Origin of the sequence: Gilliamella sp. ESL0232 (assembly GCF_013346885.1) — a bacterium.
Lineage (GTDB): Bacteria > Pseudomonadota > Gammaproteobacteria > Enterobacterales > Orbaceae > Gilliamella > Gilliamella bombi.
Map to the genome: position 1 here is coordinate 57,672 of NZ_JAAEDW010000009.1, position 57,671 is coordinate 115,342.

A 57,671-nucleotide genomic window follows, 5' to 3' on the forward strand; every position below is an offset into this window, starting at 1 on the left:
ATGATTTTCGTATGAGAATAGACGATATTCTCTCTAAATCATGTTCCCTTCCTACTAAAGTAAAATTAGGGTATTGCGCTAAATATTCACGCCCTCTAACTAAATACATTGTGCATTCCTTTGTTATAGTTTAAAGGGTGAAGTAGTATGTGAGCTATCTTTTTTGGTTTCAGATTTTTCTGATAAAACATCACCTGTCACCGCAATAAATTCTCGTGTATCACTTTGAACATCTTTGGACATTTTTTCAATTTCTTCCAAATTTGCTCGCATTGTTTCTAGTGCCGCACGGGTGATTTCAGTCGCTTCTTTTTGGGTATCACCAAATTCCGCTAAATTTTGTAGCATGGCTTCTAAATCATTATTAATTTCATCACGACCAGTTGCAATTCGAATAGCTTCATTTTTAGCAATGTCATTTGTTACTCGAGTCATTTCGGCTAAAGTATTACCGGCCATTGATTGTGCTTCATTAATTGCAGCTGAGTTAACTGCTGTTACAACAACACTGAGTTGTGAAGCAACCGATGCGATGCCTCTTGAATGCATTGCTCTTGCACTTTCAACTTGTTTTTTGGTTGCTGCTTGCATATTACGAATTTTAATAGCTTCAGTTGTTAATTCACCATAGGTTTGCATAGTATCAACAGTTGCTGTGGATACAGTATCAATGTGTTCATCCAAATTACGGCGTGTTTCATCAAGCTTCATTGACTCTAACAAATTATCACCAACATCTTTACTCTCAAGCTCTTGTCTACGTTCACGATGGACTTTCTCTACTTTTTTGGTCGCTTCGTTCATAATGGCATAAATTTGTATCATATTGCCATTATTGTCACTAAGTCCTTCAATCTGTTTAACCATTTTTTCAAGATGATTACGAATTGCACCAAAACGCTCTTTACCTTGATTCACAAATTTTAATGCCGATTCAACCATATCAGCTTGACGTAATGTATGCTGTTCTGAAGTTAAATTTAGCAACTCTTTTAATTTTTCAACATCGATTGATTCAGAGCGTTGCTCGTGACGCTTTGTTATTTCTATCTGAATATCATCTAATTCTTTATTTTTGTTTTTTATTTGTTGATTTAATTTAGCTATTTTTTCTTCATTAGTCACAATTTTAGCTTTTGATGCGGCTTTAATTTTCCCTAGGCCAAAAAACTTTTTATCCTGTTGTAATAACTCTATTTCTTTTTTTAATTCAGATATTTGTTTTTCAATATTAATAATTTCACTTTGCACATTTGCTTTTTGCGTTACTTTTTCTTCGTCCCATTCTTGATCGGCTTTAATTTGAGCTAATGCATTTCGGGTTTCACCATTTTGGCGTAAGTTATATAAAGCATCGGTGAGTTCGGTAAGTGGTTTTATTTTTTCGATAAAATCATTAAGATCATTATTAAAATCAGCATACACTCGTTGTAATTCAGCAAATACTTCGGTATCAGTCATCTCAATACGTTGTTTAGACATCTCTTCAGAAATTGATTGAAGATATTCTTTAAATGTATCAAATTCTTGAATTTTTGCCCGATCAATTTCCTTATTGTCAGAAAATTCTAAAATATTAGTAACTTCTTCTACTTTTTGTTCCAGTGAAAGACTATCTGAAAAAATAACTTTAAAAAAAGTATTTTCTTGAATATTAGCAAGTGGAGTTTCTACTTTTGCTTTTTTTTCACGTTGTCTAACCGAATAGTCTTTTTCTTCTGTATTGGCTAATTTTTTTCTTGGAGCTACACCCATTATTTCTTTCCTTAATTGCTTATTTCTATATTCACTTATTATTTAATTACTTTAAATTCTATTTTAAATAAAAAAATAAAGTTTGGAACAATAATTTGATCTTATAGAAAAGATAAATTTCATCTTTTCATAATGTTATTATCTATTTAACATCTGATTTTGACAAGTAAAACAGTCATACAAAATCAGAAAATTAAAAAATAAATGATAATCATCAAGTATAGAGCAAGCTTTTTGCTGGTATAACAGATTATTATCTATACTTTATTTAATCAATTAAAAATTTAAATTATTATTGGTATTTTTATTTTGCAGTTATTTTATAAAGAGAATATATAACTAAAGAAAAAATTCATAAAAAAACCACTCGCATAAACGAGTGGTTTGTATTGATAAGCTTATTTCGTACTGACGAAAAGAATTACATCATTCCGCCCATACCACCCATGCCACCCATACCACCAGCGGCACCTAAGTCAGCCTTATCATCTTTAGGTAAATCAGTTACCATACATTCAGTTGTAATCATAAGGCCGGCAACTGAAGCAGCATATTGTAATGCACTACGTGTCACTTTAGTTGGATCTAAAATACCCATTGCAATCATATCACCATATTCTTCAGTTGCGGCATTGTAACCATAGTTACCTTTACCACCTTTAACGGCATTAACAACAACAGATGCTTCTTCACCACAGTTAGTCACGATTTGACGTAATGGAGCTTCCATCGCACGAAGTGCAACTTTGATACCAACGTTTTGATCTTCGTTTGCCCCCTTAAGTTCTGAAATAGTAGTTGCGGCACGGACAAGAGCAACACCACCACCGGCTACAACACCTTCTTCAACAGCTGCACGAGTTGCATGTAATGCGTCTTCAACACGAGCTTTTTTCTCTTTCATTTCAACTTCAGTTGCCGCACCAACTTTAATTACAGCAACACCGCCAGCAAGTTTCGCAACGCGTTCTTGAAGTTTTTCTTTATCATAGTCAGAAGTTGATTCTTCGATTTGTTTACGAATTTGTTCAACGCGAGCATTAATTAATGACTCCTCACCAACACCATCAATGATAGTTGTGTTGTCTTTATTGATTACAACACGTTTTGCTTGACCTAAATCTTCAAGAGTTGTTTTTTCAAGTTCTAAACCAATTTCTTCTGAAATTACAGTACCCGCAGTTAAGATTGCAATATCTTGTAACATTGCTTTACGACGATCACCAAAGCCAGGAGCTTTAACAGCTGCAACTTTAACAATGCCACGCATAGTATTCACAACTAATGTTGCAAGTGCTTCGCCTTCAACATCTTCTGCGATAATCAATAAAGATTTACCTGCTTTAGCTACAGCTTCAAGCACTGGTAATAATTCGCGGATGTTAGAGATTTTTTTATCGGCTAATAAAATATATGGGCTATCTAATTCAACAGTTGCAGTTTCAGGTTTATTGATAAAGTATGGTGATAGGTAACCACGATCAAACTGCATACCCTCAACAACATCAAGCTCATCTTGTAAACCAGTGCCATCTTCAACTGTAATAACACCTTCTTTACCTACTTTTTCCATTGCTTGAGCAATTAAAGTACCAACAGTTTCATCAGAGTTAGCTGAAATTGTACCTACTTGAGCAATGGCTTTAGAATCAGCGCATGGTGCAGATAATTTTTTAAGCTCTTCAACAGCTGCAACAACTGCTTTATCAATACCACGTTTTAAATCCATTGGATTCATACCAGCAGCAACAGCTTTTAAACCTTCATTAACAATCGCTTGAGCAAGAACAGTTGCAGTAGTTGTACCATCACCTGCTGCATCATTTGCTTTAGATGCGACCTCTTTAACCATTTGCGCACCCATATTTTCGAATTTATCTTCTAATTCGATTTCACGAGCAACAGAAACACCATCTTTAGTAATGGTTGGTGCGCCAAAAGATTTATCTAATACTACATTACGTCCTTTTGGACCTAATGTTACTTTAACTGCATCGGCTAATACATTAACGCCTTTAAGCATTTTGGCGCGAGCGTCATTACCAAATTTCACATCTTTAGCTGCCATCTTCGTATTTCTCCTAAATTCTGTATATAAATTAAATTAGTTGTCAGTTATGCTTGTACAATCGCTAAGATATCGCTTTCAGATAAGATAAGCACTTCTTCATTATCGATTTTTTCTGTTTTAACGCCGTATCCTTCATTGAAAATTACGATATCTCCCACTTTAACATCTAGCGGTTGTACTTGACCATTTTCTAAAATGCGACCATTACCAACAGCTAAAACTTCTCCGCGAGTTGATTTACCTGCTGCCGAACCAGTTAAAACAATACCACCAGCTGATTTTGATTCTACTTCTTTACGTTTAATGATCACACGATCATGCAATGGACGAATTTTCATTAGTTATCTCCTAGCACTAATTTTTAATTAAGATAATTATTAACAGAAATCATAGAATTATGATTTTTTAATATAGTGCATAATATATGGGGATTATTTTAAATTCTTCAAGAGAACAAATTTAAAAAAAGTCTAACTGATTATTTATTCATCATCTTTCTGTTTGAATTCACCCTCAATAATATCACTCTCTTGATAATGCATTTGTGATGAAGAAAATTTTGATCTTATTGGCATTTTTCGAACAATAAATTCCACGATATGATCTTGTGCATGGGGTATTAATAAGATTGCACCTAAAATATCAGTTAAAAAACCTGGAATAAGCAAGAAAAAACCGGCAAAAAGCAAAGCTACACTTCTAATTAATTCATTTTTATAGCTTTGATTGTTAGCTATTTTTTGTTGCATAATACTAAGGTTTTTCAAACCCTGAGTTTTAACTAACGAGAAACCAAGAATAGATGTTGCAATAATACAAATTAAAGCAAGAAAAATACCAATTGAATTGGCAACAGCTATGAAAAAGGTAAGTTCAAAATAAACATAAATAAAAAAGATAATAAAGCCAACAAATCGCATATATAATTCCTATAAGGATAAAAACATATTATTAAAAATTATCTTTTAATATGAAGATGATTAGCTATTTTTCAACCAAACAATATATATTTTAAAAAAAATATTACAAAAGGGATTGACTGATAATCACGAATCGTGTTTAATGTGCATCCATTGTTGCCCGGATAGCTCAGTCGGTAGAGCAGGGGATTGAAAATCCCCGTGTCCGTGGTTCGATTCCGCGTCCGGGCACCAATCACCAAATTCTAAGACCTGCTTCTAACAGGTTTTTTTATGCCTAAAGCCTTTTCAAATAAGCCTTTCACCTTGTTTCACTACTCAACAGTGTTCAACTAAAATTAAGCTAAATCCAGTAATAAGTTAATTTTACATCATTAATTTAATGATTATTTTACTTACACTAACTATAATACATTCTATAAAAATCAATTAGTAAGTGATAAGTTATATAATAAATCTAGAACTAGATATAAATTAAGAACTACGAAAATAAAATATACCTGTTCTTTTTTAATATGAATTTGTAAATTAAAAATGGCACTATTTTTGCTTATTTTATCTGTTACATAGTACTTAACTGTCGTTATATTGTTGTTAAAAGTTATTTTTAATCTAAAATGGAATTTTATTGTAACTTTTATGCTATATCGCAATTTTAATTATAGTACGCTTTGCACTGTATATGTGCAAAAAATAAAAAATATGAATTTAAACCAAATAAAAGTTAATTAATATAAAAATTAGAACGTTTTACTAAATCTATATTTAAAAAATATTAAAAATACGACATTCTTACCTGTGTTTAAATGTTACAAAATCGGTTTACAATTAAATAATTGGAGTGGTTTTATGAGTAATCTAAGGAAATATAAACGTAAATTCTTATTGAGTGCAGGACTAATAACAATGCTTGCGAGTGCACAACTTCATGCTGCTGAAACATTGGTTTATTGTTCAGAGGCTTCGCCTGAAACATTTAATCCACAATTAGCAACAAGTGGTGTATCAATGGATGCAAGTGCAGTTCCTGTTTATAATCGTTTGGTAGAATTTAAATTAGGTACTACCGAAATTGAACCTTCTTTAGCCAAATCTTGGGATATCAGCCAAGATGGTTTAACCTATACTTTTCATTTACGCGATGATGTTAAGTGGCATAGCAATAAAGAATTCAAACCAACACGAAACCTAAATGCTGATGATGTTATTTTTACATTTATGCGACAAAAAGATAAAAATCATCCTTATCACAAAGTTTCTGGTGGACAATATGAATACTTTGAAAGTATGGGATTCCCAGATTTAATCAAAGAAATTAAAAAGATTGATGACCATACTGTTGTATTTGAATTAAACCATCCAGAAGCCCCTTTTTTAGCAGATTTAGCAATGTCATTTGCATCAATTTTATCAGCTGAATATGCTGATGCTATGCTTAAGAAAAACACACCAGAAAAATTAGACTTAGTTCCTGTTGGTACAGGCCCATTTACTTTTGTACAATACCAAAAAGACTCCAGAATTCTTTATAAAGCAAATCCCGATTATTTTGGTCCAAAAGCCAAACTTGATCGCTTAGTGTTTTCTATTACACCAGATGCCGCAATTCGTTATGCTAAGTTACAAAAAGGCGAGTGTCATGCTATGCCATACCCAAATGTAGCCGATGTTGAACGAATGAAATCAGACAAAAATATTGTTGTTAAAGAAATGGCTGGCGTTAACATTGGCTATTTAGCCTACAATATGGATAAGCCGCCACTTGATAAGTTGCAAGTTCGCCAAGCATTAAATATGGCCGTGAACAAAGATGCGATTATAAAAGCTGTTTTTCAAGGTGCAGCTGAACCAGCTAAAAACTTTATTCCTCCATCAATGTGGAGTTATAACGATGAAGTGAAAGATTACCCTTATGATCCAGCGCAAGCAAAAGAGTTATTAAAATCAGCGGGATTAGAGAACGGGTTTACTATCAATTTATGGGCAATGCCAGTACAACGCCCATATAACCCAAATGCACGCCGTATGGCCGAAATGATTCAAGCGGATTGGGCTAAAATTGGCGTAACAGCTAAAATTGTGAGTTATGAATGGGGAGAATATCTATCTCGTATTCGTGATGGTGAACATGATGCTGTATTAATGGGCTGGGCTGGAGATAATGGCGACCCTGATAACTTTTATTCTGTCTTGATGAGCTGTGATGCGGTTAAAGCGGGTCTAAACTATTCACACTGGTGTTACAAACCATTTGATGATTTATTGAAACAAGCGCGTATTGAGTCAAATCACGAAAAAAGAGTTGAGCTATATAAACAAGCACAAGTTGAAATGCATAATCAAGCACCTGCATTAATGATTGCGCATTCAATGGGTTACATGCCAATACGTAAAGAGGTTAAAGGCTATATTATGGACCCTTTAGCATTACATGATTTTAACCAAGTTACGCTTGAAAAATAGTATTCCTAACGATTAACCACCAATGTGTGGTTAATCACTACGTTGGGTTTTGCTAAATTTAGAGCTATAAATCTATTTTTAATAATAATAAAAATTTTATCTATTTTATAAACGATAGTTTAAAAGCAATATTTAAGAGCTACTACATGTTTCAATTTATTCTAAAGCGGTTAGGTGTACTTATTCCAACGTTTATTTGTATCACACTGCTTACTTTTATTTTTGTTCACCTTATTCCGGGTGATCCCATTATGGTGCTTGCAGGAGAGCGAGGGTTAACCCCTGAACGCCATGCTGAATTAATGACTCAACTGGGTTTAGATAAACCACTGTATCAACAATATTTTCAATATATTATAAACATGCTTCATGGCGATTTAGGAACCTCTTTTAAAAGCCAAATTCCGGTATGGGATGAATTTGTACCCCGATTTAAAGCAACATTTGAACTTGGATTTTGTGCAATGTTGTTTGCTGTTAGTTTTGGAATCCCAATCGGTGTTCTTGCCGCAGTGAAACGTGGTTCAATATTTGATCACACAGCAATAGGACTATCTTTAACAGGTTACTCCATGCCAATTTTTTGGTGGGGGATGATGCTAATCATGTTAGTCTCAGTACACTTAAATTTAACCCCAGTATCTGGTCGTGTTAGTGATATGCTTTTCTTAGATGAAAGTAATCCTTTAACCGGATTTATGTTAATAGATACTTTATTATGGGGTGAAACAGAAGATTTTATCGATGCAGTTACTCACTTAATTTTACCTGCAATTGTGTTGGGAACTATTCCATTAGCAGTAATTGTCCGCATGACTCGTTCTTCTATGTTAGAAGTATTGAGTGAAGATTATATTCGAACCGCACGAGCTAAAGGCGTTAGTAGAATGCGAATTGTCCTTGTTCATGCATTGCGTAATGCAATGATCCCTGTTGTTACCGTTATCGGTTTACAAGTTGGTACAATGCTTGCCGGCGCCATATTGACCGAAACTGTCTTTTCATGGCCAGGAATTGGTCGTTGGTTAATTGAAGCGCTACAGCGTCGAGATTACCCCGTTGTACAAAGTGGCGTTTTAATTGTTGCGGTCATAATTATTTTAGTGAATTTATTAGTTGATATGTTGTACGGGGTTATTAACCCACGTATTAGACATAAATAAGAGTGTTTTTACAGATGAATAAACAGGTTATTACTGAACCAACCAATACGCAAGACACCAGTTTAGCCGTACCTAAACCATTAACGCCTATGCGTGAGTTCTGGTTCTATTTTTCAAAAAATAAAGGTGCAGTCGTTGGACTAGTCTTTATTATTATTGTTGTATTACTAGCTATCTTTGCCAATTTTGTTGCACCACATTCCCCTTCTGAACAATTTAGAGATGCATTACTAACACCACCCGTTTGGATGAAAGATGGCAGTTGGCAATTTATTTTAGGAACTGATGATGTGGGACGAGATATCCTATCCAGACTCATTTACGGTGCCCGTTTATCCTTATTAGTCGGTTGCTTAGTAGTTATTATCTCATTAATTTTAGGGATTACATTAGGATTAATTGCTGGTTATGTAGGTGGTTTTTTAGACAATGTAATTATGCGTGCAGTGGATATCATGCTTGCATTACCGAGTTTACTACTTGCCCTTGTATTAGTTGCAATATTTGGTCCATCAATTATTAACGCTTCAATAGCATTAGCTTTTGTTGCATTACCACATTATGTTCGCTTAACACGCGGAGCAACGATTGCTGAAATTAATAAAGATTATGTGATCGCCTCACGAGTTGCTGGGGCGGGAGCCTTACGGCAGATGTTTATAAATATTCTGCCAAACTGTTTAGCACCATTAATTGTTCAAGCTTCATTAGGATTTTCGAACGCAATTTTAGACATGGCTGCATTAGGTTTTTTAGGCATGGGCGCACAACCACCAACACCAGAATGGGGAACAATGCTTGCTGACGTATTGCAATTTGCACAATCTGCATGGTGGGTTGTTACCTTTCCTGGCTTAGTAATTTTAATGACAGTGTTAGCTTTCAACTTAATGGGAGACGGTTTGCGTGATGCACTTGATCCTAAATTGAAACAGTAATGGAGATACAGTCATGGCACTATTAGAAGTAAAAGAATTATCTGTTCAATTTGGTGGATTTAAAGCAGTAGATCACATTAGTTATGACGTTGAACAAGGGCAAGTTGTTGGTATTGTTGGTGAATCAGGTTCAGGAAAATCAGTGAGTTCACTCGCCATAATGGGATTAATTGATTTTCCCGGTAAGGTCAATGCAAATGCATTACACTTTGATGGCAAAGATCTTCAACAAATCTCAACTAAAATGCGCCGTAAAATTGTAGGTGCAGATGTGGCAATGATCTTTCAAGATCCGATGACTAGCTTAAACCCATGTTTTACCATAGGTTACCAAATCATTGAAACATTAAAAATCCACCAAGGTGGCAGTAAAAAAGCGCTCAAAGCAAGAGCGATTGAATTGCTTAAATTAGTCGGAATTCCTGATGCTGAAAATCGATTAAAGGTTTACCCGCACCAGTTATCTGGCGGAATGAGCCAACGAGTAATGATTGCAATAGCCATTGCATGCAATCCAAAACTCTTAATTGCTGATGAACCAACAACAGCACTAGATGTCACAATTCAAGGGCAAATTATTGAGTTATTACTTGAGTTGCAACGCAAAAATAATATGGCATTAATTCTTATTACTCATGACTTAGCGTTAGTTTCTGAGGCTGCACAAAAAATTATTGTAATGTATGCTGGACAGGTGGTTGAAATAGGAGATGCTGAAATTATCTTTAAAAAACCATTACACCCTTACACACAGGCACTATTACGATCACTGCCTGAGTTCACTCAAGACAAAGAGCGATTAGCATCATTATCAGGCGTTGTACCAGGAAAATATGATCGACCAACAGGCTGTTTACTCAACCCTCGTTGTCCTTATGCTACTGAACATTGTTATACCCAAGAACCAGCACTAGTTAGCTATGGTGAAACTAGAAAAGTAAAATGTCATTATCCACTATCAAGCGAAGGGATACCACAATATGAACAATAACATGGAAAATATGGAAAATAACGAATTACTGCTTGATGCCCGAAAACTGACAAAATATTATCATGTAAAAAGCGGTTTTTTTTCTGAAGCTAAACAAGTTAAAGCTGTTGACGGTGTATCTTTCACATTAGAAAAAGCCAAAACACTTGCAATTGTTGGAGAATCAGGCTGTGGAAAATCATCATTAGCAAGATTATTAACAATGATTGAAAAACCCACATCAGGCGAACTCTATTTCAAAAATCAGAACCTATTGGATGATGATCAACAAGCGCAAAAATTGCGACGCCAAAAAATCCAAATTGTTTTCCAAAATCCATACTCATCATTGAACCCCCGCAAAAAAATCGGTTCCATATTAGAAGAGCCTCTAATTATTAATACTGATCTAACAGCAAATGATCGTAAAGCAAAAGTACTATCAATGATGCAAAAAGTTGGATTAAAAGAAGAGTTTTATAACCGTTATCCCCATATGTTTTCAGGAGGACAACGTCAACGCATTGCTATCGCAAGAGGTTTAATGCTTGATCCCGAAATAGTAGTTGCTGATGAACCTGTTTCAGCATTAGACGTTTCTGTACGAGCACAAGTGCTAAATTTGATGATGGATCTACAGCAAGACCTAGGTTTATCTTATATTTTTATTTCTCATGACCTTTCCGTCGTTGAACACATTGCTGATGACGTAATGGTAATGTATTTGGGTCGTTGCGTTGAACAAGGACGAAAAGATGAAATCTATCGTAACCCTAAACATCCATATACTCAGGCACTATTATCAGCAACCCCAAGATTAAACCCTGATCTTAGACGAGATAGAATTAAATTAGAAGGTGAATTACCAAGTCCGCTAAATCCACCTATGGGTTGTGCGTTTAATGCTCGATGCCGTTTAGCATTTTCACGTTGTACAACAGAACAACCACAGCTTATTAATTATAATGAACATAAAATTGCGTGTTTCTGTATAGAGGACAATAATAAAGGTGACAGTTAATTCTGTCACTAAATTAGATACTAAATCTATCCATTGCATTTTTCTTTTCTTAGAACATAACAAATTGTCATATTAATAGTTTTGTGCTAGTTTCGTACTCATTATTAACTTACAACCGCGATAGCCCTAAGATTACTTATGTCCAATTCATCAGCTAAAAAAGTCGCTTTTGCCGCTTTTATTGGTACGACCATTGAATGGTATGATTTTTATATCTATGCCTTGGCATCAGTATTAATATTTGGTCAGCTTTTTTTTCCTGATGATAATCAATTTGTGCAAATCTTAGGATCTTTTGCCACCTTTGCCGTGGGATTTTTATCACGTCCTTTAGGAGCGTTACTATTTGGTCATATTGGTGATCGTTTGGGGCGTAAAAAATCGTTAATTACTACGTTGGTTTTAATGGGGTGTGCCACCACCTGTGTTGGTTTATTACCCTCTTATCAACAAGCAGGCATTTTATCACCAATTTTATTAGTTACATTACGCATATTACAAGGGATTGCGGTTGGTGGTGAATGGGGCGGTGCAGTGCTTATGACCAATGAACATGCCCCAAAAGGGTTGAAAAACTTCTTTTCCTCCTTTGCACAGTGGGGAAGCCCAGCAGGAAATATTTTAGCATTATTGGTCTTTTCTTATATTATCCGTTCACCTATAGCTGAGCTTATTAATAGTGGCTATTGGCGTATTCCATTTTTAGCCAGTTCTATTTTATTAATTATTGGCATTATTGCTAGAGTCACCTTAACCGAGTCACCTGTCTTTATCGAATCATGCAAAAAGCAAGCAAACTTAAAGCAAGACTCAATACCGATTATTGAAGTTTTAAAAAAATCAACACCGCTATTAATTTTAAGCATTGGCGCTAATGTATTGTCATTTAGTGGAATATTTTCTAATACATTAATGATTGGCTATACCACTATTGCACTAGGTATTGAAGACAAGATAATTGTTGATGCTCTATTTTGGATTGCAATTGTGCATTTTGTTGTGCAACCTTTTATTGCCTATTTTTCAGAAAAATACTCGGCAACACGATTTTTAATTTGTTCGGCAATCTTAGCAATGGGATCGGTATTTTTATTATTCCCAATCATTCAGCTAGGCACAAAAAATAGCTTTATTATTGGTATTTCGCTCAACGTAATTTGCTACAGTGGCTTTTATGGCGTAATAGCGGGCTATTTAAGTCGAGTTTTTCCTACCAGAATACGTTACACAGGGTTATCTATCAGCTATCAAGGTTGCGCTGCCATTTTTGGTAGCCTAATTCCGATGATAGGGGCATATATTATTTATACTTACAAAGCTTTTTGGATACCATTAGCCTTGTTTTATTGTTGTTTAGCATTGATATCTATCATCTGTATCTATCTCCTAAACCGCTATCATTACTATGACGAATAATAAGGCAAACATATGAAAACAGTATTATCAATTCAATCAAATGTTGTTTATGGTTATGCCGGTAACAAGGTATCGACATTAGCCATGCAGCTACAAGGCGTTGAAGTTATGCCGATCCATACCGTGCAATTATCCAGTAATACGGTTTATCCTCATTATGATGGCATAGTGCTTGGTGCTAAACAAATTACACGAATAGTTAATAGTCTAGAAAAAATTGGGATCTTAAAGTCTATTGACGCCATTATTTCGGGCTATATTGGTCTTGCTGAACAAGGCGAAGAAATCTTAGAAGCAGTCAACAAAATTAAATACTATAACCCTGATGCTATCTATGTTTGTGATCCTGTTATGGGTGGCGATATCAATAAAGGTAGTTCACTGCCACAAGGTATTATTGATTTCTTCACTAAACAAGCGGTTAAACAAGCCGACTATATCACACCAAATTTATTAGAATTACAAATACTTTCTGATATCGAAATTAAAACATTTAACGATGTACTAAATGCAATAAAAAAACTACAAAAACAGTCTATTAAAGCTATATTAGTAAAAAATTTGGTGCACGCTGGCAAAACAACCAACCTATTTGAAATGGTGTTAGCTACGCCAACCCAAAACTATCATCTTGCTCGCCCACTATATGACTATCCACATCGTCCATTAGGTGTGGGTGATTTAATTTGTAGCTTGTTCACTGCGCATCTAATTAATGGACAATCCCAATTAATGGCATTTGAATTAGCCGCCAATGCCGCTAATCACGTACTGGAAATCACCAAACAAAAAGAGGCTCGAGAATTGGCAATTATTGATGCTCAAGCGTGGATTAAAAAACCAGATTTACGGTATCGGGGGATGGAGTTGATGTTATAAAAGAATATCATTTCTATGTTATTCTTCTAAACAATAAGTATTTTGTGCTAAAATTTTATATTAATATTTTGATTAAATAATAAATTCTAGCACAAAATATTTTCCTATTTATACTTTAAACGTAATCCAAGGTTTAAGTTTAACTATGGTTTGAATCAAATCGGCTTTTTGTTGCGCCTCAATTACTGGTGTAATTGGTTTGTATGCTATAGGCGCTTCTTCGCGTAGCCGCTCTTCTTTGAGAGTAATGCATTGCCATGGTAAGGTAGTCTTTTCAAACTCTACCTTTTTATTACGCATGTTTTGCCTTCTTTCTGCTCTTCCTGCACCATGTGAACAAGACCATAACCACTCTTCATTACCTTTACCAACTGCTACATAAGAGTGATCACCCATCGACCCAGGAATTAATGTTATTTGACCTGTATATGCAGGCGTAGCACCTTTACGATGAATATTCATGCATTGCTCTGGTAAAATAATATTATGAGAAATATCAACCACTAATTGACTATCATCTTGATGAAAGATCGTTGATAACGATTTACGTATTAACTCGGTGATGACAATACGATTTATCCAAGCATATCGAGCAGCAACGCCCATTGCTTGTAAATAAGCTTTAGCGTCATTATCAGTCAAGCCAAACAATCCTGATTTAGGCTGTTTTTCATTAGCTGGCCATAGGGCTTTTGCTCTATCTTGCCAACGTTGACCAATATAAAATCCAACATCACGTGATCCAGTATGGATCATAACCACAATACTATTTTTTTGAAGACCTAATTGATAAGCTAAATGACGATCCATTATCTCATCAACAATTTGTAACTCAACAAAATGGTTACCAGAACCGACAGTACCTAAGCTAGCAGGACGGATAATATCTCGCTTTTCAAAAAAGGCTTCAGGTGCATATTTACTATCTGCCACAATTAAATGATTACCAGATATTTTATCAAGCTCTGCCCGTAACCGTTCATAATTAACCGAATTCCATAGCCCATGCTGAGGTAATTCAGATAACCATGCCGAAATATCTTGATCAAATAATGCTTGAAAAGATCGCGGCGTAACAGGAACATCACGTTCATCTTGCAATAATACGCGTTTTAATTGCGCAATAATTGAAGACTTTTGTTTACACACTTGCTCATAACTTAAGCCCGTTGTAAAAAGCCGCATACCACAATTAATATCAGTGCCAATTGCAGCTGGAATAATAAAATTCTGCGTGGTAGCGACAATACTACCTACTGGTGCAATAGTACCCGGATGAAAATCGGGTGTTGCACGCGCAGTACAAACTTTACCTAAACTATTAGGTATTTTAACTGAAGCAAAATTTAATAGTTGTTCTACGGCTTTTTCCTCTAATGGTAAAGGATTAGGCAATAATACCTGAGCAGTAGTATTTTCTTTATTAAAAGTATAAATATCATTATTAAAATGACTTTCAATCCCAAGGCGGGACAAACGTTTTTGTAAACGGGTAAATGTAGACATAATAGCCACCTAGAAAACAATAAAATAGTGTCTCCTCATATTGAGAAGATAATTACTGTTTTCCTGCAGCAGCACTATTCAGGAAAGCGGGCACATTCTATACAAAAAATCTTTATCTGTAAAGATATTGAGATTTGATAAACCATATATTAATATTATGGATTACATATCAGTATTAAATCAAAACATAAAATTTAAAAGAGAAAATAAAGAATTATTATGGGTATGGGGATACAAAAAGTTATGCTAACACCATGCAAATCAGAAAAAGAATTGTTAGAGCACTTTGGTTGTTATGGATTTGAAAAACAGCTCAATTTTTATGAAATAATTGGCGATAGCAATTGGCAAATAGATATCAATCAAGGTGTTATCTATTTTGGTGATAATATAACCTTTTCTATTCAATTATTAGGTACTTTTTCTTTATCTTCTGAAACATGGCTTTGGTCTTGGAATAACGAAGCATCGCAGTTACCCACATCGGTTATTGAACAAGCGTTGAATTTAAAAAGCTATGGTGAAGAAAATGATATTAATTTATTCACTTCTGCTCAATTTGACACTACACAAGAAGATTTATACAAAATAGGGGTAATTGCTACAGGAATGTTTAATACCGATGGATATTATCTGGCTGATTTTGGGCAAGGAATAGCATTGGTAACCATAAAAAAAGATCATATTAACTCAAAAAATAATAACCAGAATAAAATCTCTAAAATTTTTCCAAAATTTATAACAAATCTGTTTGGGAGTTCTTCATCTGAAAGTGATAACCATGAGCAGAAAAATAATCAAACCCAAATTTTTGAAATATTTTCTCAATTTATTTCAAACTTTGATGTGGATCATTACCAGGCACTTAAGTACTATCTAATTGCTAAAGATTATCAAGTCAAACAAAGCGATTTGACAGCTCAAACAGAGCTTGTTGCAATAAAAGGTGAGCAAAGAGTAGTTGCTAAATTTGATGAACAATCTCGTTTAATTAGTTTAAATGTATAAATACAGTTGTCAGTAAAAATCTTTTCATTTATGGAATAGATTTTACCAATACATTGATTAAGCTTTATTAACCATATCCCAACTTAAACCAAACTTTGCCAAATATTTTTTTAATCGATCAGCATCATTGCTACGTTGTTTTTTTATGCGAGACACAGCGAACAATTTTCTGCCAGCTTCAGATAAACAGCTACTTTTTTGGCAGATTTCAATCACCTTTTCCAATTGGAAGCGATCAAATTCATCTATTTCTAATGGAATTAAAGAGTCATCTGATTTGTGTTTCCCCCAGTTTTGTTTTAAGCGTAGAATCTCTTTTTCTACTTGTTCCAACGTAATATTAGCTTGTGGTGCTAACGTTGCCATTCGAATAATCGAGCTATTTAATTCACGAAAGTTACCCTGCCATAAGGCTTCCTGAGAGGTAGCAAAAGCTAAATAAGCACGTCTTGATTGTTGATTGAAACGTGGCATAATGCCGTATTCTTTAGCATAACGCGCCAATTCATAATCAATATTCGGTTCGATATCTTCTTTTCGTTCGGCTAAACTCGGCAGTTGATAACTCCACAAATTGATTCTGGCAAACAGATCTTCACGAAATTCACCATTCTCAATCGCCAATTTAAGATCTTTATTAGTCCCAGCAATTAATTGAAAATCACTCTGAATCGGTTTATCACTACCAAATGGATAAAATTGTTTCTCTTCGATCGCTTTTAATAACATTGCTTGTTCATCAAGCCCAAGTTCACCAATTTCATCTAAAAATAATAATCCCCCATCAGCATTTTTAAGTAAACCGGTACGAGCGAGATTTGCACCCGTAAATGCTCCTTTCACATGACCAAATAAGGTTGACATTGCACTATCACCTCGTAAAGTGGCGCAGTTAATTTCGACAAATTGACCGTTAATTTGATGATTAGTGTGTTTTAGCAAATAAATTTGTTTAGCTAAAAATGATTTACCTGCACCAGTTGGCCCACACAATAAAATAGGGGCATACGATCGGCTAGCAACCTGTTCTATTTCAGCAATTAATTGATTAAATTGTTGGTTACGAGTAGCGATACCTGACTTTAACAGATCTGTTGCTTGAATGGCATATTGTTGAAAACGGGTTAAGATTTTATCATAACGATGCAAATTCAAATCGATGATATTCATATTACCGTAAGGTACTTGCGCAATAAGATCTGCTTCCTCTAAGTTATAATTTTTTTCTATTACCTCCTTTTTGGATGGTGGAGACATTTGTAATAATTTAGCTGGATAATAGCGCGATTCTGCTAGTAAAAACAAACAAATCTGTGCGACATGCGTACCTGTTGTGATATGCAAATAATACTCTTCTTGTTCTGAATTAAATGAGTAGTTTTTCGAAATATCAAAAAGGCAGGTATAAACTTGTTCAAAATCCCATGGATCATCTATATTTACTGCGATTGGCCTTACTTCGGTTTGTGGTGATAAAATTTTAATATCTTTAACAACTTCGCAAAGCAGATGATAATCGTTTTGATAATAGAGTAATTCAAATCGAGTTAATGGTAGATCAGATTGATGACATAAATCGATAGTCGGTCGCCATTGCAACCATCGTCGTTTACCTTTACCACGTTGATCCAATACATTTCCTAAAAAACCAAACACTACATTCTTTTTCATTTTTATAAAAATTTATAAATTAATAGATAAAATTATAAAAAACAAACTTATTTAAATCTATTTAATTTTTAGATTGATCTGTTTTAAATTTATTTTTTCGTTTTAAATCAAATTGATATTAATTATTTTTATCTTTTTTTAATTTTTGGCACACTTTTAGCAAATTATAATAATGAATAACAAAAAAGGTTTTATCGCCCAAGAGAAAAGGGATAACATCCCAAAATAAAACTGAACTTGTAAACTTAGTAACTTAACGTTACATAAAATTTAGATGGAATTAAAAATGAGTCAATATAACTTATTACAAACAGATAACGCAAAACCAATAAAAATGTGGACAAAAGGCGTGCCTGTTGAAGAAGAAGCCAAAACACAATTAACCAAAACGGCACAATTACCGTTTATTTTTAAACATATCGCCGTAATGCCTGATGTACACGTAGGTAAAGGATCGACTATCGGTAGTGTTATCCCAACCATAGGCGCAATTATACCTGCAACTGTAGGAGTGGATATTGGCTGTGGCATGATTGCTGTGCAAACGTCTTTAATAGCGAGTGATTTGCCCGATAATTTATTACCGTTACGGCATGAAATTGAAAAAGCGGTACCACATGGTCGATCGCCTCATAACCGTCGACAAGATATTGGTAGCTGGCAAAATCCACCATCACTAATCGATAGTTATTGGCAACAGCTATTACCCGGTTTTGAAAAATTAACTGAAAAATACCCACGTTTTTTAAATACTAATAACTACCGACATTTAGGAACACTCGGCACTGGCAACCATTTTATCGAAATTTGTTTGGACGAAGCCGATCGAGTTTGGATAATGCTGCATAGTGGATCACGTGGTGTAGGTAATGCTATTGGTAGCTTTTTTATAGAAATGGCTAAAAAAGATATGGAAGCCCATATCAAAAATCTACCTGATAAAGATTTAGCTTATTTACAAGAAGGCACTGAACACTTTCAAGATTATGTTGATGCTGTGCATTGGGCGCAAGAATTTGCAAGACTCAACCGTGAAGCAATGATGAATAATGTTATTTTAGCAATGCGTAAAGTCATTACTAAACCATTTACCACCCACATGTCGGCGGTAAATTGTCACCATAACTATGTACAAAAAGAGCAACATTTTGGTGAAGAAATTTTCATTACGCGTAAAGGTGCGGTGTCTGCTCGAAAAGGTGAGCTAGGGATTATTCCAGGCTCAATGGGTGCAAAAAGCTATATTGTGCGAGGACTTGGTAATGAAGAAAGTTTCTGTTCATGCTCGCATGGTGCAGGGCGAGTTATGAGCCGAACAGAAGCCAAAAAGAAATTTACCATTGAAGACCAAATTAAAGCAACAGCGCATGTTGAATGCCGTAAAGATGCCAACGTGATTGATGAAATCCCAATGGCATACAAAGATATTGATGCAGTAATGACAGCCCAAAATGAACTGGTCGAAATTGTCCATCAATTACGGCAAGTTGTGTGTGTGAAAGGGTAAAAAATATTGAGGAGCAATCCTCAATATTGGTGGAAATAAAAATATTAAAAACCTTAATTATATCAATGATAAATCTAAAATAATGCATTACTATCATGATTATTCAATTTGATTTAAATAACTAATTAATCATTCTAACAATAAAATATTTAAAGGATTAACGATGAAAGAAACTACTCAAAATTCAACGACAGAACCCTCAAATATGGCGACGACTCAACCATTTCCAATGGTATGGGATAACAATAAAATCAGTATTTATCAATTTTTACTGCCTTATCAACATGCGGAAAAACTGCCTGAAATAGCCCAAACACTTCCTGATGAATCATCTGATGATACAAAATTAAAATGGGCAGCAGGGACGATGGATGGGGTTAGCAATCATCATGGCGTATCATCTGAACACACATGTGTTGAAGAAATTTTAACGTTACTAATCACAATATCAACACAACCCAATAAACACGATATCGAAAAACTTTACACCTTAATAAATACGGAAGGTACTTTAAGTTTTATTGATGATTTAAGTGATGCAATACCAAAAATTGACATTGATTTTGATAAGTTATATGAATTTACCTATTGGTTAGCAACAAATAGCCCTGATCGTGAAATCATTAAGTTTAGTATTGCTGTATTAGGATGTTTTACTACCGAACAAACTGACTTATTTTTATTATTAGGCATGCATGAAGAGTTTACCTTATATTCAGCAGTTGCATTACAAAACACCTTATCATCACCCGAACAAGTCGAAAATGCCTTAGTTACTTTAGCTAAAAAAGTGGATGGTTGGGGTAGGATCCATATTGTTGAACGATTAGTCGGATATCAATTATCATCAACAACTAAAGATTGGTTATTAAGAGCGGGTTATCAAAATAGCGTTATGAACGAATATCTTGCTTATACTTGCGCAACCACAGGTGAATTAAATCAGGTTTTAGAACAAGATTATGTTGATTTACCTTTATTAGAATCTGCGGGTGAAATTTTAGAGGCACTCATCATGGGCGGACCAGCCGAAGATATGCATTGTTATGAAGAAGGTGCTATTGTTTGTTTAAATTATTTAAAACATTTACTAAAACTACCCTCATTAGCTGAACTCCCCCCTTTACGGACAGTACTGACTATACATGATTTTGTTAGCAACCAGCTTAATGAAAGCTATCCTAATTGGAATGAAAAAATAAAAAATGCAATTATTGAAAAAGCAAATAAGTTTATCCATCAAGATAAATGGTTAGCATTAATTGAACATGATTTAATGACTGATGATAGCAGTAAATTTTACCTAGCTGCTGATCTTTACACGCAATTTGGATTTGATGCATGGGATGCGCGTTTTGCATATCAAAAAAATCATCAGGGTGAACAGTGGTATTATTTAATGCAAGCCGATGATATACAAAGAGTACAACAAGTTATACAGTTAGCTAGGCAACAATATGACTTTACAAAAATCGCAACTGGGCCAGCGCTAGAATCTGCATTTGGCATCAAATATAAAGCACACCGTGCATTGGATGCTATTTTACAAGAGCTCAATCGATTTCCGGGTATGGGTGAAGATCTTATATTAATTGGTCTAAACAGCCCAGTAATACGCAACCGAAACATGGCATTAAATGCCATTGAAGCTTGGGATCGACAATGTTGGACAGATAAAATAACGCTTGCCCTGCAAGAACTTATTGCAAATGAACCTAATGATGAAATTAAAAAAAGGTTAGTAACGCTACTTGCTTCGCACAATAATTAAATATTCTATTTACTTGCAGACAAACATAAAAATATCGAGGAGCAATCCTCGATATTAAACCGTTTAAAATATGATAAAGCCAGCTATACAACTACTAGTACAATTGAATCAGATGAAGACATTAAATAAAGATAGAAAATACTATTAGCTTTACATAATAGCTAAAACAGAGCCAAATAGGTTGACAAAAACCATAATTTATATAACCCATAAAAAGAATGGTATATTAACTAAAGGAGATATTTATGTGTAAATTTTACGATCATGAAAGGTATGTAACTATTTATCATTATGATGAAAAAGATAAATATTTTACCCATCATGAAGAAAATTGTTATCAGCCAGCAGGTATAGGGCTTCCCGCTAATTCGACAGATATCCCTGTACCCGATGGAGAACTTCCTTCAGGTTTTATATATGTTTTTGAAAACGAGCAATGGACAGCAAAAAAAGACGTCTTTAAAAAAAATAGAGCTAGCAATATGTCGGAAGAAAACTATATTTATCAAGAAAATCTACCACCATATTTCACAATAGATACTTTCGATTTTCATAAAATGCCACAATATGAAAAGATAGAAAATTTTACAAATCCTCAATTACAATCATTAATACTTACCTATAGATATTTACATATTCAAAATGAATTTATTGAAGTTATAGATTTTCATGAAAAATATGTTAAAAACATTCAGAATATTGGAATGATTTTTCCGCAAAATCGTAATCCAGCCATTATGTATAGGTTAAAAACAGAAAGTTTAATTCTTTCAATAAGAAGTTTATTTGATGAACTGGTTCAATTGACATACATTACTTGCTATAAGAGTATTTTTATAAAAGATAGCCAAATAAAAGTAGATTGTATAGGTGATTTATTTTCCCCTAAAAAAGTTACAAATTATCCTCTTTGTAAAAAAATTATTCTAGGTGATGATATTAATTATCAGCAAGATAGTAGTGGTTTTTTAAAAATGATTAATAACCTTTTTAACTCAATCAAACACAGTTTTATTCATTATGAAGTTTATAATAGTTTTCCTCCTGAAACGCCTAATGTGATTTCTTTATATAAAAAACAAAATGACTTTTCATCAGGCAAAGTGATATTTTTTAATCATTCTTTATTTCAAATAATGTTTGGATTTAAAAGTAATTTTAACCGCATAATTAATAATCAAAAAGAATTTTTGCTAAACCGAAAATAATTACAGTATGATAATATACTGAAAAATATACAACCGTATTGCATCTAGCCTGATTCTTAGACATTCGCATCTTGAAGATTAGAAAGGGTAAATTTAATTATATTTTTGAATTTTAATTAAATATCTAAAATTACCCGTTAAATCCTATATTCAGATATTCTGCTCATATTTAATACACGATGCCATTTTATTAAATTATCTAAAAAGGGAAATGGTACATGTCAAAGAATTTAATTTTGAAAATGGGTTAAAGTTAGACTTTGTTATATTATTTGTAAAAAATATTCAGGATTCTATACCGTTTCAATCATAAATCATCATGCTCAATGATTTGTTAATGGTAATATGCAAAAGACTTTAAATGCGTTAAAAATTCAGATATAAAGTAAAATAAATAACCTAAAGGAATAGTTGCAATGCAAAACCGCATAAAACAAAAGTTAGCAGAATTAGCACAACAACATAATATCCATATACTTTACGCTTGCGAATCAGGCAGTCGGGCGTGGGGGTTTCCATCGCCGAATAGTGATTATGATGTGCGTTTTATTTATGTGCATCGTTTTGAGAAATACTTAGCCATTGATAACCCTGCTTCACATTTAACTTTTCCTATTGATGATGAGCTGGATTTGCATGGTTGGGATTTAAAAAAAAACTTTACAATTGATCCGCAAATCAAATACTACCCCGTTTGAATGGTTGCAATCACCCATTATTTATCAACAAAATGCACCAATTGCTAACCAATTATGGCAACTTTGTGCTGATTTTTTTAATGCTCGTGGCAATATTCATCACTATTTAGGGATTGCTAAAAGCGCCTTACAAAACAGTGAAGGGCAGCAGATCGGTATCAAAAAACTGTTTTATGTATTAAGACCTTTATTAAGTGCCAAATGGTGTTTAGAAAAACAGCAAATCGCCCCCATGGCCATTACGCCATTATTGACACTATTACCTGATGATTTAAGCCAACAAATCAATGATATTATTGCCTTAAAAGCAACCATGACTGAATCAACACCTATCACTATCGATCCAAAAATCTTATTGTTTATTGAACAATCCATGATTGAGATTAAAGAAAGTTTACAGGCTATAGACGAACAACATTTTAAGGCTGATAAGTTAGATTATTTTTTTATACAAACATTAATGAGCTTAAAATAAGACAAGGAAAACTAAATGACAATCGACGATTTAAAAGCACAAAACTTAATCTTATTTGAAGTGATCAGCGGTAGCCGTGCATTTGGTTTGGCTACTGAAACATCAGATACCGAGATTAAAGGAGTTTTTTATCTACCTAAAAATAAGTTTTATGGATTGGATTATATTCCACAAATTAATAATGAAACTAATGATATTGTTTATTATGAATTAGGACGATTTGTGGAACTGTTACTGAAAAACAACCCGAATATTTTAGAAGTGTTAGCCTCGGATCCAAGCTGTATTGTTTATCAGCATCCAATCATGCAGCAGTTAACCCTTGATCTATTTTTATCCCAACAAACTAAACAAACCTTTGCTCACTATGCTATGTCACAAATTAAAAAAGCTAAAGGATTGAATAAAAAAATCAATAATCCCATTGAGGTAAAACGTAAAACGGTTCTTGATTTTTGTTATATTATTCAAGGGCAGCATGCTTATCCCCTCACTAATTGGTTAAGTGAAAAGCGTTTTGAGCAACATTTATGTGGTTTGGTGAATATTCCACATAGTCGAGATTTATATGCACTTTTTTATGATGCCTCGGGGGATTGTGGCTATCATGGCATTATTCAAAATGATGATTCGACCGAACTTTGCTTGTCGTCGGTGAAAGTAGGCACCACAGTAAATGCTTACTTAAGTTTTAATCGTGATGGTTTTTCATCGCATTGTCGTGATTATAAGGCTTACTGGCAATGGGTTGAAAAGCGAAATGAGCAGCGTTATCAAAGTAATATTAAAAGTGGTAATGATTTTGATGCTAAAAATATGATGCATACTATTCGTTTATTGCAAGTGGCGCATGAAATAATGACTAAAGGCACCATTACCAATAAATGCGCTAATCGTGATGAACTGCTTGCCATTAAAAATGGTCAATTAAGCTATGATGAGATTATGAATATCGCAGAAACATTGTTAAGCAAAATTGAAACCGCATCAATCACTTCAATGTTGCCAGAAACACCTAATTTTACTAAAGCAATTGCACTGTTAGTAAAAATGCGTGAATTATTATATAACCACTAATGATATCGCAAAACAATAACAGTTCATGATTGAATTATAAAAATAATTCAATTAGTTATTTACAATACATGTCATTATGTTAATTTATTTCACTTCCTTGTGATACTCTAATTTAAGTATGAAATTATTTTAATTTAGATTTTTTGGTTTCTTTTCTTTCTTTTAGCTCTTTTAATTCAAATTCCAAAACCTGCCAAAAATCCATATTTGTTGGTTCCAAAACATTCATTTCGTGATTAAATTTTACAATATCACTAAATTCATTAACACAATACATATCAGCATCATTAATAATTTTCAAGATTGGGATTGCTTTAAGCCCTGTTTCCTGCATAAATTGATGGCCAATAAAATCAAGCCTCATCCAATCAGCACTTAATTTAGAGGCTGTATAAGTATGAAAACCATATAAAAATGTCCAAAAAGGTCCCACGGCCATTGCTTGAGGACGACGCCAAATCTCCTCTTTTACTTCAATATAAATGCCTCTATGGGGAATAACATCACAATCTTCACCAAGTAAATGAGCAACATATTCATCAGGAAATTTAATTGCCAAACTATTTTCAATATTGCGAATATCTTGCAATACTATTTTATCTTCAGCCATTGGAAAAACACTATAATCTCTATCTAAATACTGATTCATTAATAAAATCGTTTTGTCTTCCATCCTCATTCCTCTTTAATTTTTTATTTACCCATTTTTTAAGCAAAATATTATAACTTTTAGGCTATTTTTTAAAAGATATTTTAATTAAATCGATCAACTGGTTGGCTTTAAAATGGGACAATTATCGTACATTAAAATGGACAATCTTTTTATAGATTGCCCATATCGCTTGCTTAATCCGCCTGTTGCAACCAATATATGGCTTCATAAGGTCTTAATCTTATTTCAGAACCTAGCCGATGGTTATCTTGATAATTGCTAAATAATCGTTGCCAATTCAAGAGTTGTAACGAATTAGGTAATGACCATGTCAGTGTTTTATCGGTCAGATTTACTATCACTAGTAATTTTTGATTATGCCACCGTCTGATATAGCACCAATAATCAGCAATATCTGGCGTTAAATCTTGATAATCACCAAAAATAAAAATCGGGTATGTTTTGCGTAATTTAATTAAGGTTTGATAGCAATAAAATATCGAATCAGGATCATCAAGTGCCGCTTTGACATTAATTTGTGGATAATTGTTTGCCACCTCAATCCAAGGCTTACCTTTAGTAAAGCCAGCATTGGCTGAATTATCCCATTGCATTGGTGTTCGGCTATTGTCTCTGGATTTGCTAGCAAGGATTGCTAAAATTTCCGCTTTAGGTATACCATCAGCTATTTTTTCTTGATAAATGTTAAGACTTTCAACATCTTTATATTGTGAAATATCAGTAAAATGAGGATTAGTCATACCGATTTCTTCACCTTGATAAAGATAAGGTGTGCCTTGTAAACCATACAGCAGCATGGCTAACATTTTGGCAGATTGTTTGTGATATTGGTTTTCATCACCAAGGCGTGAGACGATACGAGGTTGATCATGATTACACCAAAAAATTGCATTCCAAGCCTTATCTTGCATGCCTGTTTGCCAATAGCCAAGGATTTTTTTGAGTTCAAGTAAATCAGGTTTAGCCAGCGTCCATTTATCACCGTTTGGATAATCGATTTTTAGATGATGAAAGTTAAACGTCATGGTCAATTCTTTACCATCTAAGCTAGCATATTTTTGGCAGTTTTCTAATGTGGTGGATGACATTTCGCCAACTGTTTTAAGTTGGTTGGGTTGAAAAACATCACGACTGATCTCTTGTAAAAATTCATGAATTTTTGGACCATCGGTATAAAATCGACGACCATCGCCATTTTCATCATCCAGAAAATCTTGCTGTTTTGAAACTAAATTAATCACATCAAGCCTTAATGCATCAACGCCTTTATCAGCCCAAAATTGACATACTTTTTTGATTTCTTGACGAACAGTTGGATTTTCCCAATTAAGATCGGCTTGCTGTTTAGCAAATAAGTGCAAATAATACTGTTTTGATTGTTCATGCCATTGCCATGCTTTACCGCCAAATTTTGACCGCCAATTGTTAGGCTCTGAGCCATCGGCTTTAGCGTCTTTCCAAATATAAAATGAGCGATAAGGACTTGACTTATCTAAGGCTGATTTAAACCATGGGTGCTGTGTTGAAGTATGATTAAACACCATATCCATCATAATGCGAATACCACGCTCGTGCGCTTGTTTAACCAGTAGTTCGAAATCAGCCATTGAGCCATAGCTCGGATCTATATCATAATAATCCGACACATCATAACCGTTATCAATTTGTGGGGATGGATAAATCGGCGTTAACCAAATAGCACTAACCCCTAAATTTTCAAGATAGTCTAATCGGCTAATAATACCTAATAAATCACCCGTCGAACCAGCGCCACTAGCTTGGAAACTTTTTGGATAGATCTGGTAAATAGTACCATTTTGCCACCAAGGGATATCGATTTTATTCATTGCTTGCTCTTTATTATTTATTTTTCATAAATTAACCGCTCAATAACAAGAACGGTTAATGGTTATTAGCTCGTGTTTAACGAATATCTAACGTACCTTTTTTAAGTTTAATTTTATAAACGATCGAAGTTAAAACAATCGGAACCACAATTGCCACAATCATCGCCAAAGCATAAATCGACCAATATATCGGCTTTATCGATAAAATACCCGGCAAACCGCCAACCCCAATACCATTAGATAACACACCAAATAAACCACAAATTAACCCGGCTAAAGCTGAACCAACCATGGCGCACAGCATCGGGAATTTATAGCGCAAATTAATACCATACATAGCAGGCTCGGTTACCCCAAGATAACCTGATATGGCAGCAGGAACCGACACTTCACGCTCATTATGTTTTTTACTAACTAAAATAATACCCACAACAGCCGAAGCTTGAGCAATATTAGATAAAGCAATAATTGGCCAAATCGGCGTACCGCCCATGCTTTCAGTCATTTGTAAGTCAATTGCAAGGGTTGTATGGTGAATACCAGTAATAACCAATGGTGAATAAAAGAAACCAAAAACAGCAGCGCCAATAAAGGCATAATCACCAGTCATTAAATATTTAACAATAAAAGCAATACCATTACCTAACATTCTTCCAATTGGACCTAAAAGGAAATGTGCTAAAAACACAGAAACAAGAAGCGCAACAATCGGCACAATCACTAGATTCAAGTAATCAGGTACAATTTTGCGTAATCGTGTTTCGATCCAACCCAACGCTAAACCTGCAAAAATAGACGGAATCACCTGCGCTTGATAGCCGACTTTTTCGATACTAAACCAACCAAAATCCCAAACATCAGGTATTTTACTGCCAAGGTCATAAGCGTTCATCAATTGTGGTGAAACCAAAGTGATGCCTAAAACAATACCTAAAATTGGCGATCCTCCCATCTTTTTCACGGTAGACCAACAAATGGCAACTGGTAAAAAGTGGAAAATCGCCTCGCAAGGTAACCAAAGTATACTGTAAATTGGCGCTAGCCAATGATAGGTTTGTATCAGCGGCTTATCATCAATAGTTGGCATTTCACCAATAATATTACGTAACCCAAGTAATAAACCACCAGCGATTAAAGCTGGTAATAATGGCACAAAAATTTCCGCTAAGTTAGAAATAAACCTTTCAAAAAAAGACATATTCTTTTTAGCTGCTACTTTAGTTTGCTCTTTGCTTGCTTCATCTAAATTTAATTGCTGGATCAATGCTTTGTAATAACTATCAACATTGGTGCCAATGATAACTTGAAACTGTCCAGCATTATTAAAACAACCTTTCACAAAAGGCAGTTCTTCTATAGCTTGGACATCAGCTAGCTTAGGATCAACTAAGGCAAACCTCAATCTTGTTAAACAGTGAGTGACACTGGCAATATTTTCTTTCCCACCAATCAACTCGATTAATTGCATTATCGATTGGCTAGTTAATTGGGAATTTTTAGCCATAAAAGGTCTCCTTTAAATTAGAATTAGCCTTTTTATTTCACTAATAATCTGGCTATTTTGAATATAGATTAAGCATAGATTGAATTGATAAATTAATAAATGGGAACGTTCCCTTTTTTGTGATTAATATCACAAATTAGAGCAAAATAAGCACAAATTAAATAAAAATAACTACTGGTTAGCTTATTAAATGGCAAGGAATGGTGATACTTTTCAGTTCAAACTGATTTTGTAACATATTAAGTAACTCTTGAGCCGCACAACTACCTGCTTGATCAAAACCGAGTTCAACTGCACAAGTCTTAGGAAAAAGAAAACTCAGTAGCTCACTATTACCAATGCTAGCTACGGTAATATGTTCAAGCTGTTTTTCGTGTAAATACTTATTTAATCCTAATGCAATACCATCAGTTGCACAAACGATAGCCGATGGATTTTTAGTTAACACCAACTGGGCAAGATCATAACCTGAACGATAACTTAATTGACCTAAAACCGCATTGGGGCTAAGTTGATATTGCTGGCAAAAATCCAAATAGGCTTGATAACGCAATGCGCCAGTAGTTTGGTCTTGTTGCTCAATACCGATATAACCAATATTTTGATGTTGTTGCGATTGATATAAATGAGCAAGCAATAATCTAACTGCACCAATATCATCATAACAAATACAAGTATGATCTTGGAATTTTCTTGCGATTACTACACTACTATTTTGCCAGGTGGATAATAATGACTGCTCTAGTCCAGTAAATGCAAAGATAACTACGCCATCAGCTTGTTTACCTTTAAGCATGGATAAATATTCTTTGACTTTGGCTGTACTAAATTGGCTTTCCATAATGATAGGATCATAACCATGCCGATAAAAAATAGGCAACATACTTTGAACAGCTTGATTTTCAGAAAGAGAATCAAGGCGAGTTACAATAATCCCAATCACTTTATTCCCATAACCACGCATCGCTCTTGCCGATTTAGACGGCGTAAAGTGATACTGTTCAATGATTGCCAAAACTTTATTACGCGTAGCTTCTTTAACCATAGGATCATGATTAATCACTCGAGACACGGTAGATTTACTTACCGAACAAAGCTTTGCAATATCTTTAATGGTTAAGTTGTTTGAAGATATACTCATAATAATTTAGCCAACAAAAATCAATAAAATCATACTAATCTATTTTATAAAAAATAGCGATTTGAGATTATTTATACCAGTTGGTAAATAAGTTTTGTTAACTAATAGCTATATTAAGATTTAATATAAAATTGACCATTTACCCATTGATATTAAAATAATTTTATTTAACTAAATTCTGACAAATACTATCTAATGCAGTTATTTTTTGTAACAATAGTAAATAATTTAAACAAAGCCTTAAAAAGGAAAAAAATAAAGGTGTCATACAAATTTTTATGCAGTTCACTGCTCATTTTGGGTTTCTCAGGATATGCATTAGCGACCGAAACAAATAATACAATTGAAGCACAATTTAAAGCGGCTTTATTATGCAAGGTTGCTCCAATTGATGGTCGTGATGCAAAAGTGGTTAAACAACTTAACCAACAAAACATTACCATAAAAAACTTAGAAGATGATGGGCTGATTAATTTAGAGTATCACTTTGCCAAACCGCTGGAAATAATGAATACGACTGTATCGCAAATTAAATACCAAGGCGATAGCGGTTCATATTTTTATGCTGTTGCCAAAGGTGATATAGATACATTTGCCAAAGCAATGGGGGCAATCCCAATCCCTGCCCATTTAAAAGAAGAAATGTCTTGGGGTGATATAGGACAATATTATCAATATACAGCCCCAATCACAGAAGAAAATCATTTTCCTAGTATCATTCTTATCGGTCGTGACAAAAATGCCAACTCAGATGAGTTTTATTTTGGCTGCGAAGAATTTGATAGTTAATTATGATTGATTGACGGATGAGGAAAAGGTGACTCATCCGCTTTTAATTTGTAAGCCTTTCCCCACTCTAACATGGCATCATGCACCTGTTTTAGACTTTGTCCAACCTCGGTTAATGTATATTCAACTCTGGGGGGAACCTCGGCATACACTTTGCGGGTTAATAACCCATTTTTTTCCATAGCTCGCAGGTGCTGAGTTAAAACTTTTTGTGATATACCAGTCAGCGATTTTTTTAGTTCACCAAAGCGCTTGGTTCCCGTAAGCAGGTCTCTCACAATTAAGACTTTCCACTTATCACCCATTAACATTAATGTTATTTCAACAGGGCAAATAGGCAAATCATTATTTAATTTAATCATTAATCCTTAAAATTCAACAATAGTTTCAAAAAAGTTACTATAGCACTATTTGGTACCTACTTTACAGTAGAAACGTTAAAGACTAATCTAAAACCATTCTTATATCATGTTAATCCTTAAACGATTAAAAGGAGTAAAGTATGAAAATAGCAGTCATTGGTGCGAGTGGTAAAACAGGGCAACTTTTAGTCAAAGAGGCGATTTCACGAGGGCATGATGTTACCGCAATAGTGCGCAAAGCGAGTCAACCGCTCGATCCCAAAGCAAATGTGCTAATTAAAGATCTGTTCGAATTAACCTATACTGATTTAAAACCCTTTGATGTGATTATCGATGCATTTGGTACTTGGGCACTGGAATCACTGCCATTGCATCAAACCAGTTTAAAACATTTAACGGATATATTAAGTGGTAAAACAAATCGCCTATTAGTGGTTGGGGGAGCAGGCAGTTTATATGTTAATCCACAGCATTCACTACGTTTGGTTGATTCACCTGATTTTCCTGAGGCATTTAAACCATTAGCCACCAATATGGCCAAAGCACTTGATGCGCTTAGAACGTGCGATGATGTGCAATGGACTTATTTAAGCCCAGCCATTGAGTTTAATGCTGATGGGGAAAGAACTGGGCATTATATCTTGGGCGGTGAAGAGGTGTTATTTAACAGCCAAGGAAAAAGCCAAATCAGTTATGCCGATTATGCCATTGCCATGATTGATGAAGCAGAAAAAGCCAAGCATATTAAACAACGTTTTACTGTGGCTACTGAGTGATATTTTTAAAATTCAGTTGCTAAGCGTTTCAAAACAGAAATAAACGTTTATTTTTTATAACAATTAACAAAATATCCCAACAAAAATATTCAACGCTTATTATTTTAGTGGTTGGATTTGGCTTGGGATATTTTTAACAAAAAGCTAATCTATGTTAGCGCCATAAACAAAAAAGTTGATAAAAAGATTGATAGTTTTGTCAAAAAGTTTCAGGTAACTATGTGTTTCAGTATAAAAATAGATGATTAATAGTTATTTAGAATTACGCTTTTAATGCCTTCCTTACTTGCATTAAAACTTCACCAAGTAAATTTTTGCCTCGCCATTTAGCCATATTAAATCTCATTTCGTCATCAATACTTAAACCAATTCCCCAAATCTTGTCATAAGGGCTTGCTTCTGCTAATACTTTATCTTTGGTTGATAATAGATATTTTTTAAGCTCATCATTTTGAGAAAATTTTGCATAATTACCCTCAAAAACAATCTCTTTTTTATGCTTATTCCATATATTTTCATCAAAATTACGCACAGTTTGCCCCAGCTTTTTTTGCATTTTAGATGACGGAATAGATAGAATAGCATTGGCACTCTCTATATCTTTAAATAACAAAGCTTTAGAATACATCATCCATTGTTCTGCACTAGTAAATGCTATTTCATTAGTAACAAAATGACAAGGATACCACTGAGATAGATAATGATCAGGACTAAAAAAGAAAATCATTTTCTTCTTTCCGACTTGTTTCATCTATTTAAATTGCTCCTTTTGTAGAATAAATAAACTTACAGCTAAGAAACCTCTGGATTGTTTACACTTCATAATTAAAATAACTCTTTAAAAATTCATAATGCGTCTTAGCCATATTATAAAAGTTAATAAATCGCCTAAAATTTTATTCTCTATATGGTGAATCTGCAAATATTTGCTGATTCAAAATATATCCCTTTATAAATCCATACTAAATTTGTATATTTGCCCATTAAAGGTGATAATTAATTTTGTCACAAAATTTTATAATAAACCGACTCATTGTATTTTTCTAGTTTTTGGCATAGTCCATTTTTCTAAAGCTTGTTGTATTGCTAACTAAATATTTTTTTAACTGAATTATTAAGGCAGTTGACTTTTTGTGTTTATATATTAATCAACAATACATTGGTAGCCACATAAGTATAAATACCAGCAATAACATAATGTTATCCTTGCGAAAGCTCGAAACAAATCGGTAGACCACCATTATCAAAAGCAAAGTGGATTTTAGCTGAGTTGCCCCATAGCTTTTTCCTATCTGATGTGAATGCTAAGTTGCTACATCTAAGCTACGTTGATGCGCTCGCACATTTGGTCGAGTTTTTTTATGTGTTTGATTATTGGTTTTATGTTGAATCCTAATAATTGATTTATCACATAAAACGATTGGTTGTATGTCTTTAAAAAAGTCCTTCTCTCAAAAAATGAATCGGGTTGTCACTTAATGCTAATTTTTGTTTAATTTCCATTGCATGACTCCTCTTTGTTTATTTGCTTGTCCTTGTGCCCCCGCCAGCCACGCTTTCAGCGTTGGTGGCGGGGGGGCGCGATTGTGGCTTTGCCACAATAGCGCAACCCTAAGGAAAACGCCCCAACTTACGCGGGGGCTTTATTCTTTGTTATATTATCCTCTCAAGCACCATAACCCCATTCCGCGCCATAAGGATTAAGAACTAAACGCTAAAAGCTAAGGTGCGGTGCAAAGGCCATAGCGGGGGTAGCTGGCACTGATGCTGGAGAAGACGATGCCGAAGCGCGAGTCGACAAGGAACTGGTAGTTATAGTTACCTGTTGCGTCGCTCGTCAAGTAGACGTCGCTGACGAAGCCCGCATCAGTGTAGTTGTCCATGTATCCCCACTCCGTGAAAAAGCCAGCGCCTATGTTACGCTGGTAACGATTCCACCCAGACGACGGCGTGGCGCCTAAATTATTATAGTTTGAATTGGTTAAATCTCTTACCCGTGGCATTCGATAACCCAAACTATTACACCATGCTAAATGGTCACTATAAGTATTCAATTGACGACCACGATTGACGAACCACTGCCTCAACTCAAATCCATATTTTACTACCTCTACACCATCTCTATCTCTACCCACTAACTCAAACGTCTGTGGTAACTGCGGCATAACAATTGGGTTAGGATGTGGATTGTACCATTGATTTCTTGCCTCTGGACCTGTTAGCTTAACACGGGCGACAACTTGTCCCTTATCTTCATCAGCAATCCAGTTAATCCAGCAATCATTAGCTACAACATTTGTCACTGTTGCAGTAATTCCCTCATGCGTGACCGGTTCCCATGTCAATTCATTTATATCTACTCCACTTATGAGTAAATCAAAATATAAATTATGCGCACCCGTGGTCGGAAAATTAAGACTGTATGACTCAGGATTGATTGATTGTACTAAAAAGCCTTTACGAAGATTCCATATGTCAGCTGGGCCAGCGGAGAAGCCCGTACCCACATATAGATTCGGCCTTGCATAATTGATAACTGGCGACGGTATTATTATTGCATCACTACGATTACCCGCTCGAGCCTTTTTACCATTCGCCTGAACATTCCATGACGATGACAATAATAACAGTGCTAATACTAGCAAAACTGTTTTAGGTGATTTGAGCGATAATTTCGATAATACGTTGAGAGATAATTTGGAAAATATAAATAAGTTTCGTGAAAAAACTCGTCGAATAAGATTATTTGATAAACTTAAGACATAGGTTTGCCAGTGCTGGTGTCTGGTGTCTGGTGTCTAAAATGATAATGCATTATGGTCCACCTGTCAAGTAATGATTTGTTTTATTTAAATTTTTATAATTATTCGCTTATTTAATAAGCTTGTTTTCCTACAACGATAAAAGTATAACCATTTATAAAATAGTTGGCTAGTTTTTTGGCGGACTTTTTTGTAAATAATTGTGCGTAGTGAGGTAACGGCGGGTGTTGGTGCTATGGGATGTTTTTTTGGAGTTCGGTTTTGGATGACTGTTTTAGGGGGCTGTTTTGGATGAAAATCAGATTAAAAAATAAATAAAATCAATTCATTTACTGACCGATTTTTAAAATCAAGGAAAAACACTCTGCTTTATAAAACAGAGCGTTTGGAAGAAAAGAGGAAAAAGAAGATAAAAATTAGAATTCCATTAGTTCCTTTTCTTTATCGGCAAGCACTGTATCTAATTTTTTAATTGCGGCATCTGTCGCTTTTTGGATTAAATCTTGTGCTTTACGTTCATCATCTTCAGATATTTCTTTATCTTTTAGTAATGCTTTGATTTGGTCGTTGGCATCACGGCGAATATTACGGATCGATACTCGACCTTGTTCTGCTTCGTTACGGACAATTTTGGTTAAGTCTCGACGGCGTTCTTCGGTTAGTGGCGGTAATGGAACGCGAATAACGGTACCTGCTGATGCTGGGTTAAGTCCTAAATCTGATGTTAAGATTGCTTTTTCAATTAGTGGCGTAAGTGATTTGTCAAATACAGTAATCGCTAGCGTTCTTGCATCTTCAGCAACGATGTTAGCTAGTTGGCGTAATGGCGTTGGACTACCATAATATTCAACCATAATACCATCTAATAAGCTTGGTGATGCGCGACCCGTTCTTACTTTAGAAATATGATTTTGAAACGCATCAATACTTTTTTCCATGCGCGTTTGCGCTTCTTTTTGAATCTCGTTTAACATAATAAAAGCCTTATTTAAAATAAAGATAATTAACTGGTTACTGTTGCTTTGTTATTAATTAACGTCCCTTCTTGTTCACCTAATATAACACGACGCAACGCTCCAGGTTTATTCATATTAAAGACACAAATTGGTAAATTATGATCCCTTGCTAATGTGAATGCCGCTAAATCCATTACTTTAAGCTCATCTGTAAGCACTTTTTCATAGCTTAGTGTTTTATAAAGTGTTGCTGTTGGATCTTTAACAGGATCGGCAGAGTAAACACCATCTACTTTGGTCGCTTTTAAGACAACATCTGCACCAATTTCAATACCCCGTAAGCATGCTGCTGAATCGGTTGTGAAAAAAGGATTACCAGTTCCAGCAGAAAGGATAACGACTTTACCATGACGAAGCAAGCTAATTGCTTCAGTCCAACGATAGTCATCGCACACGCCATTTAATGGAATGGCTGACATTAGGCGAGCGTTTACTTCTATTCGGTGCAATGCATCTCGCATCGCAAGTCCATTCATGACAGTTGCAAGCATGCCCATGTGATCACCAACTACTCGGTTCATTCCCGCTTTAGCAAGCCCTGCGCCACGAAATAGATTACCACCCCCAATAACAACAGCAACTTCAACATTCATTTCAATAAGCTCTTTTATTTCTTGAGCCATACGATCAAGAACGGTTGCATCAATACCAAAACCTTCGTCACCTTGTAGTGCTTCACCACTGAGTTTAAGAAGAATACGTTTATAAAAAGGGGTTACCATATGATGTCTCACTGTTTCGTTATTTAATAAAATAAGGAGCTAGGGCTCCTATCTAGCAGTAATTTTAAAATATTTTGTAGATAAACAAAACCGCCTTAACGGCGGTTTTATAAAACAATTAAGATTGTTTTGATATTGCTGCAACTTCTGCTGCGAAGTCAACTTCGACTTTTTCAATACCTTCACCCACTTCAAAACGAATGAATGAAGTAACTGCTGCGCTCTTTTCTTTTAATAAGTCGCCAACAGTTTTTGAAGGTTCCATTACAAATGGTTGACCAGTTAGTGATACTTCACCAGTGAATTTACGCATACGGCCTTCAACCATTTTTTCAGCGATTTCACGTGGTTTACCTGATTGCATTGCGATATCAATTTGAATGTTACGTTCATGTTCAACTACATCAGCAGGTACGTCACTTGGATCAACGTACTCTGGTTTGCTTGCAGCAATGTGCATTGCGATGTGTTTAACTAATTCATCGTCAGCACCGTTTGCAGCAACTAATACACCAATACGAGCACCGTGTTGGTAACTACCTACTACGTCACCAGCAATTTCAGCAACACGACGAATACCGATGTTTTCACCAATTTTAGCAACTAAAGCTGTGCGCTCTTCTTCAAATTTAGCTTGTAATGCAGCAATATCGCTAATGCGTTCTGTTAATGCCGCCTCTGCAACTTTATCACTAAATGCTAAGAATCCTGCATCTTTAGCAACAAAGTCTGTTTCGCAGTTTACTTCTAAGATAACACCCAATTTTTTATCCGCAGATATTTTAGAAATAATAACACCTTCAGCCGCAACACGACCTGCTTTTTTAGCTGCTTTTGCTTGACCTGATTTACGCATGTTGTCAATTGCAAGTTCGATATCACCGTTTGCTTCAACTAATGCTTTTTTACATTCCATCATACCTGCGCCAGTTCTTTCGCGCAGTTCTTTTACCATAGAAGCGGTAACTTCAGCCATTTTTTAATCCTCTATTTAACCATTGTGATGATTTTCATTAGAATGGGTCGATATTATTATCGACCCTGAAAATATTTGAGTTTATTACTCTGCTGCTGGCGCTTCTTCTACGAAGCTTTCTTCAGATACTGGAGATTGGTTTTGTTCACGACCAGAACGTACTGCTTCAGCAACTGCATTTGCATATAATTGAATTGCACGAATCGCATCATCATTACCTGGAACAACGTAATCAATACCATCAGGATCTGAGTTAGTATCAACAATAGCAATGACTGGAATACCTAAGTTGTTAGCTTCTTTGATAGCGATATGTTCGTGGTCTGCACCAATAACAAAGATCACATCAGGTAAGCCACCCATATTTTTAATTCCACCCAAGCTATTTTCTAATTTAGCCATTTCACGAGCACGCATTAGTGCTTCTTTTTTGGTTAATTTATCGAATGTACCATCACTAGCTTGTGTTTCTAAATCTTTTAGACGTTTGATTGATTGACGTACTGTTTTCCAGTTAGTCAACATACCACCTAACCAACGGTGATTAACGTAGTATTGTCCACAGCTTTCAGCAGCTTGTTTAATTGCTTCGCTAGCTGCACGTTTTGTACCAACAAATAAAATTTTACCTTTACGAGCGGCAATCTTGTTTAATTCAGCTAATGCTTCGTTGAATAATGGTACTGTTTTTTCAAGATTGATAATATGAACTTTATTGCGTGCACCAAAAATAAATGGTTTCATTTTTGGGTTCCAATAACGAGTTTGGTGTCCAAAGTGTACACCCGCTTGTAACATATCGCGCATTGATACTGTAGTCATGATTTCCTCATTTTGACGTTGGGGTTATGCCTCCACATATCCGCTCTATCCGACCTATACATAAAGTAAAAGGCACCCCGGAAAAGTGTAATGATATGTGTGTGTTATAACGTTAATTAATCATTAAATTTAATGCTTTTATCCATCATTACTTTTGCAAAAAAATAATGTGAAATGTAGCGCGCGTTTTATACCATAAATAGTATAAGATTGCTAGCTTTATTTGTAATATTAACTGTTGTTAGCGGAGTTAATTATTGTAATGATGTATAGGTTAGTTTTATTAAGTGTTTATTGTATATTTAATTAGCAACTATTTGTTAAATATAGCGCTTTAATAAAAAATTCAATAAAATCAATAGCCTACCTGACGGTTTTTTATGGCAGTTTTTTATATTAGAAGATGTTTATTTTTAAAAAGTAAGGTTGTTCTGTAAGCTGATACTTACAGAACTGTGATAATTGAAACTAGCTAAATAATTTATGGCATTGTAGGCAGATCCAATCCCATATTCCACCAAAAAATCCTGTTTCTTCAACATTTTGCAAAGCAACAAGTGGCTGTTCACTAATTACTTTACCATCTAATAGGAACTGCATTTTACCTACGGCTGTACCTTTGGTTATTGGAGCATAAATATAATCATCAATTTTATATTCAACTTGCACATCTGCCGCACGACCTTTTGGTACTGTGATATAAGCGCCATTAGTTGCACCTAATTGAATTTTATTTTTATCACCATACCAAATCGTTTCTGTTGCTAATGGCGTATCAGCTTTTACAGGATTTGCAGTTTCAAAAAAGCGGAATCCCCATACTAATAGTTTTTTACTTTCTTCTTCACGCCCTTTAAAGGTTCGTCCACCTAGTACCGCTGAAATTAAACGGGTATTGCCATCAACCGCTGAAGCAACTAAGTTATAGCCAGCAGCATTGGTATGTCCTGTTTTAATTCCATCAACGTTTAATGTGGTATCCCAAAGTAGTCCATTTCGATTAAGTTGTGGTTTTGATAGGGTATAGGTAAATTCTTTTTGTTTATAAATAGAATATTCTTCTGGTAAATCACGAATCAATGCTTGCCCTAAAAAAGCCATGTCTTTAGCTGTTGTGTATTGCCCTGGCGCATCGAGCCCATGAACGGTTTCAAAATGGGTATGGTTTAGTCCAATTTTTTTTGCATAATCATTCATTAGGTTAACAAATGCACCTTGGCTTCCTGCAACATGTTCAGCCATTGCAATACAAGCATCGTTACCAGATTGGATGATAATACCTTTATTAAGATCAGATACTGATACTGTTTTACCCACTTCTAAAAACATCAATGATGACCCTTTTAAAACAGGGTTGCCCGTTGCCCATGCATCTTTACTTACTACAACCATATCATCATTTTTTATGCGTCCTGAGCGTAGTGCTTGACCAACCACATAACTGGTCATCATTTTGGTTAGGCTAGCTGGGTCACGCTGTTGTTCAGCATTATATTGTGCCAAAATTTCGCCTGATTTTGCATCGATTAAAATATAAGATTCAGCATCTAGTTGTGGAATAGCTGGGATAGGAAAAGCCATTTCAGCCGATGCTGATGAACAAATTGCAAGCGCAAACAAAGCAAAAGATAATTTAAATTTCTTTTTCATTTATTTCAATTCCGTTAAATATTTTTAGACAACATATATCGATGTGTGTGAATAGACATCATAATGCCAAAACTTGCCATTAATACGACTAAAGATGAGCCACCATAACTTATTAGAGGTAATGGTACACCAACTACTGGTAAGATTCCACTGACCATACCAATATTAATAAATGCATAAATAAAAAATACTAAAATTAGTCCACCCGATAAAATTCGTCCAAATGTTGTTTGTGCTTGAGCTGCAATAATAAGTCCACGCACAATTAAGCATAAAAATAGAATTAACAAAATAATCGAACCAATAAAACCAAACTCTTCAGCTATAACTGAAAAGATAAAATCGGTGTGTCGCTCTGGTAAAAATTCAAGTTGCGATTGCGTACCTTCAAGCCAGCCTTTGCCCCATATACCACCCGATCCAATTGCTGTTTTAGATTGAATAATATGATAACCAGCCCCATTTGGATCAAGCTCAGGATTTATTAGCATCAATACGCGTTTTTGTTGATAATCATGCATTAAAAAAAACCACATAATTGGTAAAAATATAGCAATTAAAATTAATGCAATAAGAATATAGCGCCAATTAATGCCTGCTAAAAAAATAATAAAAATTCCTGACATAATAATCAATATTGCTGTGCCTAGATCTGGTTGCATAGCAACAAGTAATGTAGGCACTCCAATTATACCAAGTGTTTGTAATGTGGTTTTTAATGGCGGTGGGCATCCATCACGATGAATGAACTTTGCAACCATTAATGGTACGGCTATTTTGGCTATTTCAGAAGGTTGAAATCGCAAAATACCTAAATCTAACCAGCGCTGTGCGCCTTTACTGGTATATCCAAAAATATCTACTAATAATAGGATGATAATGCAAACAACATACAGATATGGTGACCATTTTTCATAGGTTCTGGGCGAAAATTGTGCCAGCGTAATCATTACAGTATAGCCAAGTAATATTTGTATTACTCGCTTTTGCATCATATCAATATTTTGCCCACTAGCACTCCAAAGTATATAAAGACTATAACCTAGTAATAAAGTAATAAATAAAAAAAATAAGGGATCAATATGTATTTTTTGCCAAAAAGATTTTTTACTATTATTCATTATTAATCTTCAGCTCCTGTATTTGGTGATGGGTCATCTAGCTCTGTTGAGTTATTTCCAAGAAGATAAAAATCTAATATTTTACGAGCTACTGCACCGCCGTTTGAGCTTCCGCCACCGCCATTTTCTAAAACAATGGCTAAGGCAATTTTTGGATTATCGTAAGGAGCATAAGCAATAAATAACGCGTGATCGCGTAAATGTTCAGGGATCTTATGAGCGTTATAAACTTCATCTTGTTTTAAGCCATAAACTTGTGCGGTACCTGATTTGCCAGCCGCTTGATATTTTGCATCTGCATAAATTTTACGTGCCGTTCCTCGTGATCCAAACATGACACGATGCATACCTTCTTTAGCTAAATCCCAATAAATTGATTTAACATTAACTAAACTATTATCTTCTATGTATTTTTCAGGATTAATTGTTGGTTGATGTTCATCTGAATTTAAAATATCGCTCTTTTTATATAATAAAAAATGCGGAGTATAAGTTTTACCATTATTAATTAACGTGGTTAATGCTTTTGCCATTTGGATAGGTGTTGCTGTCCAATAACCTTGACCGATACCAACTGGTATAGTATCGCCTTGCAACCAAGATTTTTTATGGCGTTTGATTTTCCATTCACGACTAGGCATAACTGCTCGTGTTTCTTCGTTTGGTGAAATATCTATACCTGTTCGTTCACCATAACCAAATTTAGTCATCCACAGATTTAGGCGATCAATGCCCATATCATAAGCAACTTGATAAAAGTAGGTATCAACTGATTCTTCAATCGCCCTTAATACATCAACTCGACCGTGTCCCCATTTTAACCAATCACGATAACGCCGTTCAGTACCAGGTAATTGCCACCAACCAGGATCATTAACCACACTTTTTGGTGTGATCACTCCTTCACTTAAGGCCGCAATGGAAATAAAAGGCTTAACTGTTGAAGCTGGTGGATAAGCACCTAATAAAGCTCGATTAAAAAGTGGCTTACTAGGATCTTTGAGTAATTCGCTATATTTAGTACTTGATATACCACCAACAAAAGCGTTGGAATCATAACTTGGACTAGAAACCAAGGATAAAATTTCACCATTATTAGGGTCAATAGCTACCACTGCCGCTTTACGTCCAGCCAGTAATTGCTCTATATAAAGCTGTAATTTTAGGTTAATAGATAAATAGATATCCTCACCTGCTTGTGGTGGATGTTGATTTAGCTGGCGTACAATTCTACCTCGGCTGTTAACTTCAACCTTTTCATAACCAGGGGTTCCGTGTAATACATCTTCGTAGTACTTTTCTATTCCCATTTTACCAATATTAAAAGTTGCCACATAATCACTTGCTTTATTTTCATCTTCTAATCGCTGTTTATCTTGGCTATTAATTTTAGAGATATAGCCAAGAATATGGGTCAGTGATGATCCATAAGGATAATAACGATGCTGTATACCTACAATAGAAACAAACGGAAAACGATGTTGATCTACAACAAAACGAGCTATTTGTTTTTCGGTTAAATTATCTTTTAGCGGTACTGGACGATGAGCTCTATAATTGCGCCGTTCTTTTTGAAATGTTTCAATATCTTCATCTGTCAAATCAACAATCTTTTTTAATTGCTCAAATTGTTCATTGAGGTTTTTAGTTTTATCAGGAATAATATTTAATTGATATGTAATATTATTAATCGCTAATGGCGTACCATTACGATCATAAATCATGCCACGATTAGGTGGAATAGGAATAATTTCAATACGATTATCATTAGATTTAGTAGTGTAATAGCTATAATTCAAAATCTGTAAACCAGCTAAGTTTGCAATCAATATGATAATTAAAATAATAATGACAATAAAAGAAAACAGTGCTCGGCGTAAAAACAAATTTGCTTCCGCGGAATGATCTCGAATCTTAGTTTTCTTTTTTTTACTTGAGATAGAGATAATAGTACTCCTCTAAATACTTCTTTCTGTATGCTGCAACTTATGTTGCATATGTTGCTGTTCTTCCCATTTTTCGTAAGCATTAACAATTCTAGCAACTACTGGGTGGCGCACGACATCTTCACTATTAAAAAAATTAAAACTAATTTCATCAACTTGGCTTAATACTTCTATTGCATGACGTAATCCAGATTTTTGATTACGTGGTAAATCGATTTGAGTAATATCACCTGTTATTACCGCTTTCGAATTAAAGCCAATTCGAGTTAAAAACATTTTCATTTGTTCAATCGTTGTATTTTGGCTTTCATCAAGAATAATAAATGCATCATTTAATGTGCGTCCACGCATATAAGCGAGTGGCGCCACTTCAATCACACTTTTTTCAATTAGTTTTTCGACTTTTTCAAAACCTAACATTTCAAATAAAGCATCATAAAGTGGACGTAAGTAAGGATCCACTTTTTGGCTTAAATCACCTGGTAAAAAGCCAAGTTTTTCACCAGCTTCGACTGCTGGTCGAGTTAGTACAATACGACGAATTTGTTGTTTTTCGAGCGCATCAACGGCAGCTGCTACCGCTAAATAAGTTTTACCTGTTCCAGCAGGCCCTATACCAAAAGAAATGTCGTAATCCAAAACATGAGCTATGTATTGTGCTTGATTCGCTGTTCGGGGTTTGATTATACCTCGCTTAGTTTTTATCATCACTAGCTTTCCGCCTTGATGATCAACATAACTAGGTAAGTGTTCACTCACTTTTTCAAGCGCACCTGTCTCTTTGATAGCTAAATGAATTTGTTCTGGTTCAATATCAATTATTTTGTCTTTGATTTTGGTTTGTTTATAAAGAGATTGTAAAATATCAATAGTCGCTCGAACACAAATATCATCACCAGTTATTGAAAATAAATTACCTCGATGATTAATTTCAATACCAAGCCGACGTTCTAACTGTTTTATATTGTCATTATAAGGACCACAAAGACTATTAAGCCGCTGATTATCAGCGGGCTCAAGTATGGTTTCTTGTGTTGTAATATTCAAAAATAAAACCTCTATTCAATTAATTTTAATTGCTGAGACGCTGTTCACATAAAGAACATTTTTCAACGCCTTTTATAAAATCCATTTTACATTGATGACAAGAAACTATATTTCCGTTAACAACATTATTTACTGCACTTGTTGATTGCTTTTCATCAAATCCTTGTGATTTCAATTTATTAACCAACATTGAAATAGGTGTTCCACTTTTTAACTCTTGTTCAACATATGAAGCTATTTGTTCTTCAAATGTTGGCGGTACATAGTCGAGCACATTTTCGTTATAATCGTTATTGCATTGATTACATTTTATATAACGACCTAAGGTAGAGTAACTAAAAATAGGAATAAAAAATAATGTAAAATATTTTGCTACTTTTATTTGTGTGTATTTCTGTTGTTTTTCGTCAGTAGTAATATTTTGTTGTGAGCAACAATTAGGACAATTAAATTGTCCACCACGTTCGTTGACTTCTCTTCCACGAGTACCAAAAATAATAAACATTTTTTCTTTCCTATTTTCTTATTTAATAACTTTTTAATTTCTATTTAAAATAAATAACTAAATATTTTACGTTTTGTTTTTATGGTTGATAAATACCAACACCTAAATCATTTTCCTTTCGGGTTCGAGATATAACTGACATTGGTGATTCGCTTACGCGTAGATCCATTTCATCTTCAGTTCTAACTACTTTGCCACGCAATGAATTTGGATAAACATCGGTAATTTCAACGTCAACAAATTTACCAATCATTTCAGGGCGACCTTCAAAGTTAACAATTCTATTATTTTCAGTTCGGCCTGTTAATTCCATAAGATCTTTTTTGGATGGACCTTCAACCAAAATACGTTGCACGGTATTTAACATACGACGGCTAAATTGCATAGCTTGTTGGTTAATTCGCTCTTGAAGAATGTATAGTCTTTGTTTTTTTTCTTCTTCCGAAACATTATCTTCCATTTCAGCAGCTGGCGTACCTGGACGTGCTGAATAGACAAAACTGTAACTTAAATCAAAATTAACATCGGCAATTAACTTCATGGTTTGTTCAAAGTCTTCTTGTGTTTCACCTGGGAAACCAACAATAAAATCGGAGCTAATTTGAATATCTGGTCGTACTTTGCGTAGTTTTCGAATAATTGATTTATATTCAAGTGCAGTATGCGTACGTTTCATTAAGTTTAATACACGATCTGATCCACTTTGTACTGGTAAATGTAAAAAATTTACTAGTTCTGGTGTGTCACGATAAACATCAATAATATCATCTGTAAATTCGATTGGATGGCTAGTTGTAAAACGAATACGATCTATACCATCAATGGCTGCAACTAAGCGTAGTAATTCAGCAAAGGAACAGATATCACCATCGAATGTCGGTCCACGATATGCATTTACATTTTGACCTAATAGATTGACTTCACGTACACCTTGCTCAGCAAGCTGAGCTATTTCATAAATAACATCATCACAAGGTCGACTAACTTCTTCACCTCGAGTGTAAGGAACTACGCAATAAGTACAATATTTATTACATCCTTCCATAATTGAAACAAATGCGGTTGGGCCTTCACTACGAGGCTCTGGTAGACGATCAAATTTTTCTATTTCAGGAAAACTTACATCAACCACATGATTACCTTTACCACTTCTAACTTGCTCAATCATTTCTGGTAATCGGTGAAAGGTCTGAGGTCCAAAAATAATATCCACAAATGGTGCTCGTTTGCGAATGTGGGCGCCTTCTTGTGAAGCAACACATCCCCCTACACCAATAATGATATTTGGGTTATTTTTTTTAAGGTTCTTCCAACGTCCTAATTGATGAAAGACTTTTTCTTGGGCTTTTTCTCGAATAGAGCAGGTATTGAGTAATAAAATATCTGCTTCTTCGGCATTTTCAGTTAAAGTTAAACCGTGGGTAGATTCAAGGAGATCTGCCATTTTTGTTGAGTCATACTCATTCATTTGACAGCCCCAAGTTTTGATATGTAGTTTTTTGCTCATCAATAACTCAGCTATAATTTAATTGTTAAAATGAAAACGGGTTTAAATCCGCGATTTTAGCGTGCTATATTGTAATCTTTTGTTATTATAGGGTCTATAACAAAATAAAAATGACAACTTAAAGCAAGGTTGTTTTTATTATTTAATTTGATAATCTTTTTTATTATAAAAATTGATTGATAATTTAGAACAGACTATTTACAAAAATAACAGTCGATTATGATAATCATTCTTTTTAATATCCCTTTAGTTTATGCTATTATCTGCAGCTAATTTTGATAATAAATAAAGTTTTTAAGGTATGAAAAAAACATTTAGCCCAACAAAGCGCCTATTAATAAAAGGTATTATTGCTACATGTTTGTTATCCGTCACTCGTGTAGGCTTTGCCGCAGCAATGGCGCAAGTTATTGCTGTGCGCGTTTGGCCTTCATCAACTTATACAAGAATTACTTTAGAATCAAATATTAGCTTAAAATACAAGCACTTTTTATTAAGTAATCCTAATAGGATCGCTATTGATATTAACAATGTTAATCTAAATCCAATTTTAAAAAATATCTCATCAAAAGTATTAAAACACGACCCTTATATTAAATCTATACGCGTTGTTCAACGAGATCCAAAGACAGTAAGAATTTTGATCGAATTAAAACAAGGTGTTCAACCGAATACTTTTACCTTATCGCCGATAGCAAAATTCAAACATCGTTTAGTTATGGATCTTTATCCATCTAAACCAGCTTCAAGCACTGATGATGACCCTTTACTTGCGCTTTTAGAAGAATATAAAAAAGGTGATCTCAATAAAAAGCAATCTGGTATAAAAACACCAACCAATAAGAGTAAAAATGCTCCCGTTATTGTTGTGATTGATCCTGGACACGGTGGAGAAGATCCTGGCGCTATTGGTTACAATAAAACACGTGAAAAAGATATAGTTTTGCAAATTGCACGTCGTACTTATAATTTACTTAAGAAAGAACCGAATATAAAAGTCTACATGACCCGTAATGAAGATGTTTTTATCCCATTAAAAGTACGAGTTGCTAAAGCTCGTTCACTCCATGCAGATCTATTTATTTCTATTCATGCAGATGCTTTTGCTAATCGTTCTGTCGGTGGTTCATCGGTTTTTGCATTATCAACAGGTGGAGCAAGTAGTTCTGCAGCCAGTTATTTGGCCCAAACTCAAAATGAAGCAGATCAAATAGGCGGTGTTAGCCGTAGTGGTGATAAATATTTAGATAATACCATTTTAGATTTGGTTCAAAAAACAACATTAAATAATGGGGTATTACTTGGTAATGCTATTTTGAATCGAATGAAAAGAGTCAATAAGTTACATAAACCATCACTTGAAAAAGCAGGTTTTGCGGTGTTAAAAGCACCCGATATTCCATCTGTTTTAGTCGAAACAGCCTTTATTAGTAATATTACTGAAGAAAAAAAATTAAAGACTGTTTCATTCCAAAATCAAGTGTCTAAATCAATTGTTGATGGTATTAAAGATTATCTGAAAAAACGCAAAAATTAAATTTGTAAAAAGTTTCAGAGCAGCTTGTATTTAATTACAAAAACTATTGTATAATAATCAAACACCTTTCAGCATCTAATTCTGGTATAGTCAATTTTATATTTTGTTTAAGTGTAAAACCATCAGCAATAGGATCTATATCGCTTCCTTTTAAAGCATAAAAAAATCCTTGTTCATTAGGAAGATGTTTACACCAACTAAGCATGTCTTGCAATGAAGCAAATGCTCGGCTAATAACTCCATCAAACTTTTTATCGTTATACACTTCTATTCGGCTTTGTATTGGGTTTATATTAGTTAGCTTTAATTCAAACTGAACTTGTTTTAAAAATCGAATACGCTTACCTAAACTATCCACTAAATCAAATTGTTTATCTGGGTTAATTATTGCTAGTGGAACACCTGGTAAACCAGGACCAGTTCCAACATCAATAAAAGTTTTGCCAGTTAAATAGGGCGATACAACTAAACTATCCATGATATGTTTGATTAACATTTCATTAGGATCTCGTACAGCTGTTAAGTTGTAAGTCTTATTCCATTTGTTGAGCATTTCAACATAATGGATCAATTGATCTATTTGTGATTCTGAGATCAAAAGATCGGTTTGATCTATTAGACTAATGAGTTTCTTTTTTAACATAATTTTTCTTTTTTAAATAAACTAGTAACATTGAAATCGCAGCAGGAGTAATTCCTGATATACGCGAAGCTTGTCCTATTGAAATAGGTTTATGTTGTTTTAATTTAGCCACAACTTCGTTCGATAAACCCGATATTTCAGCATAATCAATATGCTCAGGAATAAGCGTTTCTTCATTGCGTTTTTGACGTTCAATTTCTTCTATTTGCAGTTTTATATATCCATCATATTTAACTTGAATTTCAACCTGTTCCGCAGCCTGTGCATCAGATAATCCTGGAGCAAATAATGAAAGCGATTTCAATGTGTTATAACTCATTTCAGGTCGCTTAAGTAGCTCTTCTCCATTGGCTTCTTTAGTCAAATTAGCACTTAATACGGCATTTACTTCGTCAATGCTTTCAATATGAGGATGTACCCATATATCACGTAATCTTGCTCTTTCTTGTTCAATAGCTTCAAATTTTTCGTTAAAACGTTGCCAGCGATAATCATCAACCATACCTAGCTTGCGACCAAGCTCGGTTAAGCGAATATCAGCATTGTCTTCACGTAACATTAAACGATATTCAGCACGCGAGGTAAACATGCGATAAGGTTCGTTAGTACCAAGAGTACAAAGATCATCAACTAATACCCCTAAATAGGCTTGATCACGGCTTGGATACCATTGATCTTGATCATATGCAAAACGTGCTGCATTTAAACCAGCAAGCATTCCTTGAGCTGCGGCTTCTTCATAGCCAGTTGTTCCGTTGATCTGTCCTGCTAAAAAGAGCCCTTTGATAACTTTACTTTCAAGTGTTGGCTTAAGATCCCTTGGATCAAAATAATCATATTCGATCGCATAACCTGGTCTGACAATATTAGCATTTTCTAATCCTTTCATACTGCGTACAAATGCTAATTGTGTATCAAATGGTAAACTTGTTGAGATCCCGTTTGGATATATTTCGTTGCTATCTAATCCTTCAGGCTCTAAATAGATCTGATGAGAATTACGATCCGCAAAACGCATAATTTTGTCTTCAATAGATGGGCAGTATCTTGGGCCAACTCCTTCTATAACACCTGTATACATGGGACTACGATCTAAACTATTTCGGATTATCTCGTGCGTTGTTTCGTTAGTGTTTGTTATATAGCAAGGAATTTGTTTAGGATGTTCGTTTGCATTACCTAAAAATGAGAATACAGGAACAGGATCATCACCATATTGTGTACCTAATTTTGAAAAATCAATTGTTCTAGCATCAATTCGTGGTGGTGTACCAGTTTTTAATCGTCCCATTCTAAATGGATATTGATGAAGTGATTTTGATAAGCCGATCGAAGTAGGATCACCTGTACGTCCACCACTATAATTATTAAGTCCTATATGGATCTTTCCGTCTAAAAAGGTACCTGTTGTTAATACGACTGTTTTAGCTTTAAAGCATACTCCCATTTGGGTTTTTACACCTAGGATCTGATCGTTTTCGATGATCACATCTTCAACAGATTGTTGAAAGAGCATTAAATTTTCTTGATTTTCAAGTGTAGTTCGGATCACTTTGCAATATAGTGATCGATCTGCTTGTGCTCTTGTAGCCCTAACTGCAGGTCCTTTACTGCTATTTAAGATCCTAAATTGGATCCCAGCATGATCGATAGCGTGTGCCATTAAGCCACCCATTGCATCAATTTCTTTTACCAAATGACCTTTGCCTATACCACCAATGGCAGGATTACAAGACATTTGTCCTAATGTATTGATATTATGGGTTAAAAGTAGTGTTTTTCGCCCCATTCTTGCTGATGCCATTGCTGCTTCTGTTCCTGCATGACCGCCACCAACAATGATGACATCAAAAAGATCTGGATAAAACATAAAAAGCCTCGTATTTGTTTTGTGTATAGATGATCGCTAATTTAGATCGGGAGATTTGATTTATTCAGGGTAGGAGATTTTACTCATCTTTTTGGTTACGTCAAATGATCTATTAGGATCGCGGTTTAAATAAAATAAGATCTTTTAGATGATCTTTTTATTTTTATTATTATTAGATCGGATCCTTTTTGTTGATAACTCTTTTTTGTGATTATTTTATATGATCTTATCGATCTGTCTATTCTGTTAATTGATCGGATCTTTTTTTGTTTTAACTTGTGTATAACTATTCTTTTTATCCACAACTGTTTTCTATTTTTAAGTTGTTAGTGCGATCATAACAGCTTGTTATCCTAATTTTTAACAGAGTTATCCACAAAAATTAAGTTTGATTGCTTAAATTTTAACTTTTTGTTGTTTTTATTTTAAACAACAATTTTTGATCGTTTTATTGTTTTTTGTTTTATTTTTTTATTAACTGTTATCTGTTTGTCTTTTTGTATAAAAGTGATTGATTTTTATAAAAGCAAATTTATACTTAATATGATTTTATTTGTATTGTGAGGTTACTTTATTACTCTTTCACAGTTGCCTTTGCCTTTTCCGTTATCTAATAATGAAACTTTTGATAGTTTTTATGTAGGTAATAATCGGTTGTTGTTTGATTCATTGCAAACCTTGTTAGATAAAGAGGGGTTTAATGTCTTTTATATATGGGCGGCTAGCGTTGCAGGCCGAACTCACCTTTTACATGCGTCAAGCCAAAATAAATTAGCTAGTTATATTCCATTAAAACAGCATTACCATTTGGTACCTGAAATTTTACAGGGATTAGAAAATTATGATTTAGTCTGTTTAGATGATATTGATGCAATAGCAGGTCATAGGGATTGGGAAGAGGCTATTTTCGATTTATTTAATCGTTTGACAGAAAAGAATGTGAGTAAATTATTGATAACAGCAAATGCTCCACCTAAACAAATTTCTTTTATATTGCCTGATTTAGTTTCTAGATTATCTTGGGGGCAGGTTTATCAATTAAAAGAACTTAGCGATGATGACAAGCTTAAAGCTTTGCAATTGAGAGCGCAATTAAGTGGATTTGAACTATCAACAGATGTTGGGTTATTTTTATTAAAACGTGTTAATCGCGATATGCGTACATTATTTTCTTTATTAGAAAAGTTTGAAGTAGCAACGTTAGCACAACAACGAAAGCTAACTATTCCTTTTATTAAAAATATTTTGGATTTGTAATATGAGTCATAAACCTGAAGCTATTGTTTTTTTTGATTTAGATGGGACATTATTTAATAGTCAAATTGATGTATTGTCCAGTTCCCTTGATGCTATAAAAAAATTAAAACATAATAATATTATTCCAGTGATAGCAACTGGTCGAACACCTTGTGAAGTTGCTGATTTAATGCAAAAGACTCAAATTGATTCAATTATTGGTATGAATGGGCAAGTAGTTTTATACAAAGGCGAAAAGGTTTTTACTAATAATATTGATAAAGATGTGATAATGAGAATACATCAGTATTCTAAGCAAAAAACGAATATTCCTTTATCTTTTTATAATGATGAAATGATGTGTATATCTGAGTATAGTCAACCAGCCGAGAAGTTTTATCATTACCTTAAGCAACCAGTTCCTCCTGTTGATGATCAGGTTTATTTAAAATCACCTATTCAGATGCTTTTATTACTTTGTGAATCTGGAGAAGATCTTTATCGAGATGTTTTTCCTGAACTAACCTTTATTCGTAATACTCCTTACTGTGTTGATGTTTTTAATCATGGTGGCTCTAAAGGTTATGGTATTACTCAGTTATTAAAAAATAAAGGGTTCACTGATGTGTCTACTTATGCATTTGGTGATGGTATGAATGATTTTGAAATGTTCCTAACCGTTGATCATCCTATTGCTATGGGTAATGCAGTTGATGAATTAAAAGCAAAAGCCGAGTTTGTTACAGATACTAATAATAATGATGGTATTGCTAAAGCGTTACAAAAATTTGGGTTGATTTGATCGATATTTATATATTTTTTAGTTTATTGATAAATAACCCCCAAACACACAGCTTGGCTTGCGCCAGTTACTTCGGGAATATTTGATGGAATATTGTTGATTCGGCAATAAGCAAGCCAAGCAAAGGCTATTGCCTCCATATCGTCTCCATTTATACCTTTTGTATCGGTTGTTAATACTGACCATGATGGTAATAATGCTGATAATCTTTGCATAATAAGTGGATTTTTAGCACCTCCGCCACAGACTAAAAGTTCGCAAGGTAATTTTTTTAATATAGATAATTTTTTGATTTCATTTGCAATTGATAAAGAGGTTAATTCAACGAGCGTTGCTTGAATATCTTCTGCTTTAAAATCCGTCCCTATTAATTTTTTATGTAACCATGGTAAATTAAATAACTCTCTACCTGTACTTTTAGGTGCTGGTATTTTGAAATAATCTTCATCAAATAATTTATTCAATAAGTCTTGATTAACTTTTCCTGTTTTTGCCCACAGTCCATTTTTATCATAGCTTTTACCTAGGTTTTGATTTATCCAGCAATCAAGCAGTACGTTTCCTGGACCTGTATCGTAACCAATAACAGTATGGTTAGGAATTAATACTGAAATGTTACTAATTCCTCCTATATTCAATACTACACGATTAATTTGTGGATCTTGTAGCACCGCTTTATGAAAAGCGGGGACTAGTGGTGCTCCTTGCCCTCCATAAGCCATATCTTTTCGGCGAAAATCAGCTATGGTGGTTATGCCTGTTTTTGCTGCGATAATATTGGCATCGCCAATTTGTTGGGTAAATGGGTTTTTACCGTTTGGTGCATGGTAAATAGTTTGCCCGTGGCAACCAATTGCTTTTATTTGTTGTTTATCAATTTTATTGTCTTTTAAAAATTGATTGATACTATCAGCAAATAATTCACCAAGTTGATGATCTAATTCACCCAAATTTTGTAATGTGGTTTGCTTTGTTTCACATAATGTTAATAATTGCTGCTTTAAGTTGGTGGGCATTGGGTAGCAACTACTAGCTATTGATGTGACATTTTTTGCGGTAATATTAATTATAGCAATATCAATTCCATCCATGCTGGTTCCTGACATTACGCCAATATATAAATTTTGCATATATCTATCCTTGTCGAATAATGTTACCTGTTTGAATATTTCTGATTTGAGATGGCTGTAATCTATTACCTGTTTGTCCTTGTAATATTGGAAAATTTTCACCAAATTGGCTAACGACATCACTTGCTGTTTTACAAGGTGGATAATTCGATAAATTAGCACTGGTTGAAACTATTGGTTTGCCATAAAGATCGCATAGTTTACAAACTAAGGGGTGATTGGTGACTCGTACTGCTATGGTGTCGAATTTACCAGTCAAAAAATAAGGTGTTTTTGTATTTTTAGGAAAAACCCAAGTAACAGGGCCTGGCCAGCTAGTAAGTGCTAACTGTTTTTGTTCATTAGTAATAGCTAATTCATCTATATAAGGGATCAGTTGTTGGTAATGGCTGGCAATTAAAATTAAGCCTTTATCTACTGAACGCTGTTTTAGTTGTAACAGTTTTAATACGGCTGATTCACAATCAGGATCACACCCTAGACCGAAAACAGCCTCGGTAGGGTAAGCAATCACTTCACCATTTTTTAAATAATTATTGATTTCCGATAGCGTTAATAAATTAGCCATAAATTTGAATACGAGCTGAGTACAATTGAGATTTATATTAAACTTAGGTTTTAGGTTTTGCAAATTTGCATGATTCATGCTTTTTAAAACTGGGTAGTTTTAGCATTATGCCCTATGGTCATTCCCAGTTCATTTGTGGAAAATGGTTAGTTGTAAGTTCAACAACTTGTTGCATATTGATAATTTTAAGCCTTGAATCAATAATTTTGCTTATTCCTCGGGCTTCTATATCGCTGTTGATGACGTAACAGTGTTTAGTTTTTTTTATAATATTATTTAATAATGGATTATTTTGTATAGCCAGAATAACGCCATTTTGCCAGAACAATACAACATCTTGAGCTGATATTAATTGTGGATTTATGGCTGATTGGTTTGCTGTTGATATAGTATGTAGCATTATTTTCACTTTTTATACTGAAACGTATAGTTACCTGAAACTTTTTTACAAAATCAAGCTCATTTTGGTTAGTACATCTTTGATGTTATTAGTATATAATAAGAACTATTTATTGAGCAAAGAATTCATCATGAAACCAGTTATTTTAAGCAATGAGCAACAAACGATTTTGTTTGGTAGTAAACTTGCCAAACTATGTTTAAACTATTTGTCCAAGCATGATGATACAATTATTATCTATTTAATAGGTGATCTAGGTGCAGGTAAAACAACTTTTAGTCGTGGTTTTTTGCAACAATTAGGTCATGTAGGTAACGTAAAAAGTCCAACTTATACATTAGTTGAACCCTATCAATTTGATGATTTTTCAGTTTACCATTTTGATTTATATCGGCTTTGCGATCCAGAAGAATTAGAGTATATGGGGATTCGTGAATATTTTTCTTCGCGATCAATTTGTTTGATTGAGTGGCCACAGCAAGCAAATGGGATCTTGCCAAGCGCGGATCTTGAAATTCATTTGACTTATTTGGCGCTTGAACGTACTGCTTGCGTTCAGGCAATAAGCGAAAAAGGCAGCGAGATTATTAATCTATCATAATTGAAATAAACAATATAAAGACAATGAAAAAACTATTCACTTTTTTTATCTTATTACTGCTTTGTAGTTCTGCCTATGCAGCTAAAGTTGTGATTGCCGTTGATGCAGGGCATGGTGGTAAAGATTCCGGCGCAATAGGGAAAAATAAGTTATATGAAAAAACAGTTACGCTTTCTATTGCTAAAAAACTTACCAATTTATTAAATAAAGATCCTAATTTTAAAGGGGTGTTAACCCGTAGCAGTGATAATTTTATTTCTGTTTCACAACGCTCTGAAATCGCTAGAAAAAATAAAGCTAATTTGTTAGTTTCAGTTCACGCCGATGCTGCACCAAATCGGAATGCAACTGGTGCTTCGATCTGGGTATTGTCAACTAAGCGAGCTGACACAGAACTTGGTCGTTGGCTTGAACAAGATGAAAAACAGTCACAATTACTTGGTGGGGCAGGTGATGCGCTTAGCGATGATCATGATCCTCATTTAAGTCAAGCCGTATTAGATCTGCAATTTTCTTATTCTCAACGAGTGGGATATGAGTTAGCAAAACAAGTATTAAAAGAAATGAAAGGGATAACAAAGTTACATAAATCTGCTCCAGAACATGCAAGCTTAGGGGTATTACGTTCACCAGATATTCCATCGATTTTAGTTGAAGTTGGTTTTATCTCTAACGAAGGTGAAGAACGCTTACTAAGTAGTAATACTCATCAAGATAAGATTGCGAAAGCTATCTATCAAGGTATAAAAAATTACGTTAAACAAAATCCAAAATTTGGAGAACAGCATTAATGGCAATTCATATTCTTTCTCCTCAATTAGCAAATCAAATTGCTGCTGGTGAGGTGGTAGAACGTCCAGCATCAGTCATTAAAGAGTTGGTTGAAAATAGCCTTGATGCGGGAAGTACTCAAATTGATATTGATCTTGAGCAAGGCGGCTGTAAATTAATTCGTATTAGAGATAATGGTTGCGGTATTGCTAAAGATGAATTAGCACTGGCGCTTGCTCGTCATGCGACAAGTAAAATCAGCAAGTTAGATGATTTAGATTCTATTATTAGCCTTGGATTTCGTGGTGAGGCGCTGGCGAGTATAAGTTCAGTTGCAAGATTGACATTAACTTCACGCACAGCAGAACAAACTGAAGCTTGGCAAGTTTATGCTGAAGGGCGAGATATGGAACCGGTGATTAAACCTGCTGCACATCCTGTTGGCTCGACTGTTGAAGTACTTGATTTGTTTTACAATACGCCTGCAAGACGCCGTTTTTTAAAAACAGAAAAAACTGAATTTATGCATATTGAGGAATTCGTTCGGCGTATTGCGCTAGCACGTCCTGATGTTACTTTTAATTTGCAGCATAATAGTAAACTTGTTAGGCAGTACCGTTCATCTACCCTTGAAAAAAGGGTAGAATTGGTATGTGGGCGAGTATTTATGCAAAAAGCAGTCAAATTAGATTGGCAACATGATGATTTGTTCATTCAAGGTTGGGTAACAAGTAGTGAAGTTAGTAATTTGCAATATTTTTATGTTAATGGTCGAGTTATCAAAGATAAATTACTTAATCATGCATTGCGACAAGCCTATATAAGACGTGCGAATGAACAACAAAGTTATGTGGTGTTTTTACAAATAGATCCAAAACAAGTTGATGTTAATGTTCACCCTGCTAAACATGAAGTCCGTTTTCATGAGGCAAGATTGGTTCATGATTTCGTTTATCAAGCTATAGTTATGGCTCTTGAATCGGATTTATCTGTAACAGATGAAAAAGTAACAATAACACCTAATCGGCAAGCAGCTGGAGAAAATATCTTTAATCAACAGACGATTTCTAAGCCTTATCAAGCTAGTAACCAATTACCTAAAAAAACTAGTAATTATGCTAAAGAAAATGCGTTGTATGGTCAGTTAGTTAGCGTTGAATCTTCTTCTCAAAATATTGTACAACTTGAGCCAGAAAAGCCATTTTTATCGGTAGAAGAAAATGAAATAACTGAACCACAAAAAGCGGTTATTGAATCATTATTTCCTAAACGAAATTTACCATTGCAATCATTACAACAGCAGCTTGATAATTCATTATTAGTGACATTTGGACGGGTGTTAACTATTATTCAACCTGATATTGCATTGCTTGAAAAAAATGAAGATAATCAACAAAAATTAATGTTGATGAAGTTGCCTATTGCTCAACAAAAATTCGTTGCGATTAAATTATTGTCACAAGATTCTGAAAAATTGCTTATCCCATTAACAATTTTAATTAATAATAAGGAGCAGAAAGTCCTTTCTTCTTATCAGCCGCAACTAAATTTTTTAGGTTTTGATTTTTATATTGATAAAGCGAAGCTGTATTTGCAAAATGTTCCTAAAATGTTGCGTACTATCAATTGGCAACAATTATTGCCCGCTTTAATTGCTTTTATTTCTGATTCAAAAAATGAAGTTTTAGATCCAACGCAAATAGCGGCTTGGTTAGCTAATCAGTATTATGATAGTGTTACGATGAACTGGAGTGTAGTAAAAGCCATTCAGTTACTAGCTCAATTAGAACAAGTGGATATTAATCTGTTACAACAAGATTCATTTTTATACCCAATTGACATGCAATCTTTAACTCAATCGATTTATCATGAATAAACCAAAAATTATTTCGTTAATGGGGCCAACAGCATCTGGTAAAACGGCATTTGCTATGGCGCTTTATGATCGTTATCCTATTGATATTATTAGCGTCGATTCAGCTCTAATTTATCGTGGTATGGACATTGGTACTGCAAAACCGACTAAAGAAGAGCAACAAAAGTATCCACATAAATTGATTGATATTTGTGATCCTGCAAAAAGTTATTCGGCAGCTAATTTTAGACATGATGCCATTGTGGAAATTGAAAAAACCCTAAAAAAAGGGCGAATTCCATTATTAGTTGGTGGGACAATGCTCTATTTTAAGGCTTTAATTGAAGGGCTTTCACCGCTTCCTGCTGCTGATAGCGTAATTCGTAAGCAAATAGAGGAAAAAGCTAATAAATTAGGTTGGCAAGCGATTCACGAAGAGCTAAAAAAGATCGATCCAATTTCAGCTGAACGAATTCATCCTAACGATCCTCAGCGGCTTAATCGTGCTTTAGAGGTTTATTTAATTTCAGGCAAAAGTCTAACTGAACTTACACAAGAAAGTGGCGAAACATTAC

The 57,671-nt window shown here is 34.5% G+C and carries 51 protein-coding genes, 1 tRNA gene and 2 pseudogenes (2 of these 54 cut by a window edge); 24 read left to right on the forward strand and 30 right to left on the reverse strand.

All coding sequences use genetic code 11. The features are described 5' to 3' along the window. The 5 genes from GYW75_RS10020 to GYW75_RS10040 all read right to left on the reverse strand — a co-directional run. Positions 1 to 109, reverse strand: partial view of an AAA family ATPase gene (locus GYW75_RS10020; RefSeq protein ID WP_065560206.1) — the start only. 2,021 nt of this gene lie to the left of the window's left edge; only the first 109 of its 2,130 coding nucleotides appear in the window; the start codon lies at positions 107 to 109; the stop codon falls past the left edge of the window. A gap of 14 nt (positions 110 to 123) precedes the next feature. Next, positions 124 to 1,755: a hypothetical protein gene (locus tag GYW75_RS10025; RefSeq protein ID WP_065560207.1), complete on the reverse strand. Its 1,632-nt coding sequence runs from the start codon at positions 1,753 to 1,755 to the stop codon at positions 124 to 126. Positions 1,756 to 2,176: 421 nt separating this feature from the next. Then, positions 2,177 to 3,823, reverse strand: a complete 1,647-nt coding sequence (gene groL, locus GYW75_RS10030) for a chaperonin GroEL (protein ID WP_174799282.1) — start codon at positions 3,821 to 3,823, stop codon at positions 2,177 to 2,179. 47 nt (positions 3,824 to 3,870) lie between these two features. Next, complete coding sequence (locus GYW75_RS10035; RefSeq protein ID WP_034915350.1) at positions 3,871 to 4,164, reverse strand: co-chaperone GroES; 294 nt, start codon at positions 4,162 to 4,164, stop codon at positions 3,871 to 3,873. Between the two features lie 144 nt (positions 4,165 to 4,308). After that, complete coding sequence (locus GYW75_RS10040) at positions 4,309 to 4,746, reverse strand: FxsA family protein (protein WP_174799283.1); 438 nt, start codon at positions 4,744 to 4,746, stop codon at positions 4,309 to 4,311. A gap of 158 nt (positions 4,747 to 4,904) precedes the next feature. Between GYW75_RS10040 and GYW75_RS10045 the strand changes: the two genes are divergently transcribed. The 8 genes from GYW75_RS10045 (at position 4,905) to pdxY (ending at position 13,596) form a co-directional block, all read left to right on the forward strand. Next, positions 4,905 to 4,980: transfer RNA gene (locus GYW75_RS10045), tRNA-Phe, on the forward strand. A gap of 672 nt (positions 4,981 to 5,652) precedes the next feature. Then, positions 5,653 to 7,209, forward strand: a complete 1,557-nt coding sequence (locus GYW75_RS10050; RefSeq protein WP_446719044.1) for an ABC transporter substrate-binding protein — start codon at positions 5,653 to 5,655, stop codon at positions 7,207 to 7,209. A gap of 146 nt (positions 7,210 to 7,355) precedes the next feature. After that, a complete protein-coding gene (gene dppB / locus GYW75_RS10055; RefSeq protein ID WP_034914661.1) occupies positions 7,356 to 8,372 on the forward strand; it encodes a dipeptide ABC transporter permease DppB in 1,017 nt (338 codons plus the stop codon). Positions 8,373 to 8,386: 14 nt separating this feature from the next. Further along, positions 8,387 to 9,310, forward strand: a complete 924-nt coding sequence (dppC, locus tag GYW75_RS10060) for a dipeptide ABC transporter permease DppC (protein WP_065569481.1) — start codon at positions 8,387 to 8,389, stop codon at positions 9,308 to 9,310. A gap of 13 nt (positions 9,311 to 9,323) precedes the next feature. Further along, the gene (dppD, locus tag GYW75_RS10065; protein WP_065561598.1) at positions 9,324 to 10,301 is read left to right on the forward strand and encodes a dipeptide ABC transporter ATP-binding protein; all 978 of its coding nucleotides are present in this window, start codon (positions 9,324 to 9,326) and stop codon (positions 10,299 to 10,301) included. Then, positions 10,291 to 11,301: a peptide ABC transporter ATP-binding protein gene (locus tag GYW75_RS10070; RefSeq protein WP_274600373.1), complete on the forward strand. Its 1,011-nt coding sequence runs from the start codon at positions 10,291 to 10,293 to the stop codon at positions 11,299 to 11,301. The genes dppD and GYW75_RS10070 overlap by 11 nt, the downstream gene beginning before the upstream one ends. A 138-nt stretch (positions 11,302 to 11,439) precedes the next feature. Continuing rightward, entirely contained in the window at positions 11,440 to 12,717 is a 1,278-nt protein-coding gene (locus tag GYW75_RS10075) for an MFS transporter (protein WP_174799285.1), read from the forward strand. Between the two features lie 12 nt (positions 12,718 to 12,729). Continuing rightward, positions 12,730 to 13,596 (forward strand): pyridoxal kinase PdxY, encoded by an 867-nt coding sequence (gene pdxY, locus GYW75_RS10080; protein ID WP_174799286.1) that lies wholly within the window; start codon positions 12,730 to 12,732, stop codon positions 13,594 to 13,596. A 108-nt stretch (positions 13,597 to 13,704) separates the two neighbouring features. Here the strand turns inward: pdxY and GYW75_RS10085 are convergent, their stop codons facing one another. Beyond that, a complete protein-coding gene (locus GYW75_RS10085; protein ID WP_174799287.1) occupies positions 13,705 to 15,102 on the reverse strand; it encodes an RtcB family protein in 1,398 nt (465 codons plus the stop codon). A gap of 243 nt (positions 15,103 to 15,345) precedes the next feature. Here GYW75_RS10085 and GYW75_RS10090 point away from each other — a divergent pair, with 243 nt between their 5' ends. Continuing rightward, complete coding sequence (locus GYW75_RS10090; protein ID WP_174799288.1) at positions 15,346 to 16,110, forward strand: DUF6882 domain-containing protein; 765 nt, start codon at positions 15,346 to 15,348, stop codon at positions 16,108 to 16,110. Positions 16,111 to 16,167: 57 nt separating this feature from the next. Here the strand turns inward: GYW75_RS10090 and rtcR are convergent, their stop codons facing one another. After that, on the reverse strand, positions 16,168 to 17,781 hold the full coding sequence (gene rtcR / locus GYW75_RS10095) for an RNA repair transcriptional activator RtcR (protein ID WP_174799289.1): 1,614 nt from the start codon (positions 17,779 to 17,781) through the stop codon (positions 16,168 to 16,170). Positions 17,782 to 18,067: 286 nt separating this feature from the next. Here rtcR and GYW75_RS10100 point away from each other — a divergent pair, with 286 nt between their 5' ends. The 6 genes from GYW75_RS10100 to GYW75_RS10120 all read left to right on the forward strand — a co-directional run bounded on the left by GYW75_RS10100 (position 18,068) and on the right by GYW75_RS10120 (position 24,517). Then, positions 18,068 to 19,288 (forward strand): RtcB family protein, encoded by a 1,221-nt coding sequence (locus GYW75_RS10100; RefSeq protein WP_174799290.1) that lies wholly within the window; start codon positions 18,068 to 18,070, stop codon positions 19,286 to 19,288. A gap of 163 nt (positions 19,289 to 19,451) precedes the next feature. Next, on the forward strand, positions 19,452 to 21,059 hold the full coding sequence (locus tag GYW75_RS10105; protein ID WP_174799291.1) for a hypothetical protein: 1,608 nt from the start codon (positions 19,452 to 19,454) through the stop codon (positions 21,057 to 21,059). Positions 21,060 to 21,304: 245 nt separating this feature from the next. Continuing rightward, complete coding sequence (locus GYW75_RS12490; RefSeq protein ID WP_238786470.1) at positions 21,305 to 22,267, forward strand: hypothetical protein; 963 nt, start codon at positions 21,305 to 21,307, stop codon at positions 22,265 to 22,267. Positions 22,268 to 22,683: 416 nt separating this feature from the next. After that, positions 22,684 to 22,965, forward strand: a complete 282-nt coding sequence (locus tag GYW75_RS12580; protein ID WP_202983968.1) for a nucleotidyltransferase domain-containing protein — start codon at positions 22,684 to 22,686, stop codon at positions 22,963 to 22,965. After that, on the forward strand, positions 22,934 to 23,440 hold the full coding sequence (locus GYW75_RS10115; RefSeq protein ID WP_202983969.1) for a nucleotidyltransferase domain-containing protein: 507 nt from the start codon (positions 22,934 to 22,936) through the stop codon (positions 23,438 to 23,440). Before GYW75_RS12580 ends, GYW75_RS10115 begins: the two co-directional genes overlap by 32 nt. 15 nt (positions 23,441 to 23,455) lie before the next feature. Then, the gene (locus tag GYW75_RS10120; RefSeq protein WP_174799292.1) at positions 23,456 to 24,517 is read left to right on the forward strand and encodes a nucleotidyltransferase domain-containing protein; all 1,062 of its coding nucleotides are present in this window, start codon (positions 23,456 to 23,458) and stop codon (positions 24,515 to 24,517) included. Between the two features lie 124 nt (positions 24,518 to 24,641). Here GYW75_RS10120 and GYW75_RS10125 read toward each other — a convergent pair whose 3' ends face one another. The 4 genes from GYW75_RS10125 to treR all read right to left on the reverse strand — a co-directional run bounded on the left by GYW75_RS10125 (position 24,642) and on the right by treR (position 29,682). After that, positions 24,642 to 25,190 carry a hypothetical protein gene (locus tag GYW75_RS10125; protein WP_174799293.1) on the reverse strand — a complete coding sequence of 183 codons (549 nt, stop codon included), beginning with the start codon at positions 25,188 to 25,190 and terminating at the stop codon, positions 24,642 to 24,644. Positions 25,191 to 25,363: 173 nt separating this feature from the next. Next, the gene (gene treC, locus GYW75_RS10130) at positions 25,364 to 27,037 is read right to left on the reverse strand and encodes an alpha,alpha-phosphotrehalase (RefSeq protein ID WP_174799294.1); all 1,674 of its coding nucleotides are present in this window, start codon (positions 27,035 to 27,037) and stop codon (positions 25,364 to 25,366) included. A 76-nt stretch (positions 27,038 to 27,113) separates the two neighbouring features. Continuing rightward, positions 27,114 to 28,541 carry a PTS trehalose transporter subunit IIBC gene (gene treB, locus GYW75_RS10135; protein WP_085165870.1) on the reverse strand — a complete coding sequence of 476 codons (1,428 nt, stop codon included), beginning with the start codon at positions 28,539 to 28,541 and terminating at the stop codon, positions 27,114 to 27,116. Positions 28,542 to 28,719: 178 nt separating this feature from the next. Further along, positions 28,720 to 29,682, reverse strand: coding sequence for a trehalose operon repressor TreR (treR, locus tag GYW75_RS10140; protein ID WP_174799295.1), 963 nt, complete (start codon positions 29,680 to 29,682; stop codon positions 28,720 to 28,722). Positions 29,683 to 29,943: 261 nt separating this feature from the next. On the opposite strand from treR, the gene GYW75_RS10145 reads away from it, so the two are divergent. Beyond that, positions 29,944 to 30,471: a hypothetical protein gene (locus tag GYW75_RS10145; protein ID WP_143422114.1), complete on the forward strand. Its 528-nt coding sequence runs from the start codon at positions 29,944 to 29,946 to the stop codon at positions 30,469 to 30,471. Here the strand turns inward: GYW75_RS10145 and GYW75_RS10150 are convergent. Further along, positions 30,468 to 30,833, reverse strand: a complete 366-nt coding sequence (locus tag GYW75_RS10150; RefSeq protein ID WP_091348146.1) for a winged helix-turn-helix transcriptional regulator — start codon at positions 30,831 to 30,833, stop codon at positions 30,468 to 30,470. The genes GYW75_RS10145 and GYW75_RS10150 overlap by 4 nt on opposite strands. A gap of 140 nt (positions 30,834 to 30,973) precedes the next feature. Here GYW75_RS10150 and GYW75_RS10155 point away from each other — a divergent pair, with 140 nt between their 5' ends. Then, positions 30,974 to 31,609, forward strand: coding sequence for an NAD(P)-dependent oxidoreductase (locus tag GYW75_RS10155; RefSeq protein ID WP_065590769.1), 636 nt, complete (start codon positions 30,974 to 30,976; stop codon positions 31,607 to 31,609). 262 nt (positions 31,610 to 31,871) lie between these two features. On the opposite strand, the gene GYW75_RS10160 is transcribed toward GYW75_RS10155, so the two are convergent. The 13 genes and pseudogenes from GYW75_RS10160 to miaB form a co-directional block, all read right to left on the reverse strand. Next, entirely contained in the window at positions 31,872 to 32,360 is a 489-nt protein-coding gene (locus tag GYW75_RS10160) for an NADAR family protein (protein ID WP_202983970.1), read from the reverse strand. A 452-nt stretch (positions 32,361 to 32,812) separates the two neighbouring features. Further along, positions 32,813 to 32,952, reverse strand: a pseudogene (locus GYW75_RS12495) (IS5/IS1182 family transposase); the annotation flags it as partial. Positions 32,953 to 33,330: 378 nt separating this feature from the next. Further along, positions 33,331 to 34,254 carry a hypothetical protein gene (locus tag GYW75_RS10165; protein ID WP_238786471.1) on the reverse strand — a complete coding sequence of 308 codons (924 nt, stop codon included), beginning with the start codon at positions 34,252 to 34,254 and terminating at the stop codon, positions 33,331 to 33,333. 533 nt (positions 34,255 to 34,787) lie between these two features. After that, positions 34,788 to 35,345 carry a ribosome recycling factor gene (gene frr, locus GYW75_RS10170; RefSeq protein WP_065560532.1) on the reverse strand — a complete coding sequence of 186 codons (558 nt, stop codon included), beginning with the start codon at positions 35,343 to 35,345 and terminating at the stop codon, positions 34,788 to 34,790. A gap of 29 nt (positions 35,346 to 35,374) precedes the next feature. Next, complete coding sequence (gene pyrH / locus GYW75_RS10175) at positions 35,375 to 36,109, reverse strand: UMP kinase (RefSeq protein ID WP_034911998.1); 735 nt, start codon at positions 36,107 to 36,109, stop codon at positions 35,375 to 35,377. A gap of 118 nt (positions 36,110 to 36,227) precedes the next feature. Then, on the reverse strand, positions 36,228 to 37,085 hold the full coding sequence (gene tsf, locus GYW75_RS10180) for a translation elongation factor Ts (RefSeq protein WP_034911975.1): 858 nt from the start codon (positions 37,083 to 37,085) through the stop codon (positions 36,228 to 36,230). 84 nt (positions 37,086 to 37,169) lie between these two features. Then, entirely contained in the window at positions 37,170 to 37,907 is a 738-nt protein-coding gene (gene rpsB, locus GYW75_RS10185; protein ID WP_034947534.1) for a 30S ribosomal protein S2, read from the reverse strand. Between the two features lie 468 nt (positions 37,908 to 38,375). Continuing rightward, positions 38,376 to 39,557 carry a serine hydrolase gene (locus GYW75_RS10190; RefSeq protein WP_085163801.1) on the reverse strand — a complete coding sequence of 394 codons (1,182 nt, stop codon included), beginning with the start codon at positions 39,555 to 39,557 and terminating at the stop codon, positions 38,376 to 38,378. 14 nt (positions 39,558 to 39,571) lie between these two features. Beyond that, the gene (gene mrdB, locus GYW75_RS10195) at positions 39,572 to 40,678 is read right to left on the reverse strand and encodes a peptidoglycan glycosyltransferase MrdB (RefSeq protein WP_034911963.1); all 1,107 of its coding nucleotides are present in this window, start codon (positions 40,676 to 40,678) and stop codon (positions 39,572 to 39,574) included. A gap of 2 nt (positions 40,679 to 40,680) precedes the next feature. Then, positions 40,681 to 42,618 (reverse strand): penicillin-binding protein 2, encoded by a 1,938-nt coding sequence (gene mrdA / locus GYW75_RS10200; RefSeq protein WP_174799311.1) that lies wholly within the window; start codon positions 42,616 to 42,618, stop codon positions 40,681 to 40,683. Between the two features lie 18 nt (positions 42,619 to 42,636). Continuing rightward, a complete protein-coding gene (locus GYW75_RS10205) occupies positions 42,637 to 43,671 on the reverse strand; it encodes a PhoH family protein (protein ID WP_065610013.1) in 1,035 nt (344 codons plus the stop codon). A gap of 25 nt (positions 43,672 to 43,696) precedes the next feature. Further along, on the reverse strand, positions 43,697 to 44,176 hold the full coding sequence (locus GYW75_RS10210; RefSeq protein WP_085163805.1) for a hypothetical protein: 480 nt from the start codon (positions 44,174 to 44,176) through the stop codon (positions 43,697 to 43,699). Positions 44,177 to 44,255: 79 nt separating this feature from the next. Continuing rightward, complete coding sequence (gene miaB / locus GYW75_RS10215) at positions 44,256 to 45,683, reverse strand: tRNA (N6-isopentenyl adenosine(37)-C2)-methylthiotransferase MiaB (RefSeq protein WP_065590779.1); 1,428 nt, start codon at positions 45,681 to 45,683, stop codon at positions 44,256 to 44,258. 301 nt (positions 45,684 to 45,984) lie between these two features. On the opposite strand from miaB, the gene GYW75_RS10220 reads away from it, so the two are divergent. Next, positions 45,985 to 47,220: an N-acetylmuramoyl-L-alanine amidase gene (locus tag GYW75_RS10220; RefSeq protein WP_065590780.1), complete on the forward strand. Its 1,236-nt coding sequence runs from the start codon at positions 45,985 to 45,987 to the stop codon at positions 47,218 to 47,220. Positions 47,221 to 47,263: 43 nt separating this feature from the next. Here GYW75_RS10220 and rsmG read toward each other — a convergent pair whose 3' ends face one another. Next, positions 47,264 to 47,863: a 16S rRNA (guanine(527)-N(7))-methyltransferase RsmG gene (gene rsmG, locus GYW75_RS10225; RefSeq protein ID WP_174799297.1), complete on the reverse strand. Its 600-nt coding sequence runs from the start codon at positions 47,861 to 47,863 to the stop codon at positions 47,264 to 47,266. Further along, complete coding sequence (gene mnmG / locus GYW75_RS10230; RefSeq protein ID WP_174799298.1) at positions 47,841 to 49,733, reverse strand: tRNA uridine-5-carboxymethylaminomethyl(34) synthesis enzyme MnmG; 1,893 nt, start codon at positions 49,731 to 49,733, stop codon at positions 47,841 to 47,843. Before mnmG ends, rsmG begins: the two co-directional genes overlap by 23 nt. 573 nt (positions 49,734 to 50,306) lie before the next feature. On the opposite strand from mnmG, the gene hda reads away from it, so the two are divergent. Together hda and GYW75_RS10240 are read left to right on the forward strand one after the other, a co-directional pair. Then, on the forward strand, positions 50,307 to 50,990 hold the full coding sequence (gene hda, locus GYW75_RS10235) for a DnaA inactivator Hda (RefSeq protein ID WP_081300165.1): 684 nt from the start codon (positions 50,307 to 50,309) through the stop codon (positions 50,988 to 50,990). 1 nt (position 50,991) lies between these two features. Continuing rightward, positions 50,992 to 51,771, forward strand: coding sequence for a Cof-type HAD-IIB family hydrolase (locus tag GYW75_RS10240; RefSeq protein WP_174799299.1), 780 nt, complete (start codon positions 50,992 to 50,994; stop codon positions 51,769 to 51,771). A 23-nt stretch (positions 51,772 to 51,794) separates the two neighbouring features. Here the strand turns inward: GYW75_RS10240 and GYW75_RS10245 are convergent, their stop codons facing one another. From GYW75_RS10245 to tusB, 3 genes are all read right to left on the reverse strand, one after another. Further along, positions 51,795 to 52,901: an anhydro-N-acetylmuramic acid kinase gene (locus GYW75_RS10245; protein WP_174799300.1), complete on the reverse strand. Its 1,107-nt coding sequence runs from the start codon at positions 52,899 to 52,901 to the stop codon at positions 51,795 to 51,797. 4 nt (positions 52,902 to 52,905) lie between these two features. After that, positions 52,906 to 53,469: a Sua5/YciO/YrdC/YwlC family protein gene (locus tag GYW75_RS10250; RefSeq protein WP_065636380.1), complete on the reverse strand. Its 564-nt coding sequence runs from the start codon at positions 53,467 to 53,469 to the stop codon at positions 52,906 to 52,908. A 118-nt stretch (positions 53,470 to 53,587) separates the two neighbouring features. Further along, positions 53,588 to 53,869, reverse strand: coding sequence for a sulfurtransferase complex subunit TusB (gene tusB / locus GYW75_RS10255; protein ID WP_065590785.1), 282 nt, complete (start codon positions 53,867 to 53,869; stop codon positions 53,588 to 53,590). A gap of 127 nt (positions 53,870 to 53,996) precedes the next feature. On the opposite strand from tusB, the gene tsaE reads away from it, so the two are divergent. From tsaE to miaA, 4 genes and pseudogenes are all read left to right on the forward strand, one after another. Beyond that, the gene (gene tsaE / locus GYW75_RS10260; protein WP_065590797.1) at positions 53,997 to 54,470 is read left to right on the forward strand and encodes a tRNA (adenosine(37)-N6)-threonylcarbamoyltransferase complex ATPase subunit type 1 TsaE; all 474 of its coding nucleotides are present in this window, start codon (positions 53,997 to 53,999) and stop codon (positions 54,468 to 54,470) included. A gap of 65 nt (positions 54,471 to 54,535) precedes the next feature. Next, positions 54,536 to 55,240 (forward strand): annotated as a pseudogene (locus GYW75_RS10265) (N-acetylmuramoyl-L-alanine amidase); the annotation flags it as partial. Between the two features lie 20 nt (positions 55,241 to 55,260). Next, on the forward strand, positions 55,261 to 57,117 hold the full coding sequence (gene mutL / locus GYW75_RS10270) for a DNA mismatch repair endonuclease MutL (RefSeq protein WP_174799301.1): 1,857 nt from the start codon (positions 55,261 to 55,263) through the stop codon (positions 57,115 to 57,117). Continuing rightward, positions 57,110 to 57,671: the 5' portion of a tRNA (adenosine(37)-N6)-dimethylallyltransferase MiaA gene (miaA, locus tag GYW75_RS10275; protein WP_034911914.1), read on the forward strand. 350 nt of this gene lie beyond the right edge of the window; only the first 562 of its 912 coding nucleotides appear in the window; its start codon is at positions 57,110 to 57,112; the stop codon falls past the right edge of the window. The genes mutL and miaA overlap by 8 nt, the downstream gene beginning before the upstream one ends.

Coding starts and splice junctions, on each gene's coding strand:
- GYW75_RS10025 (WP_065560207.1), bottom strand. CDS start 1,755: ATGGGTGTAGCTCCAAGAAAAAAATTAGCCAATACAGAAGAAAAAGAC.
- groL (WP_174799282.1), bottom strand. CDS start 3,823: ATGGCAGCTAAAGATGTGAAATTTGGTAATGACGCTCGCGCCAAAATG.
- GYW75_RS10035 (WP_034915350.1), bottom strand. CDS start 4,164: ATGAAAATTCGTCCATTGCATGATCGTGTGATCATTAAACGTAAAGAA.
- GYW75_RS10040 (WP_174799283.1), bottom strand. CDS start 4,746: ATGCGATTTGTTGGCTTTATTATCTTTTTTATTTATGTTTATTTTGAA.
- GYW75_RS10050 (WP_446719044.1), top strand. CDS start 5,653: ATGCTTGCGAGTGCACAACTTCATGCTGCTGAAACATTGGTTTATTGT.
- dppB (WP_034914661.1), top strand. CDS start 7,356: ATGTTTCAATTTATTCTAAAGCGGTTAGGTGTACTTATTCCAACGTTT.
- dppC (WP_065569481.1), top strand. CDS start 8,387: ATGAATAAACAGGTTATTACTGAACCAACCAATACGCAAGACACCAGT.
- dppD (WP_065561598.1), top strand. CDS start 9,324: ATGGCACTATTAGAAGTAAAAGAATTATCTGTTCAATTTGGTGGATTT.
- GYW75_RS10070 (WP_274600373.1), top strand. CDS start 10,291: ATGAACAATAACATGGAAAATATGGAAAATAACGAATTACTGCTTGAT.
- GYW75_RS10075 (WP_174799285.1), top strand. CDS start 11,440: ATGTCCAATTCATCAGCTAAAAAAGTCGCTTTTGCCGCTTTTATTGGT.
- pdxY (WP_174799286.1), top strand. CDS start 12,730: ATGAAAACAGTATTATCAATTCAATCAAATGTTGTTTATGGTTATGCC.
- GYW75_RS10085 (WP_174799287.1), bottom strand. CDS start 15,102: ATGTCTACATTTACCCGTTTACAAAAACGTTTGTCCCGCCTTGGGATT.
- GYW75_RS10090 (WP_174799288.1), top strand. CDS start 15,346: ATGCTAACACCATGCAAATCAGAAAAAGAATTGTTAGAGCACTTTGGT.
- rtcR (WP_174799289.1), bottom strand. CDS start 17,781: ATGAAAAAGAATGTAGTGTTTGGTTTTTTAGGAAATGTATTGGATCAA.
- GYW75_RS10100 (WP_174799290.1), top strand. CDS start 18,068: ATGAGTCAATATAACTTATTACAAACAGATAACGCAAAACCAATAAAA.
- GYW75_RS10105 (WP_174799291.1), top strand. CDS start 19,452: ATGAAAGAAACTACTCAAAATTCAACGACAGAACCCTCAAATATGGCG.
- GYW75_RS12490 (WP_238786470.1), top strand. CDS start 21,305: ATGTGTAAATTTTACGATCATGAAAGGTATGTAACTATTTATCATTAT.
- GYW75_RS12580 (WP_202983968.1), top strand. CDS start 22,684: ATGCAAAACCGCATAAAACAAAAGTTAGCAGAATTAGCACAACAACAT.
- GYW75_RS10120 (WP_174799292.1), top strand. CDS start 23,456: ATGACAATCGACGATTTAAAAGCACAAAACTTAATCTTATTTGAAGTG.
- GYW75_RS10125 (WP_174799293.1), bottom strand. CDS start 25,190: ATGGAAGACAAAACGATTTTATTAATGAATCAGTATTTAGATAGAGAT.
- treC (WP_174799294.1), bottom strand. CDS start 27,037: ATGAATAAAATCGATATCCCTTGGTGGCAAAATGGTACTATTTACCAG.
- treB (WP_085165870.1), bottom strand. CDS start 28,541: ATGGCTAAAAATTCCCAATTAACTAGCCAATCGATAATGCAATTAATC.
- treR (WP_174799295.1), bottom strand. CDS start 29,682: ATGAGTATATCTTCAAACAACTTAACCATTAAAGATATTGCAAAGCTT.
- GYW75_RS10150 (WP_091348146.1), bottom strand. CDS start 30,833: ATGATTAAATTAAATAATGATTTGCCTATTTGCCCTGTTGAAATAACA.
- GYW75_RS10155 (WP_065590769.1), top strand. CDS start 30,974: ATGAAAATAGCAGTCATTGGTGCGAGTGGTAAAACAGGGCAACTTTTA.
- GYW75_RS10160 (WP_202983970.1), bottom strand. CDS start 32,360: ATGAAACAAGTCGGAAAGAAGAAAATGATTTTCTTTTTTAGTCCTGAT.
- frr (WP_065560532.1), bottom strand. CDS start 35,345: ATGTTAAACGAGATTCAAAAAGAAGCGCAAACGCGCATGGAAAAAAGT.
- pyrH (WP_034911998.1), bottom strand. CDS start 36,109: ATGGTAACCCCTTTTTATAAACGTATTCTTCTTAAACTCAGTGGTGAA.
- tsf (WP_034911975.1), bottom strand. CDS start 37,085: ATGGCTGAAGTTACCGCTTCTATGGTAAAAGAACTGCGCGAAAGAACT.
- rpsB (WP_034947534.1), bottom strand. CDS start 37,907: ATGACTACAGTATCAATGCGCGATATGTTACAAGCGGGTGTACACTTT.
- GYW75_RS10190 (WP_085163801.1), bottom strand. CDS start 39,557: ATGAAAAAGAAATTTAAATTATCTTTTGCTTTGTTTGCGCTTGCAATT.
- mrdB (WP_034911963.1), bottom strand. CDS start 40,678: ATGAATAATAGTAAAAAATCTTTTTGGCAAAAAATACATATTGATCCC.
- GYW75_RS10210 (WP_085163805.1), bottom strand. CDS start 44,176: ATGTTTATTATTTTTGGTACTCGTGGAAGAGAAGTCAACGAACGTGGT.
- miaB (WP_065590779.1), bottom strand. CDS start 45,683: ATGAGCAAAAAACTACATATCAAAACTTGGGGCTGTCAAATGAATGAG.
- GYW75_RS10220 (WP_065590780.1), top strand. CDS start 45,985: ATGAAAAAAACATTTAGCCCAACAAAGCGCCTATTAATAAAAGGTATT.
- rsmG (WP_174799297.1), bottom strand. CDS start 47,863: ATGTTAAAAAAGAAACTCATTAGTCTAATAGATCAAACCGATCTTTTG.
- mnmG (WP_174799298.1), bottom strand. CDS start 49,733: ATGTTTTATCCAGATCTTTTTGATGTCATCATTGTTGGTGGCGGTCAT.
- GYW75_RS10240 (WP_174799299.1), top strand. CDS start 50,992: ATGAGTCATAAACCTGAAGCTATTGTTTTTTTTGATTTAGATGGGACA.
- GYW75_RS10245 (WP_174799300.1), bottom strand. CDS start 52,901: ATGCAAAATTTATATATTGGCGTAATGTCAGGAACCAGCATGGATGGA.
- GYW75_RS10250 (WP_065636380.1), bottom strand. CDS start 53,469: ATGGCTAATTTATTAACGCTATCGGAAATCAATAATTATTTAAAAAAT.
- tusB (WP_065590785.1), bottom strand. CDS start 53,869: ATGCTACATACTATATCAACAGCAAACCAATCAGCCATAAATCCACAA.
- mutL (WP_174799301.1), top strand. CDS start 55,261: ATGGCAATTCATATTCTTTCTCCTCAATTAGCAAATCAAATTGCTGCT.